Origin of the sequence: Candidatus Epulonipiscium viviparus, from assembly GCF_000171335.1 — a bacterium.
Classification (GTDB): domain Bacteria; phylum Bacillota; class Clostridia; order Lachnospirales; family Cellulosilyticaceae; genus Epulonipiscioides; species Epulonipiscioides viviparus.
Window position 1 is genome coordinate 1 of record NZ_ABEQ01000003.3, and the last position, 57,671, is coordinate 57,671.

Here is a 57,671-nt window from a genome sequence, read left to right on the forward strand (position 1 = left end):
GTTGCTTATAATTTTGTCATTTATTTTTATGTTGCCATCGATTTATGGAAATGAGTATTCTACATATCCAGAAAAAGATATAACAATGATAGTCCCGTTTAACGCAGGCGGTGGAATAGATATTTCGTCAAGAACATTGGTAAAAGAATTGGAAGAATATTTTCCGGATATATCTTTTATAGTAAAAAATGTTACAGGCTCATCTGGCGCGATTGGCGCTGAGGAATTGTTTAATGCGAAACCAGATGGATACACGCTTATGGCTGCAGGGAATGGGTTTAATGTTTCGTCTGAAATGGGAATTTTTAAAAGATCTGCGATGGATTATGAGATGGCAGGCCAATATACAACGTCTCAGATAGGTCTTTATGTTCGCGCCGATTCGCCATACCAAACTTATGAAGACTTAATTGAAGCCGCACGCAATAACCCAAACGAAATTGTAATGGGTATTTTAACTGCTACCATGAATCACTACGCAATTTTAGCTATAGAGCATGCGGAAAATGTAAGCTTCAAAAAAGTTATTGTAGGAGGAGATCAGCCACCGCAACCAGAGTTATTGAGTGGACGAGTGGATACATATGTCGTGGCAGTTTCACAAAATACGCAATATATAGATTCGGGAGATTTTAGGTGTTTGGGCGTATTTGCAGAGGAACGAGTGAAAAGCATGCCAGATGTTCCAACATTTGAAGAACTTGGTATCGAAGAAAGTTATGAGCTGACATTTGGGATTTGGGCACCTCCCGGAACCCCAAAAGAAATTTTAGAAATTATATCTGATGCTATAAAAAAAGTAACTGAAGATGTAGATTTTCAAAACACTATGACTGCGATGGGATATTTAACGAGCCATATTGGACCCGATGAATATCAAAAGGTGATGGAAGATTCGCTTAATGCGATAAAAGAGCTATCAGCAACTATTGCAACAGATGTAAACGCAGGAAGCATTGACCCGTATGTCGGAGCTTATGGAATTCCCAATTTTATCCTCATGGCAATAGCTGCATTACTCGCGCTGAAGGCAATTATAGCGTTAGGTATTAATAAACAGAAAATCAATATAGTACTAGTTGATATATTAAAAGGGAGAGCACTTGTATTTTTAGTATCGTTGATAATATATGTTTCTGTTTTGGAGATATTGGGCTTTATTATTGCAACTGCTATATTTTTAACTGCGACAATAATTTATCTGAGATGTTCTAGTGAGACGGTTCCAAAAAAATTTTATATTCAAACGGTGATATTTTCTACTGTATTGTCAATTTTAATATTTTTATTTTTTACGCAGCTTGCAAGCATAGTGTTGCCAGTGGGATTTCTGGGTATATAGTAAGGGAGGAATAGTATGAGTTTTATGGAGGTTTTATTAATATTTGCAGATATTATGATTTTACTGCAGCTTCTTTTGGGCGTTATAATGGGAATAGTGTTTGGCGCGATACCAGGACTAAACACGATTATGGCGCTCGCACTTGCCTTACCATTGACCTATAATATGGAGATGATACCTGCCATTGCGTTTTTGATAGCGGTATATTGTGGCGGTTTATCTGGTGGATCTATCTCTGCGATTTTGCTGAATATTCCAGGTACGGCGGCGGTTGTGACAACCACATTTGATGGCTATCCCATGGCAAAGCGTGGAGAAAGTATGCGCGCATTGAGCTTGGCTATAATAGCTTCTTTTGTTGGGGGAATTATTTCAACAATTATATTAGCGCTACTGACAGGATGGCTCGCTTCTTTTGCCTTAAGCTTCGGTCCGTGGGAATATTTTGGGGCCGCAATTCTATCGCTTGCACTGATTTCGGCATTAATTGATGGAGACTTAATCAATGGATTTATTGCAACATTAATAGGAGTTTTTTTGGCAATGATTGGCACTGATTCGATTGGATCTGTGACGCGATACACTTTTGGATCAATAAATTTGGCAGCAGGAATTGATATCATTGTTGTTATTATAGGAATCTTTGCGTTATCCGAAATTATTTCTAGTACGAATAAAAATTTGATACCCAAAAAAGGTGGAAGCGCAGATTTTAGTTTTGCACAATTTATAGTAGCGTTAAAAGAGTCATTGCTTTATATTCCAAACATGATAATTTCTGCTGTTATGGGAGTGGTATTAGGAATTTTGCCGGGGCTAGGTGGCGGGACTGCGTCAATTATGGCTTATGCAAGAGCAAAGATGGCTTCAAAAGATAAAACTAAGTTTGGTCAGGGTTGCCCAGAGGGGATTATCGCACCAGAGACGGCCAAGAATGCGGTATCGGGAGGGGCGCTAATTCCGGCCATTGCATTGGGAGTTCCAGGGAGCGCTCCGGTGGCATTGATTATGAGTGCGTTCTTGGTGCATGGAGTAAGCATCGGGCCTCTTGTTTTGAAGGAGCAACCGCATCTTTTAAATAGTATTGTTATTGCTTTGATTATTGCTAATATATTTATGTTTTTATCACAAATAGTGCTGATTAAGTATTTTGCGATGGTGATTACAGTACCCAAATATATATTATTTCCAATTATTGCCGTATTTTGCGTAATAGGAACATATGTAATTAACACTACTACTTTTAATGTATATATCATGCTGGGGCTTGCGGTTTTTGGAATGTTCTGTGCGAAAAATAAAATTCCGCTGGCGCCGATGATAATGGGCTTTACTTTGGGAGATATAGTGGAAACGTACTTTAGAAAATCTATGATTGCGTATAACGGGTCTTTTGTAGATGCGTATATGGGGTCACCTGTTGGAAGCGTCTTTGTTACACTGGCGATTATTGTGCCGACCGTCGTGATTGTAAAAAGAATAATAAAAAGGAGTGTTAATGAGTGAAAAAACAAGTTATCTTAATTATGGTGGATACACAAAGAACTGATATGCTAGGCTGTTATGGAAATGTAGATATGAAAACTCCGAATATTGATAAATTAGCAAGTGGCGGGCTTAGATATACTAATGCGCAAACTGCGTCACCAGTGTGTGCACTGCTAGAGGTACAATATTTACGGGCTTGATGCCACACTCAAATGGACTCGTAACAAACAGTTACCCGATTGGAGATAATGTAATAACTATTGGGCAACGTTTATCTGATAATGGAATTCACTGCGGGTATATTGGTAAGTGGCATGTTGATGGCGGAGATTATTTTGGCACCGGAGTTTGCCCAGATGGATTTGACAAAGAGTATTGGTATGACATGAAGCTATATTTGGAAGAATTAACGGATGAGCAAAGACGACGTTCGCGTAAATCGAATACATCGTTTGATGCAGATTGGACACGAGAGATGACTTTTGCTAATCGATGCTCAAATCGCACCATAGATTTTATTGAAAATTATAAGGACGAAGATTTCTTTTTAACGCTTTCATATGATGAGCCGCATGGTCCGTGTATTTGCCCTAGTCCATATAATAGGATGTATGAAGGATACAAGATGCCTTATAGCGAAAACTATAAAGATGATCTCGATGCGAAGCCTTTACAGCAAAGATTGTGGTCTGGCAAAAATATAGGCAAGTCGGTTGATGAGCTAAATAAAGCAACGGCTGATTTGGCATTATTTTTGGGATGCAATTCGTTTGTAGATGATGAAATAGGGCGTGTATTAGACGCAATTGATGAAAAGTGCCCTGATGCAATCATCATCTATACAGCAGATCATGGAGATATGCTATTTAATCATAAACTAAACTCAAAAAATTGTTGCGCATATAAAGAGGTGCTAAATATTCCTCTGATAATAAAGGGTGGAGCAGAAGGAGTAATAGACGCACCTGCGACGCATTTAGATATTGTGCCAACAGTGTTGGATTATATGAATGTTGAAATTCCAAATATTCTTGAGGGCAAAAGTATGTTGCAGCAGATTAAGGATGGAGTTTCAAAGGTTAATGATGTAGTATTTTCTGAGTTTACCAGATATGAGCTTATACAGGATGGCAATGGTGGATTTCAGCCGATGCGATGCGCATTTGATGGAAGATATAAGTTGGTAATTAATTTATTGGATACAGATGAGTTTTATGATCTGCAAGTAGATCCGGAAGAAATCCATAATGCAATTAACGATCTTAACTATAAAGAAGAAAGAGAAAGACTTCATGATATTTTGCTTGCAGAGATGGATAGAACGAGAGATTTGTATAGAGGATACCACTGGGCAATGAGACCGTGGAGGACAGATAAGGCTCCATCATTTAGAAATGCAGGATATGTGAGGCAACGAGAAGAAAGTGAGATGTATGAGGCTCGTCAATTGAATTATGATACAGGGTTGCCAATGGAAGAAGCTGTCAGAATTAAAATAATAGGAGCAGACAAAAAGTAAAGGATAGATACAATATTAGGAGGGGGGCGATGCGTGGTCGTTCCCCTTAAGTAATGCATATAAAAAAGTAGAGGTGATGATACGCAGTGGATGTGAATGAAAAAATTAATGAAAATAGGATGTCGAAAGTGGTAGATCTTTTGGGTGCAATGAATCTAGAAGAGCAAATCGATGAAGCAAAGATGTCAAGAGTGACCGATCTGATGTGTACGATATATGAAGATGAACAAATCGATGAAACACAAATATTGAAAATGACAAAAATTTTAGGAGCAATGCAGGCTGACGAACTAATGGATGAAGCAAAAATATTAAAAGTGACAGAAATTTTAGCTGCAATACAAGCGGGAGAGTCAATCGAAAAGTCAACGGAAGAGCCGATGGATGCAACTAAGGTGTTGAAAATAATGGATATTTGTTATGAGAGGGCAATTAACGGAATTCCAGGAATTAGTAAATCGATAGAAGAGTTGGCTAACCGATATATCCAAAATCATCAAAATGAAGGAAATGTGGCCAAGAGTTTGAATAAAGAAAAAGTCATTGCAAAATTGATAAAGCATCAAGTGATTAAATGTGGCACTAACGGAGTATTAACAGGATTGGGAGGTGCGATAACAATGCCGATAACAATACCTGCAAATATAGTTGGCGTTATGTATATACAAATGAGAATGATAGCGGCCATTGCATATATAAGGGGATTTAACATAAAAGATGATGGAGTAAGATCTTTGATATACGTATGCCTATTGGGTTCTTCTGCAAATGAGGCATTAAAAACAGTAGGAATTAAGTTAACTGGAAAGCTTACGGATAGCATGGTTGAAAAAATTCCAGGAATAATATTAATGAAGTTAAACCAAATAGTGGGGACTAAGTTTGCAATTCAACTTGGAGAAAAAAATATACTCAACATTGGAAAAGTGATTCCGGGTGTGACAAGTATTATAGGAGGAACATTGGATGCGTATGAGACAAAGAATATCGCTAAAAATGCAAAAGCAATATTTAATCAATAGCAAAAAGATCTATCGTGCGTAAGAAAAAAATCTTGACTCAACAAATAAATTGAAGGTATAATCGGTTTAAGTAAAAAAAACACCAATAAATGGAGGAAAAATATGAAGAAACCAAATGTTATTTTTGTATATCCGGATCAACTAAGATATGATGCACTGGGATGTAATGGCAATAAAGTTGCTAGCACTCCGAACTTAGATGCATTAGCTGCAGCTGGGGCTAACTTTGATGAAGCATATACGTCATATCCTTTATGCTGTCCGTTTAGAGCTTCAATTATGACAGGATTGTATCCGCATAAAAATGGAATGTATTCTAACCATTATCCTTTGAGAAAAGATTTGCCGCATTACTTGCCTAAAMTTATGAACAAAGCAGGATATAAGACAGCTTGGGTGGGGAAGTGGCATCTAAATGGTGGGCGTAAATTTGAAAGAGTGCCCAAAGAATATTGGTGTGGCTTTGAAGAGTTCATTGGCTATGGCAGAGGGCATCATTATATAGATAGTTTATATTATAAAAATGAAGACGATACTCCATATAAGTCTAAAAAATATGAACCAATTTACCAAACAGAGCAGTTGATCGACTTTATAGATAGGGCAGTAAGCGAAGAAAAGCCGTTTATGGGAATGATTTGCTATGGGTTGCCGCATCCTCCGGTTGAGATGCAGCCAGAAGAAAGCAAAAATAAGTATTCGGCATCTGAGATTGAGCTACCAGATACTGTGCCAGAAGATACAAAAGAAAAAGCTAAGAAATATATAGCGCAATATTATGGAATGGTAGAAGTGGTAGATACGGAAATTGGAAAATTAGTGCAGCATTTAAAGGCAAAGGGGATTTTTGACGATACGATTTTCATAGTGGCTAGTGATCATGGAGATATGTGTGGCGAATACGGTATGTTTGAAAAGTCGATATTCTATAGCTCWGCAGCGCACGTTCCGCTGATAATTAGCTATCCAAATATGATAAAGCCAGAAACTAAAATCGACCATTTGGTAGATCCGCTTATAGATATAACACCGACTATATTAGATTTATGTGGGTTAGAGGTGCCAGAAACAATGGATGGATATAGTATGAAAACTTTGGCGCAAACAGGAGAAGATAAAACTTTTAGAGATTTTGTTTACTATCAGATAATACCGCTTCCAGAAGCATTGTGCGATCAAATGGATAAACCAGATAGGAAGCCGTATGCCGAAAGAGGGTTTAGAACAAAAGACGTGCTTTATGTGGAGAAAGAGAACGTACCTTTTGCGGTATTTGATTATCAGCGTGAAAAAAAGGAGTTTATGAATTGCGTAGATAATTTCAAATATTACCCACAAGTAAAAGAGTATAGAACTAGATTGGCCAATATAATGGGAGATATTGGTGATAGCTGGAGATTGAGAAGGGAAGACTTGCCACCAGAGTTTCAAACTCAAGAAGAAGCGATCAAAGATTATGATAGCAATTATAGCAAAGCAGTTTTCGAATAAAAAATTAGGGGATACAGAGGTCCCCTTTTTTAATGCGTATTTTTGGTAGGCAATGTATCGTTTTGTAGAAGTTCTTGAATGGCAGGTATATAAAAAAATAATGCTATAAAAAAAAATTGGCGATATGAGAAAATAAATGAGAAAATACAATAAAAAAATCATGCAGATTTACCATGAATATTATAGGATGAGACGAAATATATAAAAAAATTACATATAATATAGCAGTAATGCTGAAAATAATAAAGATGGCGAAAAATGGATGTATTTTATAAATGTATATGATATCATGAGATGGTCAGACCAACAAAAGGAGGATATGTATGAAAGCTATAATGGTTATGTTTGATTCTTTGAGTCGTAGAATGTTAAAGCCATACGCTAATATAGATGTGCAAACACCAAACTTTGATAGATTGGCGAAAAAGGCAACGACGTTTGACAATTTTTTTGCAGGGAGCTTGCCTTGTATGCCAGCACGCAGGGAAGTTCACACCGGAAGATATAATTTCTTGCATAGAACTTGGGGGCCTTTAGAGCCGTTTGATGTTTCGATGCCAGAAATTTTAAAGAAAAATGGAATATATACGCATCTAGTTACAGATCATATGCAYTAYTTTGATGACGGCGGTTCGACGTATCATAAAAGATATAGCTCGTGGGAAGTGTTTCGAGGTCAGGCATCGGATAGCTGGGTAGCAAAATTAGAGGCACCCGAAATTCCGCCTCATGTAGATACGATGAGAAAACATACGCACCCCACGTGGTGGAGAGATTATTGGAAAAATCATAATAAAATAAAAGAAGAGAATTATTATCCGCAAGTTGCGACGTTTRATGCGGGAATGAAGTTTTTGCAAGATAATATTAATGAGGATGACTGGTTTATACAAATTGAAACTTTTGATCCGCACGAACCATTTGATATGCCAGATGAATTTAAATACTTATATGAAAAAGAAGGAGAGTACGCAGGAGACTTTTTTAATTTGCCGTCCTATGGAATTGTATTAGAGAATAAAGAACAAGTGGATCACTGTGCCAATTTATACAAATCTCTAATAACGATGTGCGATAAAAGCTTGGGTAGAATACTGGATTTTATGGATGCGCATAATATGTGGAAAGATACGATGCTTATCGTGAACTGCGACCATGGGCTGATGGTGGGCGAAAAAGATTGGTGGGCAAAGTCGGTTATGCCTTGCTATAATGAAGTAGCGCAGTTGCCGTTTTATTTGTATGACCCGCGTTGTAAAAAGAGTGGGAGAAGACAGTCGCTTGCACAAACGATCGATATACCTGCGACGCTGCTAGAATTTTTTGGGCTTGATATACCTGCGCAGATGCAAGGAAAGTCTATGCTACCAATTGTAGAAAATGATARACCTATTAGAGAATACGGATTATTTGGGTATCATGGATCATTTATAAATTTGGTGGATAACCAGGGGCATGTTTATATGAGAGCATCGCAGAATATTGGAAATACTCCATGCTCTGAATATACTCTGATGCCTACAGGTAGAAATGGCTTTTTTAGCATTGATTGCTTAAGTAAAGGAGAATTGTCTAGGGACTTTGATTTTACAAAGGGACTAAAGTTGATGAAATATCCTGCAGATAGCAAATTGGGTGCACCAATATTTTGTAATTCTTTCCAATATGGAAACTTATTGTGGGATTTAAATGCCGATCCTGAACAAATAGCTCCTCTCGACGATACAGAATTGGAAGCGACGATGATTAATGCTCTGATACAAGAAATGAAAAGCAATGATGCGCCGRTTGAACAATTTGCGAGAGTGGGCTTGGATAGAGAGCATATTTATACCAAAGAAGATGTGGTAGCAATGCGTCAGAAACAAAAAACGATAGAAGCGRATTTGATAGATGGGTTTGAGTGGGAGCAGGAAGCCAGCACTTTATTTKTGGCATTAGCAGGCATTATGACAGATACACAGATATACGATGCGCGAGAATATTTGAAGACGAACTCAGAAAATAACTTGATAAAATATGATGCGATTGTAGAATTGGTTCATAAAAAGTATGTGAATAATAAAGAGGCTGGAAAATATTTTATAACAAAATTGATGCGAAATTTATGATAGAAAATAAAACTATAAGCAGGCAATTGTTTGAACGCATATTGGATCAAATTAAAAACGGAGAGTTAAAAGCCGGGGATAAGCTAAAACCCGAAAGAGTATTGGTAGAAGAATATGAAGTGAGTCGTTCCTCTGTGAGGGAGGCAATTGGAGCTTTAAATAAGATGGGCATTGTAGTTACCAGGCAAGGCAAGAATAGAGGTAATTATATAAATGACAAAGCGCCAGATATGCTAACTAAAGTTTTGGAAATCTATATGATATTAGATGACAATTTAGCTATCGATTTTTTGCGATTGAGAAAAGAAATAGAGAAAAAGGCAGCCTATCTTGCGGCGATCAATGCAACACAAATAGAACTAGAAAATATGAAAATTCTGCATCAGCAAAGATCTAAAATAGCTAATATAGATCAAGAAGAATTATATAGATTGGACAGGGAATTACACTTAACTATTGCAAAAGCATCTCACAACAAAGCATTTGAACTTTTTATTGAAGCCGTTTTTGGAGTTTTTAAGGCACATCAAGCTAAAATTGGAAATATAAGGGAAATTGCAGACAAATATCATAGCCAAATTATAGGTGCTATTGAAAATAGAGAAGCAGAGCAAGCTGAAGCATATATGGAAAATCATATTGAGCATCTGATAGAGGTAATGCAAAAAAATRATGATGAGGAGAAATAATTGTGGCAACTTTTAAAATTAATAAAGTGGTATTAGAAGAATTCGAAAAGTTATATGCACAAGGTGTTATCAAAAAAAATGGCAAGCCCATTAAATATTTGGGGGGAGCAGAAGCAATGGGAGCGGGAGTTGCTTTTGATGCGAATGATTTCTCCAAAAAACAAATTTTGTGGGATGGCGAAAACCATGGCGGCACGATGACTATTTGCCAGATAAATGATAATGGGGACTTCTATGCTAATGAGAGATTTTACCCGATATTTGATGCGCCAAATTGTGCGGTAGTGTATGGAAAATTAATCGATAATGAATATAAAATGAGTGAAGTGCAAATTATACCATATCTGCATAGATTTGATGTGATCGATGTTGGGAATGAAAAAATTTTTGTGGGTGCGACACTGGCAAAGTCGAAAGAAAATAAAGATGATTGGTCGAAGCCAGGTGAAATTTTAATTGGAAAGTTAAATGAGGACGCTGAAAAGCCGTTTGAGCTTACGGTACTGCAAGGCGGAATTACTAAAAATCATGGCTACTGCACTACGAATTATAATGGCAAGCGCGTAATATTAATCACGGGTGTAGAAGGGCTATTTTGTATATATATTCCAGAAAAGTTTGAAGATGTGTGGCAAGTAGAAAAGATGATGAGCATAGAAATTAGCGATGCTTGTACAGTAGATATTGACAATGATGGGCAAGACGAAATTGTTACAATAGAAGGRTTTCATGGAAATGAATTRAACGTATACAAAAAAGACGGAAGTGGCTGGAAAAAAATCTTTACTAAAGCAATAGAATTTGGCCACGGACTTTGGGGCGGAAAATTGCTCGGCGAAAACAGATTTATTGCAGGATGGAGACAGGGGACTAAGGAATTAGTTTGCTTTAGTTATAAAGATGGCAAAATAGAGGAATCGGTAATTGGTGCTGGTGGCACATCACAATTTTCGGTTTGGGAACAAGAYAATAAGGCGTATATTTTGTCTGCAGATAGACAGGCAAATGGTCAAATTGGGCAATTAGTTATTTATACTTTGGAAGCATYAAACTAATATTATTATAAAGGAGATAATTAATATGGCAGTAAAGGATCAAAAAGGATTTAATGATAATGTWGGCAAAGGTGATTTAACAAAAGTGACGAAGCAACTATGGCGTGAAAATTGCTTTCCGGAATGGGGTACTTGGCTAAATGAAGAAATTGAAGATACGATAGTTCCAGAAGGCAACTTTGCTATGTGGTGGCTAGGGTGTACTGGAATATGGGTAAAAACTCCAGAAGATGCTAATATTTGTATCGATTTGTGGGTTGGTGTTGGAAAAAGAGGCAAGCGCGTATGGGATAAACCGTATAGTCAAGGTAAAGATTTCCAGATGTAYCATATGAATGGAGGACCAACATATCAACCAAATACGAGATATACGCCGATGGTAATTGATCCGTTTGAAATTAAAAAGGTTGATGCGATTTTGTCGACTCATATGCACAGAGATCATATAGACCAATATGTGGCGGCAGCGATAGTGCAAAATTTCGATGATGTGCCATTTATTGGGCCTAAATTTTCTTGTGATGTTTGGAGAAATTGGGGAGTGCCAGAAGAGCGTTTGGTAGAAGTGCGTCCTGGAGATGTGATTAAAATCAAAGATATGGAAATTGTGGCAGTAGATTCGTTTGATAGAACGGCGCTTATCACTTCACCACTTCAGGCAGCAGATATGCGCGGAGTATGTCCTACCGATATGGATGACCGTGCCGTTAGTTATATAATTAAAACGCCAGGTGGAAACCTATATCATAGCGGTGATTCACATTATTCAAATATGTATTTTAAACATGGCAAGGACCATAAAATCGACGTCGCACTTGCTTCGTTTGGCGAAAACCCTGCAGGCCTAACAGATAAGATGACCTCTGTGGATTGCTTAAGAATGGCAGAATGTTTAAATGCAAAAGTATTAATTCCGTATCATCACGATATTTGGAACAACATGCTAGCAGATCCAATGGAAATTGAGTATTTATACCAGTTTAAAGCGCCGAGATTAGATTATCAGTTTAAGGTATATATTTGGCAAGTTGGCGGTAGTTATATGTATCCAAGAGATCAGGATAAGAAGCGCTTTATGTTTAAACGTGGTTTTGAAGACGCATTTACAGACGAACCAAACCTACCTTTTAAATCATTTTTATAAAATAATTGACATATAAATTGGATAAATTTGGAGGAAATCATGAGCAAATATCAAAATTTAAAACAAGAAGTTTTTGCAGCAAATCTGGAATTAGTAGCGCGTAAATTAGTTATTTATACTTGGGGAAATGTGAGCATTATAGACAGAGAGCTGGGTGTTGTTGTAATTAAGCCAAGAGGAATAGAGTATCATGATTTAGTGGCAGAAGATATGTCTGTTACTGATTTGGAGGGCAATATTATAGAAGGAGATTTGTTGCCATCTGTAGATTTAGAAATTCATTTGGCGATCTATAAACAGTTTCCGGCTATAAAGGCAATTGCGCATACGCATTCAACCTATGCAACAGCATTTGCGCAGGCTAGATGTGATATACCATGTCTTGGCACAACGCATGCGGATCATTTTTATGGAGTGATACCGTGTACAAGGCAATTAACTCCAGAAGAAGTAGCCGGAGAGTATGAAAAAGAAATTGGCAATGTAGTTGTAGAAACATTTTTGGAGAGAAAAATTGATCCGATGCAAGTGTTTGGAGTGAATGTTGCAGGGCATGGCCCATTTACTTGGGGGGCAACAGCAGGTTTGGCGGTAGAAAACAGTGTTATCCTAGAAGAGCTATCTAAGATGGCATTACTGACTAAGCAAGTAAATCCTAATGCACCTTTGCTAGAAAACTATGCATTAGATAAGCATTTCCTAAGAAAGCATGGAGAAGGKTCATATTTTTATCAAAGTAAATAGATTGCGAGGGATATAAAAAGTGAAAACGTCCGTATCATTATCTGTTTTTCAGGGAGCGAAGACAGCACCGATTTTATTTATGGGATCCACAGAAGAAAATTTTAGAACAATTAAAGAATTGGGATATGATGGAATCGATCTATTTGTGGATGACCCAACGAGTGATGCAACAAAAGATGCTGTTAAATATTTAATTAGGTATGATCTGGGAGTGGGCGTTGTGATGCCAGCGGCATTGGCAGGGCAAGGATTATTTTTAGGCGACGAAGATAAGTCTGTTAGAAATAAATGCATCCAGAAAATAAGTGAAATAATAAAGTTTGCAGAAGCAATAGATGGAATGGTATCATTGGGATTGGTTAGAGGAAGCAGTGCCAGAGAAGAGTCATTGGCTCATTTTTATAGCAAATTTGTAGATTCTTGTGAAAAATTAATTAGCACAACAGACATGCCGTTGCTGATTGAACCAATTAATCGATATGAAATTAATACGATAAATTCGGTGCAAGAAGGAATAGATTTTATAAATAAGTATAAGCTGCCATTATATTTAATGATAGATACATTTCATATGAATATTGAAGATGTAAGTATAGAGCAAGCGCTTCGAGATAGTTTTTCATTAACGAAGCATATTCATTTTTTAGATTCGAATAGATTGGCTCCATCGATGGGGCATTTGGATATGGAAGGGTTATATAGAACTGCAGCTGAATTGGGATATAATGGATATCTGTGTTTAGAAGCATTAGCAAAACCGACAGCATATGAATGTGCCAAACGTGGTGCAGAATTTTTTAAAAAGGTAAAAAAGTAAAGTTAAATTTTAAAAGACTCCCCTAACAAGGATGTCTTTTTTTTTGTCCATTAAAAAAATATAAAGATAGGAGGTTGATGGTAAATTTGGTAAAATACATAAATATGTATTAGAATACATAAAATTTATAAAGAATAGAAAACGGGGAGGGTAAAAATGGCAAATATAATTACGATAATAACATTTATAATAGTGTATTTGATACACAATCTATTATTTTATAAAATTTTGCTGCAAACAATGGAACTGAAATTTAAGAATTATACAGTGTATATATTGAGCGGCATTAATGTTTTAGTAGCAGGAGTGGCGGTGTTTCTGCTAGTAGATTATTCAGTATGGGTATATTTAAGTATAGTATTGGTATACTGCAGTACTACAGTAATCTGCTTTCGTGAAAATATTTTAAAAAAGATAACTTGGGGCTTAGGAATGCCTATACATYTATTTTCCATAACAATGCTAATACTTGCGGCAACAAGTTGGACAACAAAAGAACCTATAGATCAAATTGTTGAAGATATATATCAATTGCTAGAAATAAAAATCAATACATCRTTTCTGTGTATAATATTATTAATGATAATTAACAAAGTGATGTCAAGGAAGATTATCAAGCTGATGTCGGTGCAAATAGAAAAAATAGAGCTATTTTTTAGTATGGCAGTTTGCAGTATGCTATTGCTAATAGTGAATTCATATATATATGGCATCAACATACATTCTATATATCTAAATATAAATTTAATGATAACTGGTCTAGTTTGCTTATTGCTATTTTACTTAGGAATATTGGTAGTGGCAGGATTTCAGCATATGAAGATACAGAATCAGTTGCTAGATCATCGACTGCAGGCGCAGCAAGTGTACCAGCAAATTGTTCATAGTAAGTCAGATATAACTATAGAAATAGACTGCAGTAAAGGGACAGTGGTTAATTACCTGATTAAAGAGAAGAAAAATCAGGTGTTGATAGGAAGAAAATATATGAAGTTTCGAAATGAGTTGTTATTAGAYGTTGTGCACCCAGAAGATAAGGATCTTGTAATGGAGTTAACTGATATAGGCTATATCACTGAAGCGTTAGCTAAGAAGAATAATAGATATAATTTTGAGTATAGAGTGCTGCGAAAAAATCAAATTCATTGGTTTAAAGGAGAGGTAAGTGTGATAAATATATTAGATAGTGTGAAGGCAATCCTAGTATTAACAGACATTACGGATAAAAAGGAAAAGAAATTTAAAATCGAAAGAGATTTATTGACAGGATTATATAATAAAATAACAACGGAGGATTTAATAAAAATGCATCTGAGGAGTCACCTAGGAGGTGTACTTTTTGTAATAGATCTGGATAATTTTAAAGAGGTAAATGATATTTTAGGCTACGATATCGGAACTGAAGTGATAAAAGATGTGGCGAAAAAGTTAACTGCAACCTTTAGAAAAAAAGAAGATATAATAGGAAGAATTAGAGAAGACAAGTTTATAGTTTTTATTAAAACCAATGTGGATAAGGTAAATATTACCGATATAGGAAACAGAATAAATGAGGTAATCGCTAAAAAATATAGTTATGAGGACAAGGAAGTTTATGTTTCGGCTAGTATAGGCATAGCAAAAGCGATAAAGCCGCTAACGACGTTTGCAGATTTATATATCGATGCAGATATGGCTTTATACCAAACAAAAGGCAAAGGTAAAAATGGATTTATGCTATATTCAAATGAAAACAGTAAACAAGAATAATTAATAAATGATTTTTTACCGGTGAAATGCTAATGGTGTAAAATAGCTTTATCAGTCAGCAGATTATTCTAGTTTTTATGATAAAATTTATCTTAAATAAACAAAAATTAGGAATTATTAAAAATTGATTTACATAATATAAATTATACTATATAAGGAGGAGTTAGTATGGTAAATCAACAAATAATACCGGTTTTTATTTTTGTATTTATGCTACAAAATAGTTTATTTTACTGTATATTAGCACGGTTAATGGTCTTTAAGTACAATAAAATAGTTATAATATTAATAGCAGCAATCAGTGTTGTATTAGAAATGCAAGTATTAACATTATTGCCACATTCTTCTGTTGTAGCATATGGATTAATGACGCTGTGCTATTGTGTAATAACTATTATTTGTTTTGAAGGATCCATTTTTAAAAGATTTGTATGGGGGTTAAGCATACCAATTCATATATTTTCAATTACAGCTGTAGCTGCAGCAATAAGGAGCTTGGCATTAGGTCAACCGTTAAAGCATATTTTTATGGATGACAATATCTTATTAAGATTTAGTGCGTATGTAGCAATAGTGTGTATAATAGTTCTGATGATACTATTAAATATAGTATCAAATGAGATATATGCATTGATGATGCTGCCAATCGAAAAGGTAAAAATATTTTTGGCTATAGAAGTATGTATATTGATAGGGTTAATCAGCAATACATATGTATATGAATTAGAGTATTTTGCAAAGTTAATATTATTACAGCAAATTATATTGGGAGTAATGTGGATTGTACTATTTTATATGGGTCTTTTGATAATGATAGGTATCCAAAAGAGTAGTAATAAGCAACGCGACTTGACGCAAAATTTAAAAGCACAACAGATATATAAAAACATATTGCACAGAAAATCTGATATCGTAATAGAGGTAGATTGTAATGCCAAAACAATGTTAAGCTATACAGAAAATGGAGTACCAGYGGCATTAGCGGTGGGGCAAAAATATGAGCAAGCGCGCAATGTGCTAATGAAGAGAGTTCAGCGCGATGATGAAAAATATTTTCAAGCTATGACAGAAATAGAATATATGAAAAACGTATTTATAGAAGGAAATAATAAATACAGCTTTGAGTACAGGGTAAATATATTTGGGACAATACGATGGCGACATGGAGAAGTTAACATAACATTAATAGATAAAACTATAAAAGCAATTATTTTGATAAATGATATTACGCTAGAAAAAGAACTAGAATTTAAGGCTCAGCGAGATGTAATGACTGGATTATATAATAAAGTTATTGTTGAGAAGTTGGTTTCGGAGCATTTGTGTGAGTATGCAGATGGAGTGTTATTTATGATTGACATAGATAATTTTAAAGCTGTTAATGATAATTTGGGACATGAAATTGGAGATAAAGTGATTAAAGATGTTTCTAAAAAATTAAACAGCATATTTATTGAAGAAGATATTATTGGAAGATTTGGAGGAGATGAATTTGTAGTATTTGTTAAAAAAATAGAAGACGAAAAAAATAATATATACAATATTGCTGAAAAAATCAATAAATCTATAGCAACAACATACTGCGATGAATACAATAAAGTGAAAATATCAGCAAGTATTGGAATTTCCAAAGTAACACCAGAGTTAAGAAATTATAAAGATTTATATATAAGCGCCGACTATGCTATGTATAAAACTAAGAAAAAAGGAAAGGATGGATTTACCATATATTCTGGTGAAGAGCTGAATGGTGAGTATGAAAAAAAATAGACTATAATAGATTTATGAGTTCTAAAATAGTCTAAAGGATTAAAAAATTATATGATTACAGCAAATTGAGCAATTTCGCACGTATCTGCTGTGATAGGATTGTATAGGATCTTAATGATTTTGCCAGTATCAGCTTTAGTGGTAAAATATTGATAATGTGTACCATTAAAAAAACTTTGTCCTTTGCTAAGAGCAGTTTTGTCAGAAATATTTTGGAGCTCCGTGAGCGCTAATTCGATTGCAAGGATTTCAGAAGTAGCAAATTGAGGTAATTTATTTTTGCTTGCAGATGAGAATGTAAATTTCGAAAAAACATCTTGCCATTTTGGCTCTAATCTAAACCTTTTCTGAACTTCTGCAGATGTAATATCTGCATTAACGTGCTTTATCGCAGTTTTCACTTTGGTTATTTCCTGAAGGATATCTTGAGAATGAAGTTCTAATTGAGTAGTGCCTAATTTTTTGTCTGGAATAAGGTCTTTAGCAGACGAAATAATGATAGCTTGCTTATCGATTTGTAATTGCAGTGTTTGGAGAGCAAGATCTTTTGCTTTATACTTTTGATGGAGAAGATCAAATGTTGCTGAGGCAGAGGAGGATAAATTTTCATTTTGAAGTTCTGTGCGCAGTGAATTTAATTCATCTGTAGCTATTAGATACTCTTGAGTAAGCTTGGCAAGTTCGCTTTCGGCGGCAGCTTGTTCGTTTATAACAGCTGAGATAGTGGCATTAGCGGTACTAATATCTTTAAGTGTTTGGTCATATTTGGTTTCGCTATTTTTTAGTCTAATTTTTAATCTGTTGTGTTCTATTAATAGCTGAGTATAGGCATCTTCCTGAGAAGCAATTTCTGCTGCAATGGATTCGTCTGCTTCATAGCTTGGAAGCGTTTCGATTGCTGGAGTGAAAGGCGAGCCATGAATCGCAACAGTCATAAAGATGAGCTGACTCATAATTTCGGTTTTAAATCCATGTGCAGCCATAATATGTGCCCAAAGGTCTTCTTTTAGTAATACATTTTTGAGAATAGTATGGCTCATTTTATTTAATGTTAAAATATGCTTATCTTCTTCGACCAGTTTGTTAAAGTATTGCTGATAGATATCATCTGCTCTTTGAGAAACAAGTTTATACTCATCAATTTTTAGCTTTTGAGATACAAAATCGATTATCTGAATAGAAAGCGAATCATCAGAAATAGTATATGATAGAGAGAGAATACTTTTTAAGATAATTTTAAGCTTGGTATTTAATTTGGATCTACTAAGGTTAGAAAGTTCTTGTTTTTTCTGATCAATATATTGCTCAAGATTTTGAGGTTTGGGAGCTTTAAGTCTTAGGTCTTTGTTGAATTTATGACCCAACTTATTTATAAATTGAACCCCTTTTCGAGAAATTATATTGACACCAATTTTAGCAGTGTTTTTGGGGTTGAGCACTTCCAACATAGCAATATATTGCCTAATAAATTCATCATCAGTTTTTTGCAAAATTTCAAAAATATTTGTCATATAAAATCCTTTCTATTACCAATTTATATAAAATTTAGTATTTGGTTCRCCTGCAAACATAATTTTTTCGACTCCAGAAAGGCTGATGGTGCCTTCGTGAAACTCGAGATAAGAATTATAGACGCATTCGCCAAAACTATTGTATAAACCAAATGCTCCATTGCCCGTTATTGATATATTGATACCAGGATAATTAGGATCAACTTCTATAAAAAACCATTGAGAGAAATTATCTTTCTCAATTTCAACTTCATAACTTCGTAGATTATTCATTGTCGCAATATCGTTTTCGCTAATATAAGTGCTGCCATTGGTATGAAGATACTCTATGTCATCTATAACTTCGATGAATAGATCTGAAATATCTCGCCCGTTGTTTTGAGGGATTTGAACTGTGTTAATAGCATTAGAAGCGTCAATGATTTTGTAGTGTCCAAAAAAACCTTCAAGTGAAGAAGTTGTGGGGAGCTGAAAACTTGGGTGTGTAGTATACAATATAGAAGAAAAATATTCATCCACAAGATAATACTCATTGCCTAGTCTATTTTGCCAGGCCTGTTCATATTGAGGAAGTGTGATAGACGGATTAAGTCGAACGAGTTCGTATTGAGCTTGCCATAAAGGTATGAGCCCGATGTCAAAAACGGTATTAGTTTCTAGATAGGTTTGGTTATTAGACTCTTCTATAAATTCTGCTGTGTATAGCATATTTTTCGACGCAAAGATACCGTTGCCCTGATAATATAACGTTTCGGCGGGAAGCTCTGTTTGATTGGAGGTTATAGTTAATGTACCGTCAGTTGAAACCGCCAAAGTGTAGTCAGTATAAAAATTTGCGTATACACCACTATATTTTAAGAGGTTTTCGGGAGCGTATGCAAGAGTAGAAGTGATGGGTGAATCAATTGAAAAATTAATTTTTATACCAGCATCTACCAATAAATCGTTTACTATTTGTGTTGCAACCATCTGAGTATATAACGCATGGCTTCCGGTTGAGAGTACGCAAACTATGGCGTCAATTTGCGGAATGACAATTACGGTTCCGTGCGCACCAATTAAATCACCATTTTTAAGAAAAACTTGAATGCCTGCGTCATAAAAAGGGTCTAGGTTTACGTTGTCCCAGCCCAATCCAAATGCAAAATTTGAGTGAGAATTGGAGTGCCAAATCCCTCGTAAATATTCTGGATATTTTGTAGTTTCTATGGCTTGATAGCTTAATATTCCAGGATTTAGATATATATTCATAAATTTGCATACATCTTGAGCTGTGGCCAAAATTCCGCCTACACCAAAATAATTATAAAGCTCAGCAACATCTGATGTCATGGTTCCCAGATATAGTTTATGATATGCAGAGACCGCGTTGGCTATCGCATCGTCTGTTGCGAAGTGTGTATTTGTAATTTTTAGGGGYTCAAAAAAATAGCGYTGCAAGAAGCTACTAAATGTCATTCCAGATACGTCTTCTATCAATATTTCGAGCAGGGCATAGCCGTCGTTACAATATACKGAAAATTCGCCAGGTGTGGACTTTAGGCGCTCAGTTGCTAATCTATCTAGCAAATCTTTTTTGCTAAATTTTAGTGCATCGTCATAGAAAAGCGAGTTTGATAGAGAGCCCCCCAAAAGTCCAGAAGAATGATTTAATAACATCCGAACTGTAATATCTTTATACCGAGGATCTTGCATTTTAAAGTTTTCTATATAATGTATAATTGGCATATCTAGTTGAACTTGATTTTGGTCAATAAGTAGCATAATGGCTGCAGTAGTATACATTTTGCTAATAGAAGCAATTGGGTAGAGTGTATCCATATTAACAGAAGTTCCAGAAACTCCGGCTGAAATAATTTTATCGTTTTGCATTACTGCATACTGAACATTGTCGGCACCTAAGTTAGAAACCAAAAGATTAGCGTATTGCGACGCAGTTGCTGCAAAAATACAATGGGGTAGTAGTGTAATTGTTATTAAAATTGTAATAAAATGTGTCATCACCAACCTCCAAATYAYAAGCTATTTGTGGAATTTACTAATTTTAGTTTTTAGTTCCATGGCGCGATCCTTTAATTTAGGATGAACACCAACATCAATTATGAGAGAACTCAATAGGCGTAAGGAAGTGCTATAATCTGAAATTTTATAGGATAGCACTGATGTTGTGTATACAGATTTATGAAAATCAAAACCTAATACAGGATAATTATCGGTATCTAACGATAACTTGAAGCATTCATATGCGTTCTTGATAAACTCTGTTTCGTCATCAAATTGCTTGAGATCTTGGTATAGCCAAGATATTCTTAAACATAAAACAGCTTTTTCTATATTTTTGCCATTCCTAATTAAACATTCTGCCAATGCAAGTTGGTATAAATCTAAGGTATAGTTTATGCTTCGAATTTCTTCGATAGGAATAGGAAAATAATTTGGGCAAATTTTGGTCCGCACTGCAGCTCGCTGGGTTGGCAAAAGAGTAGCAAAAGATGCATTTAGTGCTGTATGCCCACAAGGGCAGCTGATAACATCATAAAGCATTGGATCAACTATGCTATAATGTGTACGCAAATCTTCATCAACATTTTGTAATTGATTTTTGCCAGATTTTATAGCACTAGAATAGAAATCTTTGTTACAAATGGGACAGTGGACCTTGCGTTGATAGATTAAATCTGCTTCAGTAAGTTCATTAAGATTAGATGATGAAAAATTAGAGGGCTTATCCACTAATGTTAAGTTAGCCAAATTGTCAAGTCCAAATTTTGAAAAATCTTTAAATAATGCCATTTAATTAACCACTCCTTTATAAATATAAAAATATATATATCAAAAATTTATGTACTAAAAAAAAATAAATACATTAAGATTATATCATAATTAACAAAAAAAGGATACACTAAAAATGATCAGCGCATCCACGAATTATTAATAATTATTTAGCTGTAGTATAACTGTTTTAAACGATTTAGTAAATAGCTGTGTTTTATTTGGTTTGCTTTATAAGCATATGTGTAGTAATCGAGCAAATCAGGTTCAGTTGTATTTTCAAATTTATGCAATGTGGTAGCTAAGTCTTTTTGGACATCACCAACTTGTTGTTTCAATGATAATTCTTCTTTACGTTGCGTTTCGGTTAATGTTTTTTCTTTCATACAAATCACCTCCTATATGTGGAAGTATTGACATAATTTAGGAGTTTAATACTATGAATCGAAAAAAATTACATATTAACTTTGGAGTAATTGAAACACTTGTTGCGGACGCTGATTTGCTTGTGCGAGCATAGCATTAGCGGCCTGAGAGAGTATGCCGTCCTTAGTGAATAGTACCATTTCTTTTGCCATATCTGTATCTTGAATTCTGGATCGGGCACCGTCGAGATTTACAGAGTTGTTACTAATATTTTTGACAGTGTATTCGAGACGATTTTGAGTAGCACCAAGATATGCTCTTCGCGATGAAATTTCAGCAATTGCTCTATCGACTGCACCTAATGCAAATTGTGAATCTTCCATAGTAAGCAATGAAATTCCGTAGCGATTTTCGTTTGCTGCAGTAAGAGGATCATCGTTTAAGATAAGGTAATCTGTAAATCCATATATTGGAGTTTTGCTAGTAAGTCCCAAAGTATCTGGCTTGGATGATGCGATATCTATTTGGGTTAGCTGATTTGCTTCGGAGCCGGTTTGAACGGAAAGTTTTAAATCAACAAATCCACCATCATAGCCAGCAAGATAGTCTCCGGCAATTCCGGAATTCTTTGCGGTAAGAACCATTGGGTCATATGAAGTACCCATATTGACAGTGTCGAGATGAAAATTCGGATACTCTTGCCCTYTAACTMTTGATGCTAAGTCAAAGTCTAATAAATATGAGCCATCTTCTTTGGTTGTAGGAAYTCCGACACCGGCACCGTCGTATTCTCCGTTATCATAATCTTCACGGTCATAAAATTCAAACACTACGCCATCAATAGTAAATCCTGAGCCTGCCTGAAATTTATGAGGCTCTGGATCATGAGGTCCGCTGTTGATGCTTGGCAACACAATTTCGTATGTGGCATATTCTTTACTATCAATACCCTGGGTGATTTGCTTGGTAGCAATAGAGCTAGTTGTGACAGTAATGGGATTTGTATTTGCCGAAGATCCTGGATTTTTTGCTGTGATAACGAGATCTGTGCCTGTAGGATCTATGTTAAAATTTGGTAAGCTTGCATAGGACAGATCTTTTTTCCAATCACCTTGCAAATCTAATCCGATAGCTGTAGGGTCAGCAAGGGTAGTCGATACTGAACTATCATAAAATTCAAACGGTTGACCATCGATATTAAATTTATCGCCAGGATTAGGCATATYGAGGCTGATAGAGTATTGGGCTTGTAGGCCGTTATATTTGCCGGTTTGAGTAATTTGAAAACCGCTGTCAGCAAGCTCTTTGTCCCCAGATAAAATTTTATGCTGATTAAAGTCGGTTTCATTGCTAAGTCTGTCTAATTCTTTAATAAGCTCATCAACTTCAATTTGGATCTTTTCGCGGTCGGCATCGGTGTATGTTTCGTTTGCAGATTGAACAGCAACTTCGCGGATGCGCTTGGTAATTTCATGTGCAGAGCTTAGAGAGCTTTCTGCTGTTTGAATCAATGAGATCGCATCTGAACTATTGCGGCTTGCCTGAGCTAGTGAGTCAAGTTGCGCGCGCATTTTAAGTGAAATCGCCATTCCTGCGGGATCGTCTTTAGATGAGCTAATTTGTAATCCCGAAGAAAGTCTTTCCATAGAGCTAGATTGTGCTTCGTTGGCTTTGTTGAGTATATTAACGACTTTTAGTGCAGGTATGTTATAGTTAATTTTCATAGTGAATGCTCCTTTAATGTTAAGTTAAATAATATAGCCTCGATTGTCATTTCCTACCACAAATTCGTTTATAGAAGACCGTCCGTAAGTGAAGCCGGCATATATGTTTTCTGCATTTTGGGTAGTTGGTTTAAAATCTAAATTTAAGTTTTTAATGGCAACATAGCCATCGCGAATGTGCGACATGATTTCTGCCGCATCGGCATAGTCGCCTTCTATAACCAATTTCTGAATAAAGATATATAGATCAAAAAGGTCGTGGGAAAGCGCAACAGACATATCCAAATTTCCRATTAGCACCGTCAAAACTTTTAAGGCATCTTTTTTATAAGGAATGCTTGCAGTATTATTGGCTGCCAGTGCACCAAYTTTTTCCAAAAATAAATCATACGTAAGACAAAGCAATTCAATTTCATTCGCAGCTGCGACCTGAGCTACTGTTATCATCATACACCTCGCAATCAATTTGTTCGAAAAATAGAATAAGTTGCTTTAATACTTCTAAAATATTATCTTCCATTGAAGCCTCCTAGACCACTAAATTGATTAAGGAATCATCTGCGACAGTTGACGTTTCGGCAGTAACTGATTCTGCAAGTGAAGTAAATACYGCTTGAGTAACAGAGTATCCCAGGGATTCGATCATCTTTACTAGCGCCGAATCGCCGGCTTGAAGTCTGTTGGTTGCGTCATCAGAAGAGGTAGTGATTTCGTATTTTACTGTATCGTTTGCTATACGCACATTGGCCGTAACGGTGCCGAGGTTTTTGGTATCGTAGCTGATTGCCGCGTTTAGGGTATCTTGGTCATGTGTATCATTGTTGATGTATAAATTTACCATTTTGGCAACACCATTTATGGTAATGGGGAGCTCAAATGAATTGCCCGTCTGATTTAATTTTTGTAAAAAGGTAGTCATTTCGTGTAGATTTCTATTTTGATCATATGTAGCAGTGTCGCCATTGGACATTGCATCGGATGCGGTTTCTTCGGCTTGATCAGAAGCGGCGGCTAGTTCTTGCTCTAGCTCTTCGAAGCTTTCGGGGAAAAATTCTTCCTTTGCAAGTGCAGCGCTAAATTCTTTGGGTTCATTAATAAATTTATGCATCAAATAGATGTTGTTGATGGTTACTGGAATTTCTTTTTCCGCAAGCATATCGATAACTTCCGGTGCGACATGTTTGGCAACATCGAGTTTTTCTTTAAAGCTATCAGGAAGCGTATCATAATCTGTAAATTTGCCAAGCTCTTTTTTGACCGCAGCTTTTACAAAAGGGAAAATAGTACTTGATACTTTTGACGCAAGGTCTGGAGTGTTGAGATCAGTTAATTGGCTATTTTGTATAATTTTTGCRAGATTAGCAAGTTTTTTGTTGGAAATATGAGCGGTATCCATGCGTTTTTTTGCTGTATCTGCAGCTATTTTGAAGCCCTCGATCTCTCCAAACAAATTATCTATAGATGCATCAATACCCGTAGATGCAGTCGTGGCATGTTTGACAGCTGCTTGCAAATTGGCCATATTGAGAGATAGCTCGTTTTTATTGATATATCCTATCACGGCATCTTTATTTTTTGAGATAGAATTTAAAATTTGAAACATTCCGATAAGCTCTTGCTTTTGAGACTCATTTATTTGACCCTTTTCCTCGAGAGCAACGATAGAGGCGGCGACGCTCTTTTGCATTGCGGGAATTTTTTTATGGGCAGCAAAAGCGAGAGACTCATCAATTGATTGGGTATAAGGATTGATGCCCTCTTTGATCATAGATGCAACAATTTCTGGGGTCATTTCATCAAAGAAAGCGGTCATCTTAGCTGCAATGATCATAGTGGAGTTTAGTTCATCTAGTGTGATTTCGTCATTGTTAGCAACAAGAGCCGTTGCCGCCTGAATAGATAGAGGTGTAACTTCTATATTATTAGCAGCCAAGACACCTGCTATTTGTGATTTAACGGTATTGATACTTTCACCCAAATATGCTTGAGGTGTGAGAGCCTGYTCTTCGTATTTGGAGAGTATGTGATCAAAATCTGCCAATGTTGCAGCTTCATCTGATTGAATCTGAATGAATAGTGAAGCATCGTTGTTATATTTCATTCGCGTAACTACACCCAGAGTTTCTACCGTAGATTGTTTATGAGCAACGTCTAGGTTAATATTATCTAGTGCAGTTTCAACTTGCTTATTTCGTTGTGCAGTAAGTTCTAAAGCGATTTTGGAGAGCTCGGTACTCTCAAGAGGTAAACGCTCGCTGATATTTCGCGCAGCTTGTAAAGTGAGATTGGCACGAATGGTATTGATTTGTGAACGAATTTCTTTAACTTTTGCCGCAACATTGGATTCAAAAACTAAACTTTTTGTAGCCTCATTGCTTTGTTGAGAAACTGTAGTTGATGCTGAGTCTGTTGMAGGCGACGTATTTGTTGTAGTTGTAGCATCTGCGTTTGTTGAACCAGCGTCAGTAACTGCATCTGATGAGGATACTGAAGAGCTTGCGAAAGGTGATATTCTTGTTGAATCTGCATTTGGTGTTGCTGTAACAGGCGTTCGATTTGTTGYAATTGAATTTGTAGTAGTTGTTGCATTTGTTGTAGATATTCGTGATATATTTGCATGTATAGCTCCTTTTGTTTCGTGAGAAATAGGTGCTTTAACACGAGCGGCTAGTGAATGAAATGTGATAGCCTCCCCTGCAATAATAGCCTGCTCGATGTCGGTATCAGACACAGCAGTTAAAGTATCAACAATTTCTTGCATATCCATCTCGGTATAGAGCATCTTATTGTCTTTGATAAGAATTTCGTTTGCCTTTTCAACAATAGAGGCATCATCATCTGGATCTGGAAGGTCCATCATCTCAACGGCACTATAAATATTTTGCATCTTGGCAACGTTAGTCGCGCAGACATCTTCACCAATGGACATAAGCTTTTCGGCGGCCCAGGTGTTCCCTGCTGTAACCGGAAGATTATTTAAGTTGAGTACTTTTTCGGTGGTAGCAGAATCCCCAACAAAGGAAGTGTTATTTGCCTGACTATAACTTCCGATGTATAGAGAGTTTATAGTTATTATGTCGTCATGCATCGCAGTTTTATACATTCCATCTGTATGCTCTTTTAGACGGCGTATTTTATCGGCGATGGCATTTTCGTCGTTCGAAATTTTGGTATCCGCAACAAAAAAYTCGTACTCGTTAAGCGGAATATCATCAACATTAACGCCAGACGATGATAGTGCAACAACTTTATCTTGATCAACTGTAGGTGCAACAAGTTTTTCGAAATCTTTTTCGGTATAAGTTTCGGTATAAAGAGTAGTTAGATCATCTGAAGCTGCCGTAGGGTAATAGGGATCTGATGTTTCGGGTTGTGGCGCAGCAGATGGCATGGTAAAATATGTGTATTGCGCAATCTTTGTATTAGAAATATTTTCTATCATAGAAATTCCCTCCTATTTCATAGACTATATCGGCAACAAAAAATGAAAGTTTAATAAACTTGGCACAATTGGTGTATGCTAATATTGGTAATTAAGAAATAACTGAATATTTTGTCGTAAAGCAAATGGAATCTGCATATACTAAATGTATATGTACGGCTATAAAAAAAAATATATAGTAGATAACTATGGTAAGTGGAAGGGGTAAGTAGATGGAAGAAGTGATAGCGCAAACGGGATTGACATCAGCTTCGTGGATACAAATAGGAATCGTGGCAATATTGATAGTGGGTTCTGCATTTTTTTCTATGTCAGAAACAGCGCTTATGTCAGTTAGTAAAATAGATGCAAGACATATGGTATCACAAAATATTAAAGGAGCGAAGCTAGTTCAAAAATTAATAGATGATCCCAAAAAATTATTGGGGGCAATACTGGTGGGAAATAATTTAGTAAATATAGGAGCGACATCGCTGTCAACGGTGCTGGCGACAGATATTTTTGGGAGCGCAGGTGCGGGAATAGCAACAGGAGTGATGACCGTATTGGTGTTAATCTTTGGKGAGGTAACGCCAAAATCGATTGCAGCACAAAATCCGCAAAAAGTTGCAGTAATAGTGGCGCCAGTTATTGGACTGGTAGTAACAGTTCTTTCTCCTATAGTAAAAATTATAATGGCACTATCAAATATTTTAATTAAACTTGTTGCAGGGTCGGCAGATAGCTCGAATGCATTTATGACAGAAGAAAAGTTGAGAACCATTTTAACAGTAAGTCACGAAGAAGGCGTAATAGAAGCAGTGGAAAAAGAAATGATTACAAATGTATTTGATTTTGGGGATTCATTTGCAAAGGACATTATGATTCCAAGGACGGATATGGTAGCGATCGACGTAGATGCTACATACGATGAAATTATTCAATTGTACAAGGAGTATCAATTTTCTAGAATGCCAGTATTTGAAGAAAGCCACGACAATATTGTTGGAATGATTTATATCAAAGATTTGTTGCTGCAGCAGTTTAATCAGGACAATTTCAATATAAAAAATGTGTTGCGCGAGCCATATTTTGTGCATGAATTCAAAAGAACAGCAGAGTTGCTAAAAGAACTTCGTCAAAAGAAAATAGTGATGGCATTTGTGGTAGATGAGTATGGGGGCACATCAGGGCTTTTRACATTAGAAGACTTGGTGGAAGAGATAGTGGGAGAATTGGAAGACGAGTATGATATTATTAACGAGAACTTTGTTGCAGTGGGAGAAAATGAATATATAGTAGATGGCAGTTCGAAAATTTCGGATTTTAATGATAGATTGGGATTAAAAATAGAATCGAACGAGTATGATTCGGTGGGAGGATATTTAATTGGGTTACTAGATAAATTTCCACATGATGGGGAGGTAATAGAAACCGATGACATTACATTTATTGTGGAAGAGGCATATAATAACAGGATTAATGCAATTCGTGTTATAATTAAGCCAGAAGCAATAGAAGCCCAAAATGCAAACAACGAAAATGAGGAGGATTAAGCCCTCCTTTTTTAGTGCCTAATTTCCCATAATTCTATATCTTTATATATATTTAGCGGAGTGGGAGTGATAACACCTGTGATGCGTTTGTGAGTAATGAGAGCTCCACTTTTAAAGAATAAGCTGATATATGGGATCTGATCTTGGATATATAATTGCAGTTGGTTATATGCGTCTAGGAGGTTTTCTTCTGTTGCTCTAAATGCGAGATCGAGAAGAGTGTCCATTTGCGGGTCTTTGTAGTTTATAAAATTGTCTGCAGCAGAATGGAATATAAATGAAAAGTCAGGGATATACGAAAATTTCCAACCACCCAAAAATAATTCAAATTCCCCATCGTCTATCCTTCGGCTAAATGTATTGGCATCTACAAATTCGGGGATAATTATTATACCATGGTCYGAATACATTTTTACGATTCCTTCGGCAATAAGCTTTCTCTCGAAATTATCTTCGTTTACAAGCATTCGAAGCCGAAGAGGCTGCTCTTCTGTGAAGCCAGCTTTGGTAAGTAAAAGTGGAATGATATCGCGCGACATGGTTTCTTCGTAGTGATTATATAAGTAGCTATTTGGGTTGATAGGAGTGCTTGCAGCAGAGCCATTGCCTAGGTAGTATATATTTACTAATGCTTGCTTATTTAATGCATAATTTAGTGCGTAGCGTACGTTGAGATCTTTGATTATTGAGCTGTTAAAGTTTAAGCCAATAAACTCATATTTATTTGTCGCAATTTCGTATATTTTGTTGGAAGATTTTTCATATTTGCCCCAATTCATGACTTCTGTATATACAGCATCGACTATATCTCTATCGAATGCAGATAACATGGCAAGATGGTCGGGAGCGTAATAGACGTTAGCAAATTCAATTAAAGGAGCACCCTTAAAATAATTATCATTTCTAACAAGACTTAACGATTTTTGAGGGGTTTGTTGCACGAATTTATATGCGCCACTGCCAACGGGGGCGGCGTTTAGATTGTTCTGATATATGTGTTCGGGAATAATAGGAAAAAATAGTGTTTGAAGCACTCCGCTAAATGGCGTTGAATAAAAAATTTGCACAGTGTTGGGGCTTAAAACAGTAGCATAAGAAATATTTTGTGAATTTAGATAGTAAACACTATTTTTACAATTTTTAAGTAATTGAATGGAGTAGACGACATCATCTGCGTCTACTTCGGTGCCATCGTGCCAAAACACATCGTCTTCTAAAACGAGAGTGACACTGCTACTATCATCGTTTATGGTATAATATTTTGCAAGATTTGGGCTGATGCTACCATCAATTTCTATATTTACGAGCGTATCAAATATTAGATTTAGCATTTGAGCAACATCGGCATCGCTATTTGTTATAGGGTTTAGCGTGGTGGGGATATTAGATGTAAGCACAATCGTGTCATCTGATTGKGAAGTATCGTGTAAAAATAAAGGATTTTCCGCTGGTTGAGATTTTTCGACAAAAACCGCATTGTTATGATGTGTATTTGGCTCATCTTGGCGAGATGAACAGCCCACTAATAAAGCAATAGTAAAAATCAAGTATAGTAATATTTTCATAGTTATCTTTAGAAACTCTCCTTTCAGGTAAATTTATCTATTTAGAGTTTAGACAGATTAAGAAATATTTAAACATGGAATATTAAAAAAAATATAAAACTCTATAAACAAAATAATGAAAATTAACTTTTATGACATAGTTATGCGTTTCTTTAAAGGGTATAGTATGTAGGGTCTGACCATCGTGACTATATTGTGTATTGTTAAGCCATTTAGCAACGTTGCCACTACCACCATTGTATGCCGCAAGAGCGAGATCGATATTGTTGTCATAATTTCTGATAAGTCTTGATATATACCAAGTTCCGATTTGCATATTGATATATGGGTCAAATAGATCATCTGCAGTGTAATTTTCGATTTTGAGTTCGGTTGCGGCCCATAGACCGGTTGGTTCCATAATTTGCATTAGCCCGCGAGCGCCGCTGCGAGAAACTGCGTTAGGGTCGAAGTGAGTTTCGGTTTGTATAATAGCATATATAAATAATTCGTCTAGGCCATATAACTCAGAAAGTTCTTCTACATACGAAAGATATGGTCGAGGGTATATTTTATAGGCAATATAAATACCGCTTAAACCCAAAATCAATACAAGTAATAATATATAAATTCGTATTTTTGTATTCATATAGATCTCCTAATTTTTGTGATAAATAATACTGCTATAGCAGTGGTGATAAAAGTAGCTATAGCAGCGTGTAATTAACAGAGTTTTGCTAACATTTTTTCGATTTGTTGCTCGAGATTTTCGATGGTACCGTCATTAAAAATTGTATAGTCTATGCGCTGAGATAGTTCATCCCAGGACTTTTGGCTATCAATTCGTTTTAATGCGTCTTCGTAGGATAGCGTGTTGCGATTCATGATTCGTTGAGTGCGCAGCTCGTCTGGTGCGTATACTCCAACTACTTTATCCGTTAGTTGATCAAGAGCAATTTCATATAATAAAGCCGAATCAATTAAGACGCAGGTATAGCGTTCAAAATCGATAGAGGCTAGTATATCTTTAATTTCTGAATAAATTTTGGGGTGCATAATTGCATTTAATTTGTTGAGTTGGTAATTATCTCCAAATACAACTGCACCGAGTAATTTGCGAACAATATTGCCCTTTGCGTCTAAAATTTCGTTGCCGAATGCTGAAACTACATCTGAATATGCATGGCCATGTTTATTTAATAATACRTGACCGATCTTATCGGCATCTATTACAAAAGTGGATGTTGCTTTAGATATCAACTGAACTATCGTACTTTTTCCAACACCAGTACCGCCAACAATTCCTATAACCATATTATCACCTCATATTTTTGTTATTTTGCAGCAAACCAGCTGTYGCCAGACTTTACATCTACTAGCAATGGAACTGCTAGCTTAACTGCACTCTCCATTTCTGTCTTGAGAAGCTTTGTAATATGTTCAATTTCGCTTTTGTGTACCTCGAGTAATAATTCGTCATGCACAGTTAAAATGAGGGTAGAGCGCGTTCCTTTTAATGCGTTGTGAACCTGTATCATTGCTTTTTTTATTATGTCTGCAGCAGTTCCTTGTATAGGCATGTTCATAGCAATTCGTTTGCCATACTCTTTTGTATTGAAATTGCTAGAGAATAATTCAACAATATTGCGTTTTCGATTTAGTAGGGTAACACCATATCCTGTTGCTTGAGATGTTGTTATCAATGAATCTAGATAATGTTTAACATTTGGATATTTAGCAAAATAGTTTTCAATATATTCCGTTGCCTCTTGGTTGGATACCTGAATATCATCTGCAAGAGAGAATGCGCTTATTCCATAGACTACACCAAAATTTACGGCTTTGGCGGCATTGCGTTGCGCTTGTGTGACAGTATCGACGCCAAATACTTCGCTTGCGGTTGATGTGTGTATATCGATGCCTTCTAAGAATGCGCGTTGCATGTTGGCATCTGCAGAAAGGCTGGCAAGAACTCGCAATTCAATTTGAGAATAATCGGCATCTAAAAAGACGTAGTCATCGTTAGACGGAATGAATGCGCGGCGAATTTCTTTGCCTAAGGCCAATCTAATAGGAATATTTTGTAAATTTGGCTCTGCAGAGCTGATTCTTCCAGTAGCTGTTACGGTTTGATTGAAAGTGGAATGAAGCTTGTTATTTTTGTCTAAAAGCTTGAGTAGCCCGACAACATAGGTGCTGTGTAATTTCTTATATTGTCGATACTCTAAAACTTTGGCAACAATGACGTATTTATCTTTTAGCTTATCGAGAATATTTGCGGCAGTGGAATATCCTGTCTTCGTTTTTTTGCCTGCAGGAATGCCTAGCTTGTCAAATAAAATTAAACCGAGTTGTTTGGAAGAGCTTATATTGAACTTTTCATCTGCAAGGGAATAGATATCTTGCTCTAATGTTGCAATGAGAGCATCTAGTTTTTTGCCAAACGCTGTTAAAAAAGCGGCATCTACAGTGATTCCAGCGATTTCCATATCAAATAACACTTCGATAAGTGGCATCTCTATGTCATAAAATAGGTCCAGCATTGATGCGTCGGTGAGTTCTTTGAGTTGCGCAGTTTGAAGCGTCCACATAGCAGAAGCGCGGGCACCTAGTTGTGCAACAATAATRTCCGAGGCAAGGCTTGCCCAGGTGATTTTATTTTTGCCAGTGCCAAGCAATTGATCGACATGTTTAATATCATATCCGGTTGCAGCGACAGATAATTCATAATCTGATTGTAAAGGATTTATCAAATAAGAAGCAATGGCCGTATCGAAAATATTGCCGTGAATATTTATTTGGTATCTATATAAGATATGTCGTAAATCCTTGCTATTATGAAGTATTTTTGAAATATTTTTTGCTTCGAAAAAATTCTTTACTGCTATTATATCATATTCCTGAGCTAGGTTAGCAGCAATAAAGTAGCAATTGCTTCCATCTGCAACGCCCATGTATAGTGTATCATTTTCTAGCACTGCAAAGACGGCGGCAGTATCGAGATCGGCAAGCACAGAAGTKGTAGAAACGGTAACGATGGAAGCAACATCAACTTGTGGCGCAGCAGGTATAGCGGAAAATTTTGTTAGCAGAGATTTAAATTCTAATTTTTCGAAGAGCTCTCTAACGGCAAGATTGTCTTCGAGCTTAAAGGAAAAGTCTTGCAATGTAAAATTTATGGGGATATCGATTTTTATGGTAGCCAAAAATTTACTATCATATGCAGAATCTTTGTAGGTTGCGAGGTTTTCTTTGAGTTTGGCACCTTTAATATTTTCGAGATTTGCATATAAGGTATCAATGTTTTTATATTCCGCGATAAGTTTTAATGCAGTTTTTTCGCCAACACCTTTTACTCCGGGGATATTGTCGGACGCATCGCCCATCAGTGCTTTTACATCTATCAATTCGGTGGGGATAACTCCATACTTGGCAACAACATCGGCGGCATAGTAGCTTTCGATTTCTGTACCAGTTTGTTTAGTTTTTGGAATCARAATCTGTATAGAATCGGTTGCTATTTGTAAAAGATCTCGATCGCCAGAAACTATAAGCACGTCATGTTTGGCAGCAGCCGCCGCGGTGGCAAGAGTTCCGAGGATATCGTCGGCTTCGAATCCTGGTGCAGAAATATGTGAGATACCCATGGCAGAAAGGAGATCTTGCAGTAGCGGAATTTGGGGCTGCAGCTCAGAAGGCATTGGCTTTCTGGTGGCCTTGTATGTGAGCGCGTATTGGTGTCGAAATGTAGGTGCAGCAAAGTCGAAGGCTACAGCTAACGCATCGGGCTGATGTGTATCTAGCAAATTGAATAATATTTTTAAGAATCCATAAATAGCATTTGTAAAGATGCCTTCTTTTGTGCTTAATAATGGCATACCATAGAATGCGCGATATGCAATACTAAAGCCATCTACTAACATAATTTTCATGACAATTACCTCGATTGTTTTCTAATAGTATACCACAATTGATGAAATTTCAAACAATTTCTAAATTATAGCTGATAACTTTCGGTTAGCTTGTTATATTTTGTATAATACTTTGATATAAATAGGATGTAGGGATTTATTAATAAAGGAGGAAAATTATGAAAGCTCATGATTATATAGAGCGGCACATGAAGGCGATGCGGCTGCGCAATTTCATTTAGGACTATGTTATGCAAAAGGAGAGGGGACACAAAAAGATATAACAGAAGCCGTAAAGTGGTTTAAAAAATCAGCCAAGCAAAACTATGCGGAGGCGCAGTATAACTTGGGTATATGCAATGTGAATGGAACGGGAATGAGCAAAAGTCTATATAAAGCCTTTAGGTGGTATAAAAGAGCGGCCGATCAGGGGCATTGTAAGGCGCAATGTAATGTGGGAGTGTGTTACTCAACGGGAGCAGGAGTAGCAAAAAACTACACTAAAGCAGTAGAGTGGTATATGAAAGCTGTTGCAGCTGGAGACCCAGTAACGCAGTGTAATTTGGGAGTTTGCTATGAAAAGGGACTGGGAGTGGAAAAAGATTTGTCTGTTGCAGAAAAATGGTATTTGCAAGCAGCAGAACAAGGGCATATAGAAGCTTTGTGTAAACTAGGAAGTTGGTATTATACAGGAGAAGTTGTAGAAAAAAATATGGTTAAAGCATATAAATATTTTAAGAAGGCAGCAGAACGCGGAGATTATATTGCGATGTGTAACTTGGGAACGTGCTATTATTTTGGTAATGGCATAGAGAAAAACGCAACTAAAGCAGTAGAATGGTATAAAAAGTCAGCAAAATTAGGAAATGCACGTGCGCAATATAGTTTAGGCAACTGCTATGAATTGGGAAAGGGGATAGAAGTAGACTTGGTAAAGGCATTTGAATGGTATAAGAAAGCTGCAGAGCAGGGGAATATTAAAGCGCAAGCCAGCGTGGGAGCCTGCTATGCGAATGGATTTGGCACAGAGAAAAATATGGAATTGGCTGCCAAGTGGTTTAAAAAAAGCAGTAGAGCTAGGCTGATAGAACAATAATTAGTAGCACCTTAGAGGTGCTTTTATATTGAAATTATTAAAAAAATGTAGAATTAATTAATAAATATTGAAAAAAAGAATATATTATTTTAAAAGTACTGTTAAAATTTTATCAAATTAATCATGGAGGGTAGAGAAATGGAAATAGAAGAATATAAGAAAGCGGCAGAACATGGAGATGCACAAGCGCAATATGAATTGGGGAAATATTATGGAAGTGGAGACGGAATAAGAAAAGATTATGTAAAATCTATGGCTTGGTTTAAAAAAGCTGCAGAACAAGAGCACTCTAATTCGCAGTATGAAATAGGGATTTATTACTTAAATGGTAAAGGTGTAACAAAAAATTTAGGAAGAGCATTTGAGTGGTTTAAAAGATCCGCCGAAAATAATAATCAATATGGAGAATATTGGCTAGGAATATTTTATTATGGCGGATACCATGTTTCTAAGGATATAAAGAAAGCAATAGAATTAATTAATAGATCTGCCCAGCAAGGATATGATGCGGCGCAATTTAATTTAGGGTCATGCTATGCAAATGGACATGGTGTTTCAAAAGAATTACATAAAGCGATCTGGTGGTATAAGAAGGCGGCCGATCAGGGGCATGTGAGAGCGCAGTATGAATTGGCAAATAGTTATTATAACGGAGAGGGTACAGCAAAAAATTTAGAAAAAGCAGTAGAATGGTATAAGGAATCAGCAGAGCAAGGACATTTGGAGGCACAATATAAATTGGCGAGATTTTATTCAACAGGAGAGGGAGTAGAAAAAAACGATGAAATGGCATTTGAACTATATCAAAAGTCGGCGCAACAAGGAAATCTAAAGGCGCAATGTGCAATAGGAGTATGCTACGAAGAGGGCTTAGGAGTTCATATAGAATTGGGAAAGGCAGTAGAGTGGTACAAAAAGGCAGCAGAGAAGGGATTTGCAGAAGCGCAATATAGATTGGGTAGCTGTTTTGAAAGAGGCAAGGGCGTTGTAAAAATTCAGAACAAAGCGTTCGAGTGGTATGAGAAAGCGGCAAAGAAAGGTTATGCAAAAGCGCAATGCGAGCTAGGTATGTGTTATGTGATGGAGAAGGGCGTTAAAAAAGACCTAGCGGTAGCGTTTTCATGGTATAAAAAAGCAGCAGATCAACTTGATTCGACCGGACAGTGGCTAATTGCATTGTGTTATAAAACAGGAAGTGGTGTAGAAAAAGATCTGAGAAGAGCTGCGTGGTGGTATATAAAGTCCGCGGAGCAAGGCGATCCACAGGGTCAGTATGGGATAGGGGTTTGTTACGCAAACGGAGAAGGTGTTTCAAAAAATATTGATAAAGCAAAAGAATGGCTAAAAAAAGCAGCAGATCAAAACCATCAAGATGCTAGAAGAAGTTTGGGTTATATATTAACAATGCCTGATCAGACGCTTTCGTTAAATTTTGAAAATACAGTGGCTAACAGCTAATTTGGGTTAGGTGCTGTTGCGGAGTACTAATCGCAACAACGCCAGCAATGAATTGTAGTTTATTTGTGATTATTGCGTTCGATAACGCACAATTCTTCTGTTGCAGACTGCAATTCTTCGTTAACATGTTGAAGTTCTTCGTTGGATAATACTAGCTCCTCGTTCATGGACTGCAACTCTTCGTTTGAAGCTCGGAGCTCTTCTATAAGCGTTTGCATATTTTCTTTGGTAAGTCGCAGCTCTTCTTCTAGATAGTTTATGGTATCTTTTGCATCGTCTTCTGCTTTAAATTGTTTGGTTTCTAAAATATGAGTAACTTTTTTATTTTCTTCAAAGAGCAATATGCCATAGCGATTGTTAGATAGCTCGTCTACATATGCACTTACGAGAAGATTGATTTCGTCCTCTTTGTTAGATTGAGTGATATTCTCGTATCTGAATGATCGGCCAGATACGAATAAGTTTGTGACAGCAGCACCAATGAGAACAGCAAGATCTTTGCGAATCATTTTTAAAATATTGAGGCTGATTCGATTGGTTGGAATTTTTATAAAATCATTTACATCACCAAAAGAATGAATAAGTTCGTAGGACTCGTTGATGATAACTCCTTTGGGAATATATTCTTGCTGGAGGAGTTCGATAATTTTGCCAATGGCTCTATCTACACTTTTTTCGGCAAGTTTGTGGCTAATAAGATGCTCAAACGGAGTCGAATATGTGGAGGTAGGGACAGCTTCTGTAATTTTAAGACGTCGAAAAATCTTTTGTTTAAAGTTTACGGCTTCAAAATATTTTCCCATTTCACCGAGGCTTTCGCTGGTTCCCAAAAATAGGTATCCGTTTTCTTTTAGAGAGAAGCCAAAGGCTGCAAAAACCTTCTGCTGAATGATATTTTCTAAATATATAAGCACATTCCTGCAACTAATTAAATCTAACTTTGAAAAAGGAGCTTCGGAAATTATATTATGCTTAGCGAAGATGATTAAGCTTCTGATATATTTTTTAACTTGGTAATTTTGCCCTTTTTTGTCAAAGTATTTGTTGAGTCGAACTGGGTTAACGTCAACAAGTTGGTCTTCTGTATATATACCGTTTTGTGCTTTTGAGAGAGCTATATCGTTTATATCAGTAGCGAAGATTTTGATGTTGATAGGTAAGTTTTTTTCCTCCAAATATTCTACAATTAGAATGGCGATAGAATAAGCTTCCTCGCCGGTAGAACACCCCGCGCTCCAAACACGAATGGTTTCGTCGAGTTCTTTTTCTTGATATATTTGATCTAATGCATTATATAATGAAGCAAAAGCGTCTGGATCTCGAAAAAAGCCAGTAACTCCAATAAATATCTCGTTGTGTAATGTATCTATTTCGTCATCAAATCGATTTATATAATCGATATATTCGTGCATATGATTAAGCTCTAGCATTTTCATTCGTTTTTTGATGCGTCTGACTATGGTACTCTTTTTGTAATCTTCAAAGTTAGTGCCTTTTCGCTCATAAATCTTAAAGATGATTTCCTCGACATCTTCTTTCTGCTCTTCCAAATCGCAAATTAAATTATCCATGTTTATCCCCCGTTTTTTAAACTTCTGAAAATTCCAGATTTAATCTTTCGTTATTTGTTGTAATATCCTTATAAAAATCATCAACCTCTTCGCTGACACTTTGTAATATAACTTTAAACTCAGAACCTTCTCCGACGACACTTGTTACATCGACCAAACCTCCTTGAAGTTCGACCAATGATTTAACCAAAGACAAGCCTATGCCACTGCCCTGTTCTTTTTTGTCTTTTTTTGTTCTTGCTTGTTTAAATCGTTCGAATATTATATCTAACTTATCGGCTTCTATGCCCCTGCCAGTATCTTTAACACTAATGATTACATTTGGAAAATCCTGGTATATTCTAACATCAATTTTGCCTCCATTAGGTGTAAATTTTACCGCATTGGATAGTAGGTTTAAAATTATACGTTCCATACTGTCAATATCAATTTCCACAATACATTCCTCAATCTCCGTATCAAAAATTAGTTCTATATTTTTGGCTTCAGTATAGCTTCTAATAGAAAGAGTAAGCTCCTCGACCAAATTTACTATATTAACTTTTGAGATATGCATGATATAAAATCCAGATTCTATTTTGTTCATATCGATTACGTTGTTAACAAGCTTTAAAAGTCTAGTACAATTTTGTTTAATAATTTCGCTATATTTATCGATGGTGCCATTATCAAAATCGCGTTGAACATCTCGTAAAGACATAAGCTGTGCGGCGCTAGAAATGACATTGATCGGTGCACGCAAGTCGTGAGATATATTGGCAAAATACTCGGTTTGATATTTTGCGGTTTCTATTTGTTTTTCTTTTTGATCTAAGCGTTCTTTAAATTTTTTGATATTTAATTCGTCTCGAATATCTCGAATAGAAAAAATATCTGTTAATTTATTGTCGAGAATGGCTTTGGTCATATCAATTTTTACTTCTATTTCAGTTCCCTCTTTATCTAACATAGTTTGTGTGATACTTTTAAATTTTTCAGGTGATAAACTAAAAAATGTATCTATAAATTTTCGTTTTTTATCTTGTCTTATGTAGCTTAGGAGATTTTTACCAAGAAGATCAGTTTGTGAAGAAAGCTTTAGTAGTCTGGCAAACTCCTCGTTATAGAAGGTGATTCCTTCTTTAGGATTAGTTGCAACAACGCCAATTGGTAGCCTTTCTAAAACTGCGTGGTACATTTGCTCATTTTTTCTAATGGACATATCGAGTCGCTCAGATTCTGTGATATCGGTATATGCAATAATTGCTCCAATTGAAGAAAAAGAGCCTTGTATACTGATTAAATTCCAGGACTCATCACTTAGAAATTTTGTTTTATGTTTGAACAAAAGATTTTTTTCATTCTGGGTAAGAACTCGCCACATATTATTAATAATCTTTATATCTCGTAGACATATATCTTCTAAATCAGGATGATATTCTTGCTTATTTTTTAATGACATTTGCATGGCCCGGTTGAGCGCTATTACTTTGCCGTCTTTATCTACAGCTGCCACTTTAGTTTCTATAGAATTAAGCAAAAGCTCGTCTAGATCATAAGAATTTTGTAGATCCATTTCTTTTTTCGCGCGCTCTGTAACGTCTATAGATGAAATATAGATATCGTCATTGAATTGATCGGGATTGTATACGTAATAGCATTCAATATATTTAATATCCCCATTTTTAGTTTTCATTCGATTGACTAAAATAAAGGAGGTGCTATCAGAAGTTACCATATTTTTCAAATATTGCTGGCGCAATGAATAGTCTTCGGGAACAATAATAGACTCCAGAAAATTAGGACGAATATCGTCTTGGGTATAGCCTAAAAAATTTATCAGCCTTGTCGAAATTTGTTTAATTTTTAGATCCTTGTCTAAAACAGTAATCATAGAACGACCGTATTTTTCGGTTATAGCGTAGATTGTATCAGTCTGTGTGGTTTTACATTCTTCTATTTGTGCCGCCTTTTGAGTGAGTTTTTTTTCTAGTGTCATTAACTGTCTTTTGTTAATAAAAAATTGTCCTACATTGGTTATAAGTAGCAAGATTGCTAGTAGTATTATACAAATTACTTCCACTTCATCTAAGCCTCCTTTTAAAATTATAATAGCATATACTTATCTAAAAATCTAGTATTTTGCAAAAGAAATATTTAAAATTTGCAAAAATAAGTAAGTTTTTGTAATAAAACTAGCAACTAAATTTTCACAAAATAAAAAAACTGCCGCGGATATCTCACAAAGGAGCACGACAGTTTTTGGAATACAGATTAAAAATCTGGAGAAGCTTCGATTGCGTTTTTAAAATCATCTATAGTCATTGAAGGCAAATCAAAATCAATTTCAAAAGAATCTATAAGAGTTGTGTCGCAGGTAAAGTTTAATTTTAGGCCCATGTTAAAGCCGTTGATTATAGAAGTGAAATCAAATGTGCTGGTGTGAACATCATCGGCGACTGCATATTCATAATTCATAGAAGCATCCAGTAGGAAAGAGAGTATAGCGAGATAGCTAGATTTGGCTGATTCGTATTCTTCTTTTATAGATTCAAAGTCGACTGGAATGAAATCAGACTCAGCCATCGCGGTAAGTGAATCAATATTGTTGAAGATGTTGTCTAATAATTGAAAAACAAAATCGATGGTTTGGCTTTGATCAAGACTGAAGCTAAGAGAATTTTCATGTATTGTGAGCGAATCATCAAGTGATATACCATCTAATATTAGTGCGTTTATATCGGCTATCTGAAGAGCCGAAAGCGCTGCTTGGTCCGCGGTTAAATCGGGCAGTGGTAGAGAAACGAAGTCAGCAGCGAAKGAATCGTCGTCGAAGACAAAGGAATCATCTGTTAAAGAAAGAAAATTACTAAAAAAATTAGTACTGTAATAATTAACGTTATCGATTGTGTACATTATGTAGCTCTGAGTTAGGTTGTTAAAAAGTTCGGCATTAGCGGCTTTTTCTTCTTTCAAACTTTTAATTTCAGATTCTATAGCTGCGGTATCGGATTTTGCCGAAACGAGAGATTTCTCTAGGCGTGAGAGTTGCGCTTCGTAGTATTGGTCGAGATCCAAGGTAATATCGGTGAATATCTCGCTATCTGCAGTTAATTGGTTAACAGATCCTTCTTGAAGGATATTGATTGATAGAGGAATATCGGAGCCTAAAAAAATTTCGATTGTTCCGGTTGCGTTATAATTGATTGAATCAGTTGGCTTGATTGCTGATTGAAAGTCGGCTAATTCGGTTAATTCGGTTTGAGTGCATCCTGTAAAAGCGAATGCGCATATAGCAAGTGGTAAAAATTTTTTGAACATAAAAAGTCCTCTTTTCTATAAAATATATTATCCAGTATATCATATTTAGTAATATATAGATATATGAAACAACAAGAAATTAATATAGAAAAATGGTAAAAATATGAAATTATATTGTCGATAATTTATGGTGGATCGCTGATTATGATATATTTTGATGGCAGTAACAACAGCGTCCATTAGCTTTTGCTCATAAAAAACCGGTGCAACAATAAATTAATCTGCAGGGGGTTAAGGTTGTTGCTCCGGTTTTGGAGTCGTGTACTATTACAATGTATTTTGATGCTGATTATGATATGTTTTGATGGCAGTAACAACAGCGGCCATTAGCTTTTTCTGATACTCTGGGGTAGAAAGTAATTGATCTTCGGTCCAGTTGCTCATAAAGCCCATTTCCAAAATAATTACTGGAACTGTAGACCAGTTAAACCCGGTCATATCGTTGCGCTTTATGATCCCATTTACTTTAATGCCGTTGGCAGATAGTGCGCTTTGCAGGCACTCGGCAAATTGCTGGCTCTCGGGATAGATGGCTTGGGTATAGCTACTGGCATCGCTGGGGGTGAGGATTGTTGCTCCAGTTTTGGAGTCGTTTGCTATACTATCGCAATGTATTTTGATGGTAAGATCTGCGTTTGCCTGGTTAGAAATTAATGCTCGTTCTGAATTACTAATGTTCACATCTGCAACCTCGCGGGTCATGATTACGGTAAAGCCTTCTTCTTGTAGCATATCTCGTAAGATCAACGATGCTTCTAAGTTTACTGTGTGCTCTGCTTTCTTCGTGCCAATGCCTGAAGTGCCAGCAGAAACACGAGCCTTTTGAATTGCTGAACCTGGAGCGATGGGTTCGTCGTGGAAATCTCCTCGTTGCTGGTGTCCGGGGTCGATACAGACGATGAAATTTTCTGTGGGCTCTGAGTCGAGCGTAAATGAGGGGGGTGGAGTTATTTCTGCAGGAGTAGGAAGAGCGCTTAGAAATGTAATTAATATAAGTGGGGCAAGAAACCTAGTGTTCAAAATAATCACCTCTTTAGTATTTTCTATTTTCTTATAATAAGCAAATATTGGAATTTTATGCATCGCGATAGTAGATATTTGGGTCATTACATATATAAAGATAGTATTATTTTGTGTGGATGTACATAAAATAAAAATGGCTATCAAATCAATATTTTGGAGGTAAAAAATGAAGAAGGCATTAATAATAATAGATTATATATACGATTTTGTTGCAGATGATGGGAAATTAACTTGCGGAAAGCCAGGGCAAGCTTTGGAGCAAAAAATTGTGGAGTTAGTGAAAGAGTTTCAGCAGAACGGCGACTTTGTGGTAGTGGCATCAGATAATCATGATGAGTCGGATGCGTATAATAAGGAGCGAAATATGTTTCCGCTACATTGTTATGATGAAAAGGGCCGCGCATTGTATGGGGCTGTTGACGCTGTAATTGATACAACCAAAAATTATGTGAAAATTGACAAGAATAGATATTCTGCATTTTGTGGAACGCCATTGGATTTGAAATTGAAGGAGCGCGATGTGGATGAGGTGCATTTGGTAGGAGTATGTACTGATATTTGYGTGTTGCATACTGCAGTAGATGCGTATAATTTGGGATACAAGATTGTGGTGCATAAAGATGGGGTGGCRAGCTTTGATGCTGCGGGACATGCGTATGCGTTAAACCATTTTAAGAATGTCATTGCGGCAACTGTTGTGTAATAAATAAGGGCTGAGGATAAATTCAGCCCAGATAACTATTGATTTTTGAGAATTTCTTTCATTTCGGCATGGCTTGCATTGGTGTGCTCGATGCCAGCTCTATTTAGATCAAATCTAAGCAGATGATCGTATTTAAGTCCTGCAGGTGTCATGCAAATTCCCCAGCTAAGTCCGTCGAGAGGCTTTTTGTGAGTAGCAGGATCGGATCTGAATGGCCCCGCAGCATGTGGAACACCTTCCCATCTGGAGACAGAGCTCATGATTTCAAAGTTGATTCCGTCTTTGGCGTATTGAATAGTATTTTTCTCCATTCCGTCGGAGGTCACCAATGCCGCCATTCCACCATCGTATTCCCATAAGCAAGGCTCGTGCCCACTGTTGGAAATTGGATTATATTCGCTTTTTACATATGGCCCTTCGATTTTGTCCGCAATGGCAACGCCCCACTTGATTTCGCGTCCACCTCGAAAAATTTCTTCGCCCATGGTTTCGCCTTTGTAGTATAGATAAAATTTACCTTTGTAGTAATGGAGCGATGGATCGTGTACTTGGCAACTGTCGAAATCACCTTTTTTGAGAACTCTAAAGCGGTTGTCATCATCGCCATACCATTCTCCGCCGTCTGATGGTCGTAAAATTGGTTCTGCCAATTTGATAAATGGACCGTTTGGATTGTCTGCAATACTCATTCCGATACAGTGACGGGTTCTGTGAAGATGAGGAGATGTTGCGCATTGGTAGGTGAGGTAATATTTGCCTTCGTGCGCCAAGATTTCTGGAGTAAATACGCTTCGCTCGTCGTATGAACCCGGTGCTCCCAAGCCAGCTGCAACACCCTCTTCTTTCCAGGTAATTCCATCTTTGCTAGTCGAATACCATACTTCGGCATAGTCCCAAGGAAACGACTTTTGTTCTGGCTTATTTATATCCGCACCAAACCATTCGCCAGTCGATTTTGTATAGTATACGTAATATGTCCCGTCTACTAAAATTACACTAGAAGGATCGCGGCGGACAACTCCTTGTTCTGGTGCCAAATCTCCTTTGAGAGGACGATATCTAAAATAAGTGAACCAATCATTTCCCCCTTCAAAGTATTTGCCTTCGATTGCGCGCTTGGTTGCGGTGCTCATTTTCTTTTCCATTATATACTCTCCTTTAAATCAAATTTTAAAATCAAAATACAATCTTCATCGAATGGGTTAAAAAATCTATTAAACTTGACAAATTCGATGCGTTGCTGTTCGCTATATTGACCGGTAATAGTATTAAAGAAGCAATAGTTGCCAGAGTTGCTGTGTCGGACGGTGTTGATGCCGAGAGCGCAGTGCTCCTTTGGAAGATACGTAAGCAGCGTATCGTTGGTGTTGTTCATTAATGAGAAACCTCCGTTGATATGGAAAGGAAATCCCTCTTTTTTTGTAAACTCAGCGTAATCATATTTTTTAAAAAAGTCGCCAAGATGTTTATAGTAATCAAAATGAGGTTCGGGRTCACTTTCCCAAGGCATAAGTGTAACGCTCCAAGAAAGCGGCTGCCAATAATATGCGCTATACGCACCGGCAAACATGATYTCATAGTTTCGGCGGAGGCAAACTTTTGGGTCGTTGTAATTGCCATCGAAAATGCTATAAGGACCTCTTTCGTAGCCGCCGTGTTCAAGATTGAGTACTGGCTTGTGTTTATATTTATTGGTAATATTATTAGTTACGAAGTTGATGTCGGTTTTCCAATTCTGTACTGAAATAATATCTAGTAGGTCGCTGTATTTGTTGCAGAAGCCAAAGTCGTGGACAGTAAGGAGCCTGCTATATGAATCGAGTTGTTTGAGGCGCAAGATTCTGTCGAGTAGATAATTGGAATCGCATCTGCCGTAGCTGAGAGCTTCTTTGCTAACGTCCCATAGAATATTTGGAAAAGCCTGGTATCGCTTAATAACATAATCAAAATACATATTGTCAGAATCGGTATAGGCATCTGGCCAATTTACCTTTTTATTCCATACATAAATCATTARATGCGAAACAATATTGTGGTTATTGAGCAGGTGAATAATTCTATCTAGATGCTTAAAGAAATCAACATTGATGGCAGAAAAATCTGGATTACTATTACTGCCTAGGAATGGAAAGATATCTTCACGCGCACCCTGCTTGTGCTCAGCTTTTATGCCATCGCCGCTTTCCCAGCCTTCGCCACCCCAGCGTAAATCATTGGCGTAAACGTTCATGATGACCTGGTTGATGTTGTTATCGGCAAAGTACTGGATAAGACGCTCGGGTTTGTGGCCCTCTTCGTTGTAACCAACTGTAAAAAGCCAGTCGCATTCGAACGCAAGTAAATTGTAGGATGAACCATCTTGATAGAATAAACGATTTTTTGTTGYTGAAGATAGGCATATAGGACCCTTTAATGTTGCATTGTCATGAACTATAATTGCATCTTCTTTGTTTGCAAGTTCTGTAATATTAGAAAAAGTCTTGTAATGGTAATGCCCAGTTGTGTCAAAGCTTAATCGAACTATAAATTCGTTATTGCCGTTATAGAATCCGTGAACCTTTTTACAAAGAGCGTTCTCTTGATAGACTTCTGCATAGAAATTGAGTTCGCAAAATGGATCTAGATCAAAACTGGCAATAAACGTTAAGTCAAATACTTCATATCGTCTGAGTTCCAAAATATCGTCCTTTCTGATAATAAAGAATAATTACAGATTTAATTATATTAATTAAGTTTTGACTTGTCAACCKTGCAGTTRAATAAAGCTGGGCATCAACCGAACTATTTATACTTAGATAACAATGCTGAAGGTATGTGGCAATAATCATTGGGATAATGGTCGAGTCTGTCCTGATGCTCGGTGGCGCTGGCGATATAGTTGGTTAAKGGCAATACTTCAACAGCAATTTGTGAGGCATCGCTTCTGTTTGCGATAAATGTTTTTGCGRCAGCCAGGTGTTGCGCATCGACGCTATATACGCCAGTTCTATATTTAGGACCGACATCTATGCCTTGCTTATTTAGGCTATATGGATCTATGATTTCAAAAAAGTAGCTCATTAATTGAGGCAGATCAACAATACGGGGATCAAAGGTGGTTTTGACRCATTCGGCATATCCATCATATGCGGCATCGAGCGTATTAGCAGTGCCATTGGCTCGACCCGCTTCGGTAGTTATGACTCCGGGCAATGTTTTGATGAATGCTTGAACACCCCATAAGCAACCGCCAGCGAAATAAATTGTTTCCATTATTAGACTTCCTTTCGTGATTAATTTTGCCGACGCAACGATAGCCGAGATTTATGCTATCCAGTTTTTGAGTTTGTCGATTAGGATGGCACCGAGCGGAGCCGTAATTATGATCGCGATGACACTAACCGATAGGACCACTTCTCCGCAACTAAGCCCCGCCGCTAAGGCAACGCCCCCGATGGCCGCCTGAACTGTTGCTTTTGGAATGTAGCTTGCTGCACAATAGAGCTTCTCTTTTTTGGTTAATTTGGTGCCCAGAAGTGCAACGAATACGCCGCAGCTGCGAAATACTAAGCCGATAGCGATTAAAATTAGAGCACCAAAACCCGCTTGGATGGTATATTCTATGTTGACTGTTGCGCCAACCAATACGAAAAGCAAGAGCTCAAAGGCAACCCATAGCTTGGAAACYATTTTACTGAGATTGAGAGCGGTCTCGTCTTTGAGGCGATTTTTGAGAACAATGCTGAGGCTCATGACACCGATTAATCCAGAAATTTGTACAACATTCTCAAAAGTATTTTCGATTTGGAGGAGTAAGAAGGAGCAGCTGATGATGACGATAATTTTGATTGTGTTGCGAATGCTAAATTTTTTGAAGATTAACGCTAGGATGAACCCGAATGTTGCTCCAACAACTATGCCCAATACAATAGAAATGGGTACATCGATCAATGATGTAAAGCTGAGAGCGGCACCAGTTTCTAGTGCACCCAAAAAAGATGAGAATAAAACGATTACAAAAATATCATCGCAAGACGAGCTGGCTGTAATGAGCTGGGGAATTTTGGTGCGATCGCCGTATCCTTCTTCGATTAGTGCAGTCATTCGCGGAACAACAACTGCAGGAGAAACTGCAGCAAGTACCGCACCGAGAAGCGCTCCTTCTAACAAACTGAGGTCCAAAATGAGTGTTGCAAAGATGACATATGATATAATTTCAAATGTGGCAGGGACAAACGACATAAATAAAGCTGGTCGCCCCACTTGTTTGATATCGGAAATTTTGAGAGATAGCCCGGCTTTGATTAAGATGATAATTAGAGCAAAAGTTCTGAGGTCGGCAGAAATTGAGAGCATCGAGGGGTCTAGCAAATTTAATGCGTAGGGGCCGATCAAAATGCCAGCAAACAACATTCCAACAAGTGAAGGAATCTTCAAAAATTTTGATGCGACGGAGCCTAGTAATCCAAATAAAAAAATATAAGCAACGGAGGTTAACATCTTGGTGATTCACCCTTTCTGGCTATGCACTTAGCGACTCTGTATCGGCGATATTGTCTCGTACTTTGAATGCGACATAGAGATTAATGAATGAGAAGGCTGCAGCAAGATAGAAGATATATTGAGGGCCGTATTGTTCCCAGATAATACCGCTTGCGGCAGCGCAAATGATAGTTACGATATGGTCCATGCTAATACCGAGAGAAATTGTGGGAGTGATATCGGCACTGTCGAGAGCGATACTCTTGAGATAAACGGTGCGGATGATGGCCATTTGCATGGAAACTTTATCTAAAACTAGAATAGCGATGGCGAGACCAATAAAAAATCCTGTTTGTGGAATGGTACCGGAGACAAAACCACCGCTGAGTAAACCGTATATTAAATATATTGCAATAAAAGAGAGTGCGTCCAAGAAGAGCATTTTGCGAACACCATATTTATCGATCCATTTGCCAAGAAGAGGGATAAAGAAAATGCCAATTAAGGCGCCAAACATTCCGATTAAGGCTACAGAATCGGTTTGTTGGCCCAGAATTTCGATAAGAACCCAGGGACCGTATACAATTACGATTTGCTTTTGTACACCATTCATAATAGCAAGTGTATAGTAATACTTATATTCTTTCTTAAATTTAATTTTTAATTCACGTTTTTTAACTGGAGTATGTACCATTTTGTTTAGAGCGACAAATAAAAGAATAATTATAAAACACAATATTCCGCTAAGAAGAAAAATTAATTTGATAGGAGTGGTGAACGAAAAGATGTCGTATCGAAAGCCCAAAAACACAGTTAGGCTGGCCAAAAATACAAAAGCAGTGTTGACACCTTTAAACTGCCCCATTTTTTTTCCCACATTGCTATCATCAATTAGGCTCATACCGATGCCGTCAACCAATGGAAAAAACATGTGCATTCCGACAGAGTTGATAAATAAAAAGATAAGCATAACGTTAAAGTCGGGGGTAAGGAATGCCAGAGCTATAATGCCTATAAAGCTTAGGATATGGGCAACGATGGCCATTCGGATATCTCCTATAAAGGACAATGCAGCAATAAGTACGATGCACAATACACCAGGAAGCTCCCGCGGAAATTCGATAAATCCTCGCATCTCAGCGGTGGCGTTATAGGCATCTTTGTAGTAGTTAGAAAATATTTGGTCACTGAACCCAAGAGCCAAAGCGCTTAACGCAACGATAGTGACATAAATCATAAGTGGTTTCTTTAACTTTTCCATAATAATCTCCTTCTGATTTTTAAAATATATTGCAGTACTCTGTAAAAACAAATCTTATTGTAACATAATAGACATAAATTAAATAGATTAAATGCTAATAAATTTTGTGGGCTAATAAATTTTAGAGATTTGGATAAGCTAAATATAAAAATGTATTGGAGGTTGATATGTCAGAATTGATTGGAATGACCCCATTATTATTAATGCTACTACTAGCGATGTCACCTGCTATATTCATGTTTGTGATGATTTTGAAGGGTGGAACAGAGAAGGAAAGAAAAATTATTGAGAAAACATGTCTGTATACACTACCATTGTATACGCTGAATTTGATGTTAAATACGATAAGTTCGTTGTTTGGATGGACATTTGGGCAAACATTAAATTCGAATCTAACTAGTCTGTTGTTTATAGGGGTACTATTTATAGTAGTGTATATCTATGTAAAAATTAAATTCCAAAATTAGGTAATTTAGATAAATTAATCTTAATTGATGTTATCGATGATAGAAATATTTTTATCACGGCAAATAATCCGTGTAATTTCACATGCTATCTCGCAGGTAAAGTGAATGCATTGTTGAGTATGAGTGTTGAGATTAGGATCTAGATCGCGTATTGATATATGATGGCAAGGAAGTGGGTGGTGTGAACAGAAGCGATCATGTAATTTTTGAGCTAAGTCTAGTGTATAAGAAACATCAGCATCCATTGTGTCAGTGCGGTCAAAGACCATTCCGAGAGCCATAACTATACCAGATATTGCAATACATGTGCATCCGGCATGGCTAATACCTTTAGAAGATCCCGTTGCTAGTGTAATAATTTGGTCTGATATGTCGATTTCGAACGTATCTCGAACGGTTTTGATGATGGCTTCAGCACAATAAAAATCAGAAGTAGAATAATAGTAGTTAGCAGTTTCATAAACTTGTGAAAGTTTGATAGTTTGATTTGTCATGAACATTCTCCTTTAAGATTAAATATAAACATGTACGTTATGGCGAAAGCAGAAAGGAATAATAAAGTATATGTATGTATGTATGAAATAACATATGATTAAAATTGTAAAAAAAACTGCTAGATAAGCATATTTTATGTAAAAAGGACCTATGTATAAGCAAAGGNCCCGTNTATATTACTANCGTATATATTACTCTGTAGTAGGAATATTTTTTTCACGGCAGATAATTTTTGCGGTTTCGTATGCCATTAAAATATACTCATTTCAGAATTAACTATAAATGATTCTTGGAATTAACGAATTGTTTATGGTTGTTTTGCATAAAAAAGGAAAATAATACCTTTTTGCRGATTATGCATAAACTCTTATATCAAAAATTCTTGCATGCTTGTCGCCATAAGTTGACTTAACAACTACTTTTAGGTTGTCAAAATCAATGCCACTGACATCAAGTTTGTTGAGGCGTTGAAAGTTGTCGTTAACTACGATTTCTTTTACAACGTTGCCATCTTTTTCGCAAAGCAAAACATAATCTTTTACTAAAACTAGAGGCATGTGAATTGGTTGCCTTGCTCTGGTTCTATAAGATTGAGTTGGAATTAGTGTGCAGCTAAAGTTAGGATCGAATCGCAAGACAACTTCTCTTGCAGAGATGGATTTGCCAAAATCAATATTGATCCACTCATCGCTAATCGTTTCAGCCGAGATCCAGCAGTTTTGAACGTCGTCAACTCGTCTAGCATAGTCGCCATTGATATTTGTAGCTTCGCCGCCTGGTATACTAGAAGATGCTGTGATTGTTACCTGGTCTTTTTTGACAAGGTCGTAGTCGTCTCTTGCTGGAATGCCAGGAATATAGCAGTCGTCGCGAATAAGCCTTTGTTGTAGCTCATCGATATATTTTTGACCGACTTCTCTTGGAGAAATATTTTCGCGAAGCGCAATAGCAACTGCAACTCCAGCAGCTTGACCCATAGTGGCTCCGGTTGCCATAACACGAGCAGAGCTAAGGGCCATATGAGAAGCACTAAAGCATCGACCGCCGATATATAGGTTATTGATATTTCTGCTATAGATGGAACGGTAAGGAATTGTATAAATATCTTTGATAGGATGCCAGATAGTTCCGCGCTCCTGAGGGTTAATAGATTTGATGCCCCCAACAGAGTGGTCGTCCATTGTCCATCCGCCATATGCTACCGCATCTGCAAATCTTACAGACTTATCGATATCATTTTGGTTTAACACATAATCGCCATAAACTCTTCTAGATTCGCGCTTACCTGCAATGGAGCTAATCCAATCTATTACAAGATTTTCTGTTTGCTCCTTAGGAAAATGGTCACTATTTTTTATATAATCAAATACACCGTACAAATATTTCATAAGTTCAGTCTTAATATCTTCTGTTTCAGAAATTTCACCGTCAAGTTCTATCCACCAGTATCCATGAGTAAGCTCTGGAATGCCACGTTTGCCAAGCATTTCGCGTGTATATTCATATGCCCATTCAGGACGTTTGAAAGGACTTTTAACGCCGGCATCTTTCATAGAGAATAGGCAAGAGCTACCCATAACATGGTTGTTTGCTTCTTCTGGTGCAAGAGACTCGTTGTATGTTGAGCGAGCTTCGTGGCCAATGGTAAAGTCCGCACCTGCCATTGCAGAAATTGTGCCATCACCAGTTGTATCGGCAAAGTATTTTGCTTCAAATGTAAATTCGATTTCGGTAGTATTTTGTACTGCAATTACTTTAGTAATTTTATTATCTTCGACTACAAGATCAAATGCATTGGTATTTAAAAATAATTCGAGATTTTCTTGAAACTTAGCTTTTTCCCAAAGTACAGTATCCCAGATATGATATGAGCTTTCTGGATTTACATTTTTATTTGCCATTAAAATTTCCATGATGATTCCGGATTCGAGAGCATTTCTAAAGTTTCCGCCACGCTCGGCACCGTTTACATGCACGCGCATTTCGCTACTTGCGTTTCCTCCTAGCATAGATCTGTTTTGAACTAAGGCAGTGTTAACTCCGTTTCGTGCAGCAGATATGGCCATACATAATCCAGAAATACCTCCGCCAATAACTACAAAATCAAATTGCTTAGTGACTTTTATCATGACTTACCTCCAAATTAAAAATTTTTGTACAAATTAGATAATAACATATTTTACCAAGTAAAACAAGTCAAAATTTACTTGTATACAATTTGTGCTTTTTTTTGTTATAATGTGCATAAGAAAAAAATATATAGTAGGAGGCGTAACAATGGTTCGTGATATCACAATAGGACAATTTTATCCAGTGCAATCAGCAATCCATTCACTTGACCCTCGAACAAAAATTATAATGGTATTTATCTATATTGCGGCAGTATTTATGGTGGATACCTTTTGGGGGTATGGATTTATACTGGTGGGATTGTTTTTAACTGTTAAAGCTAGTAATGTGCCAATGAAATATTTGCTTAAAGGTTTAAAAGGAATTATGATCTTTTTGATGTTTTCGGTAATTTTGAATGTGTTTTTTGTTGGAGGCGAAACGCTGTTATTTCAGTGGGGCTTTGTAAAAATATATAAAGAAGGAATTTTGATGGCGATACAAATGGGTCTTCGATTAATATTGTTGGTAGTTGGTTCATCAGTATTAACATTAACGACATCGCCAATTAGATTAACAGATGGAATAGAGAGCTTGTTGAGTCCGTTTAAAAAAATTGGTGTACCAGCCCATGAAATTGCTATGATGATGAGTATTGCATTAAGATTTATTCCAATTTTGCTAGAAGAAACAGACAAGATAATGAAAGCGCAAACAGCAAGGGGGGCAGAGTTTGACAAAGGAAATATTATAAAAAGAGCGAAAGCATATATTCCGATATTGGTGCCATTATTTATTTCTGCATTTACGAGAGCAGATGAGCTAGCGATGGCGATGGAGGCTCGTTGCTACCATGGAGGAGCGGGCAGAACAAAGCTAAATCCTCTGAGATATCAAAGATCTGATGGAATAGCGATTGTGGCGACACTGATATTTGGAGTACTCTGCTGGTTGCTATAAAATATAAATGAAAATGGTGAGTGTATTGAATAAAAAATTTATTGTGGCCTACAAAGGCACCCGTTATAATGGATTTGCAAGGCAGGCGGGCGACAAAGTTGTAGGCTCGGGCATTCAAACTATATCAGCGGAGCTGGAGCTAGCAATCGAAAAAATTACGCAACAGCAAGTGAGAATAGTGGGTGCCGGTCGCACTGATGCGGGCGTTCATGCATTGGCTCAGGTGTGTATAGCAAATATAGATACGCAAATTGGTAACTCGGGGTTGTTGCTTGCTTTAAACAATAAGTTGCCAGTTGATATTGTAATAAAGTCTATTGAAGATGCCGAAGAAGGATTTCATCCAACTTTTTCTGGAAAGCGTAAAATGTATAGGTATCAAATTTTGAATACAACAGTGTCCTGTCCATTTGTCGCAGAATTTGTATATCACTTTCCTCATAAATTGGATGTTGAAGAAATGAAGGTAGCTGCATYAGAGCTGGTGGGAACACACGATTTTAGAGCCTTTTGTGCAGCAAAGTCGAATGTTCTAAAAAAGGGGTCATCTACGGTGCGTACAATTTTTGATATTGTGGTGGCGAGGGGAGATGATGAGATTATAAAAATCGATGTTACAGGAGATGGATTTTTATATAATATGGTGAGAATTATAGCAGGAACTTTGATAGATAAGGGGCTAGGGAGAGGAATGCCTATAGCAAAAATCTTGGAAATGCGAGAAAGAAAAAATGCAGGCAAAACTGCACCTGCATCGGGACTCACTATGATTGGAGTAGAATATTAATTATTGCCGATAGACTGGCGAAGTTTTTCTAGAACACGTTTTTCGATTCGAGAAATTTGGACTTGAGAAACTCCCAGTCTATTTGCTATTTCTAATTGTGTTAAATCTTCAAAATATCTGTAGTTAACAATTTGTCGTTCAACACTAGATAGCGTTTTAATTATTTCTTTTAGATATATATTTTCAAAAATATTCTTTTGCTCATCGGGAGATTGATCTATTTTTTCGGCAAGAGTAATAGTAGCACTGCTGTTGGGATTTACGACAGCATTGAGAGATTCAACCTCCATATTTGCCTCGAGTGATACTGCAATTTCTTCGCATGGTACATTTAGAATATCGGAGATTTCTTTGAGAGTAGGCTCACGATTTTCTTGTCTTTGAAAATCTTCTTTTACATTACGAGCCTTAGATGCTAGATCCTTGAGGCTTCGACTTACTTTAATAAGACCGTCATCTCTTAGAAAACGTTTGATTTCTCCAACAATCATTGGTACGGCATAAGTAGAAAATGCAACAGGATATTTTAGATCAAACTTCTCAATGCTTTTTAAAAGCCCAATGCTACCAACTTGAAATAAATCGTCTAAGTCATAGCCACGATTTGTAAAACGTTTTACAAGACTCCAAACAAGTCCTAAGTTTTGCTCAACAAGTAATTCTTTGGCACTAATGTCGCCACCTTGTGCTTTCAAGATGAGAAGCCTTGTTTTTTCCATTTGTTCATTGGTTGTTTGAGTATCCATTTTCTACCTCCGTTCTTCTTATGGTCTCTACTTTTGAACAGTCATATGTAGAGTGACTGTTGTACCGACATCTACTTTTGACGAAATTTCTACTGCGTCCATGATTGTTTCCATAACAGTGAAGCCAAGACCGGCACGTTCAGCATCTTCAGATGTTGTAAACATGGCTTGACGTGCTTGATCAATATTAGTTATTCCGGCTCCGGTATCAGTAACTGTTATAGTAATATCAAAATGAGTTTGAGATTCTTGATATGAGCAAGTTAGTTGAACTAATTGGTGAGGATCATTTTTGTAGCCATGAAGAATAGCATTAGTGACAGCTTCGGAAACTGCCATTTTGATATCATATAATTCTTCCATATTGAGATCTAAGGAAGATAAAAAAGCTCCGATTGTTGCTCGTACAAAAGAAGTATTTCTACTAATACTTTGAAAATTCATGTCTAGGTAGTTTGTAGTCATTTTACCCTCCTTATTATCTTTGAAGATGATTAAGAGCCTTCTCTTCATCGTCAAATTTATTCATTAGTTTGTATATTCCAGAAATGTTTAAAATTTTGTCAATCTCCTTTGGAACCCTAACAAGCGCAACACGGCCACCACTAATAGTTACATTTCTAAAACGACCCATCAAAAGTCCAACGCCAGAACTGTCCATAAAGGTAACGTTTTCAAAATTAAATATTATATTACTAATTCGAGATGAATCATATAATTTGTCAATTTCGCTTCTAATACCGGTAGAGGTGTGATGATCGATTTCACCGTCTAAATTTATAAATAAAGTATTTTTATTAATTTGAGCTTCAAGGCACATGTGTTGCAACCTCCATTGTATAATTTTGTTTGTCATTAGAATTATAAACTAGTTTCCATTAAATGTCAAACAATTTTGATAAATTTCGTATAATTTGTCAATTTCGTAAAAAAAGTAAAAGATTTTGCGATATAAATAGCTTGCCCATAAAATTAAGAATAACAATATACAAATGTTGGATAAATTGTAAATGTTGTGAATAAACATATTAAGTCAACATATGATTTTCACATTTTTTGGATATACTTTGTATTATAAAACAAGAGATAGAGTGGGAGGAATTTTAATGATAAACAATGATGATAGTAATAATCAACATAACTTAAATAATAATGATGATAATATATTTTTAGATGATAACGATACAAATAATAAAAGCAACAATAATAATGGAATGGGGTTTTTAAAATTTGTTGCAGGCATGGTAGTGGTTAGCATTGTGGGTGGAGGCGTTGCAGGAGGTTCATATGCTTTTTTGAATGATTACTTAACGCAACAAAGTCTTGTAGACGCCAAAATAGCGGGRCCAATTAAAACTGTGGATATTATAGAACCAAAACTAACCCCTGTTGTTGCAGCAATGACGGCTCCGAATACTATTACGCAAATAGCAGAAAATGTAGGACCGTCTATTGTTTCTATTATTAATAATCAGTCTGTAACCAATTGGATTATGGAATATCAGGCTTCGGGGCTGGGCTCTGGAGTAATTTTTAAAGAGGATGACGAAAAAATTTATATTATCACCAATGCTCATGTGGTCGAAGGGGCAGAGACGCTGACTGTAACATTTATAGGAAATGAAAAGGTGAGCGCAGAAGTAGTAGGTATGGATTCGTTAACTGATGTTGCCGTGATTTCGGTAGATAAAAAAGAGGTACCGGTGGAGTTGATAAATAAAATATCAATTGCGCCGCTGGGAGATAGCGATCAGATACGTGTTGGAGATCTGGCGATCGCGATTGGAACGCCATTGGACGAGGCATATAATAATACGGTAACGGCGGGAATAATAAGTGCCATAAATCGAACAATAGATGTAAGTGCAGAAAGTGAAATGAGATTGATCCAAACTGATGCTGCAATAAATCCGGGAAATAGCGGAGGTGCGTTGATTGGGCCTTCGGGAGAGGTAATAGGAATCAATACGATTAAATTGGTGGATGATAAAGTAGAAGGAATGGGATTTGCAATACCGATTAACGATGTAAAGATAATAGTAGATGAGCTAGTAGAACATGGACGAATTATTAGGCCATCGTTAGGAATAACTGGTGCAACGATGACGCAGGATATTGCGCAATTTGAGATACCGGTGGGAGTATATGTAGCGAGCGTTGTACCTGGAAGTGCGGCAGATATTGGAGGAATGAAGCAACATGATATAATCTTAGAATTTGATGGTGTAAAAATTACTAGTATAGAAGAATTGAGAGAGTTATTAAAAGGCAAAGAAGTTGGAGATCAAGTGGTGGTGAGATTGTCAAGATCTGGAGAAAGTATGGATCTAAACTTGACATTAACAGAAGTAGAGCAGCCTGCAATAACAGAAGAAATGCCTCAGCCAGAAAAGAAAGAAATACCAGTTCCGAATCAAATTTTTCCGTTTGGATGGTAATAAAAATAGAGAACTGTCACCCCGGCATAAGTTGGAGTGGCAGTTTTTTTAATGTGCAAAAAAAAATAATAAATTTTTGAATAAACTGTATAAAAAAATTTTTTATAGGCGATACTCTTATACAAAACATGTGATATTAAATAGATAGGAGGAAAAGATATGTATTGGAAAGAGAACGCAACTAAGGAAAGAACAAAAACTTCTGTAGTAAAAACTGCAATGGCAAAGATAGCGGCAATAGCAAAAACTATAGTAGCAAAAACTATGACAAAAAAAACTGCGACACTAAAAATTGAAGCACCAAAAACAGAGGAGGTAATAACAAAAGAAGAGGCAATAATGGAAGCGGCAACAGTAGAAGAGGCAACAGTAGAAGAGGCAATAATGGAAGCGGCAACAGTAGAAGCGGCAATAATGGAAGCGGCAACAGTAGAAGCGGCAATGACAGAAGCGGCAATGACAGAAGCGGCAATGACAGAAGCGGCAATGACAGAAGCGGCAATGACAGAAGCGGCAATAGCAGAAACGGCAATAGCAGATGTGGCAAAAACAGAAGCGGCAATACTAGAAGAGGCAATAGCAGAAACTGCAATAACAGAGGAGGCAATAACAGAGATGGCAATAGCAGGAGTGACTCAAAAAACGAAGGAGACAACAATAGAAGAGGCAATAATAAAAGCGGAAACAATAAAAGCGGCAAAAATTGAAGCGGCAATAACAAATACGGCAATAATCGAAGCGGCAATAACAGGTACGGTAAAAACAGATGCGGCAAAAATAAATGCGATCATAACAAAAGCGGCAAAAATTGATGCGAAAATAATAGAAGCGACAAAAATTGAAGCGGCAATAGCAGATACGGCAATAATCGAAGCGGCAATAATAAAAGCGGCAAAAATAAATGCGGCAGTAATAAAAGCGGCAATAACAAAAGTGGCAAAAACAGATGCGGCAAAAATTGAAGTGGCAATAATGGAAGCGGCACTAACAGAATTGACAATACTAAAAAAGTCAATGACAGATGAGGCAATAACAGAAGCGGCAATAAAA

The 57,671-nt window shown here is 36.7% G+C and carries 47 protein-coding genes and 2 pseudogenes (1 of these 49 running past the window's edge); 24 read left to right on the forward strand and 25 right to left on the reverse strand.

Going from position 1 to position 57,671, the window contains the following annotated elements:
* The 14 genes and pseudogenes from EPU_RS10995 to EPU_RS00780 form a co-directional block, all read left to right on the forward strand.
* Nucleotides 1-1,342, forward strand: a 1,342-nt coding sequence (locus EPU_RS10995; protein ID WP_044149135.1) for a tripartite tricarboxylate transporter substrate-binding protein, incomplete at its 5' end; no start/stop codon positions are given.
* A gap of 15 nt (nucleotides 1,343-1,357) precedes the next feature.
* A complete protein-coding gene (locus EPU_RS00725; RefSeq protein WP_010165829.1) occupies nucleotides 1,358-2,848 on the forward strand; it encodes a tripartite tricarboxylate transporter permease in 1,491 nt (496 codons plus the stop codon).
* 44 nt (nucleotides 2,849-2,892) lie between these two features.
* Nucleotides 2,893-3,785: pseudogene (locus EPU_RS14510) on the forward strand (sulfatase-like hydrolase/transferase); the annotation flags it as partial.
* The gene (locus EPU_RS14515) at nucleotides 3,786-4,349 is read left to right on the forward strand and encodes a sulfatase/phosphatase domain-containing protein (RefSeq protein ID WP_334290631.1); all 564 of its coding nucleotides are present in this window, start codon (nucleotides 3,786-3,788) and stop codon (nucleotides 4,347-4,349) included.
* A gap of 86 nt (nucleotides 4,350-4,435) precedes the next feature.
* Nucleotides 4,436-5,371: an EcsC family protein gene (locus tag EPU_RS00735; protein WP_010165830.1), complete on the forward strand. Its 936-nt coding sequence runs from the start codon at nucleotides 4,436-4,438 to the stop codon at nucleotides 5,369-5,371.
* Between the two features lie 102 nt (nucleotides 5,372-5,473).
* On the forward strand, nucleotides 5,474-6,862 hold the full coding sequence (locus tag EPU_RS00740; RefSeq protein WP_029487734.1) for a sulfatase family protein: 1,389 nt from the start codon (nucleotides 5,474-5,476) through the stop codon (nucleotides 6,860-6,862).
* 323 nt (nucleotides 6,863-7,185) lie between these two features.
* The gene (locus EPU_RS11005) at nucleotides 7,186-8,973 is read left to right on the forward strand and encodes a sulfatase (RefSeq protein WP_083792512.1); all 1,788 of its coding nucleotides are present in this window, start codon (nucleotides 7,186-7,188) and stop codon (nucleotides 8,971-8,973) included.
* A complete protein-coding gene (locus EPU_RS11010; protein WP_052296433.1) occupies nucleotides 8,970-9,662 on the forward strand; it encodes a FadR/GntR family transcriptional regulator in 693 nt (230 codons plus the stop codon). Before EPU_RS11005 ends, EPU_RS11010 begins: the two co-directional genes overlap by 4 nt.
* 2 nt (nucleotides 9,663-9,664) lie before the next feature.
* Nucleotides 9,665-10,717, forward strand: coding sequence for a hypothetical protein (locus tag EPU_RS11015; RefSeq protein WP_052296434.1), 1,053 nt, complete (start codon nucleotides 9,665-9,667; stop codon nucleotides 10,715-10,717).
* Between the two features lie 25 nt (nucleotides 10,718-10,742).
* Nucleotides 10,743-11,861, forward strand: coding sequence for an L-ascorbate 6-phosphate lactonase (gene ulaG, locus EPU_RS00760; protein WP_044149137.1), 1,119 nt, complete (start codon nucleotides 10,743-10,745; stop codon nucleotides 11,859-11,861).
* A 39-nt stretch (nucleotides 11,862-11,900) separates the two neighbouring features.
* Nucleotides 11,901-12,605: an L-ribulose-5-phosphate 4-epimerase AraD gene (gene araD / locus EPU_RS00765; RefSeq protein ID WP_010165836.1), complete on the forward strand. Its 705-nt coding sequence runs from the start codon at nucleotides 11,901-11,903 to the stop codon at nucleotides 12,603-12,605.
* Nucleotides 12,606-12,624: 19 nt separating this feature from the next.
* Complete coding sequence (locus EPU_RS12485; RefSeq protein ID WP_010165837.1) at nucleotides 12,625-13,422, forward strand: sugar phosphate isomerase/epimerase family protein; 798 nt, start codon at nucleotides 12,625-12,627, stop codon at nucleotides 13,420-13,422.
* 156 nt (nucleotides 13,423-13,578) lie between these two features.
* A complete protein-coding gene (locus EPU_RS00775; protein ID WP_029487736.1) occupies nucleotides 13,579-15,171 on the forward strand; it encodes a sensor domain-containing diguanylate cyclase in 1,593 nt (530 codons plus the stop codon).
* 168 nt (nucleotides 15,172-15,339) lie between these two features.
* Nucleotides 15,340-16,941 carry a sensor domain-containing diguanylate cyclase gene (locus tag EPU_RS00780; RefSeq protein ID WP_010165839.1) on the forward strand — a complete coding sequence of 534 codons (1,602 nt, stop codon included), beginning with the start codon at nucleotides 15,340-15,342 and terminating at the stop codon, nucleotides 16,939-16,941.
* Between the two features lie 47 nt (nucleotides 16,942-16,988).
* Here EPU_RS00780 and EPU_RS00785 read toward each other — a convergent pair whose 3' ends face one another.
* From EPU_RS00785 to EPU_RS00815, 7 genes are all read right to left on the reverse strand, one after another.
* Nucleotides 16,989-18,452 carry a hypothetical protein gene (locus tag EPU_RS00785; protein ID WP_010165840.1) on the reverse strand — a complete coding sequence of 488 codons (1,464 nt, stop codon included), beginning with the start codon at nucleotides 18,450-18,452 and terminating at the stop codon, nucleotides 16,989-16,991.
* Between the two features lie 15 nt (nucleotides 18,453-18,467).
* Complete coding sequence (locus EPU_RS00790) at nucleotides 18,468-20,453, reverse strand: serine hydrolase domain-containing protein (RefSeq protein ID WP_029487737.1); 1,986 nt, start codon at nucleotides 20,451-20,453, stop codon at nucleotides 18,468-18,470.
* Nucleotides 20,454-20,474: 21 nt separating this feature from the next.
* On the reverse strand, nucleotides 20,475-21,245 hold the full coding sequence (locus tag EPU_RS00795; RefSeq protein ID WP_010165842.1) for a DUF2225 domain-containing protein: 771 nt from the start codon (nucleotides 21,243-21,245) through the stop codon (nucleotides 20,475-20,477).
* 149 nt (nucleotides 21,246-21,394) lie between these two features.
* Nucleotides 21,395-21,610 carry a DUF2508 family protein gene (locus EPU_RS00800; protein WP_010165843.1) on the reverse strand — a complete coding sequence of 72 codons (216 nt, stop codon included), beginning with the start codon at nucleotides 21,608-21,610 and terminating at the stop codon, nucleotides 21,395-21,397.
* Between the two features lie 75 nt (nucleotides 21,611-21,685).
* Entirely contained in the window at nucleotides 21,686-23,314 is a 1,629-nt protein-coding gene (locus EPU_RS14445) for a flagellin N-terminal helical domain-containing protein (RefSeq protein WP_029487738.1), read from the reverse strand.
* Between the two features lie 24 nt (nucleotides 23,315-23,338).
* A complete protein-coding gene (locus EPU_RS00810; RefSeq protein ID WP_156778353.1) occupies nucleotides 23,339-23,764 on the reverse strand; it encodes a hypothetical protein in 426 nt (141 codons plus the stop codon).
* Nucleotides 23,765-23,843: 79 nt separating this feature from the next.
* Entirely contained in the window at nucleotides 23,844-26,756 is a 2,913-nt protein-coding gene (locus tag EPU_RS00815; RefSeq protein WP_029487741.1) for a DUF6240 domain-containing protein, read from the reverse strand.
* Between the two features lie 212 nt (nucleotides 26,757-26,968).
* Here EPU_RS00815 and EPU_RS00820 point away from each other — a divergent pair, with 212 nt between their 5' ends.
* Nucleotides 26,969-28,291: an HlyC/CorC family transporter gene (locus tag EPU_RS00820; protein WP_044149139.1), complete on the forward strand. Its 1,323-nt coding sequence runs from the start codon at nucleotides 26,969-26,971 to the stop codon at nucleotides 28,289-28,291.
* Between the two features lie 11 nt (nucleotides 28,292-28,302).
* Here the strand turns inward: EPU_RS00820 and EPU_RS00825 are convergent, their stop codons facing one another.
* From EPU_RS00825 to polA, 4 genes are all read right to left on the reverse strand, one after another.
* A complete protein-coding gene (locus EPU_RS00825) occupies nucleotides 28,303-29,856 on the reverse strand; it encodes a peptide ABC transporter substrate-binding protein (RefSeq protein WP_010165848.1) in 1,554 nt (517 codons plus the stop codon).
* A gap of 82 nt (nucleotides 29,857-29,938) precedes the next feature.
* Nucleotides 29,939-30,484 (reverse strand): lytic transglycosylase domain-containing protein, encoded by a 546-nt coding sequence (locus tag EPU_RS00830; RefSeq protein WP_010165849.1) that lies wholly within the window; start codon nucleotides 30,482-30,484, stop codon nucleotides 29,939-29,941.
* 74 nt (nucleotides 30,485-30,558) lie between these two features.
* The gene (coaE, locus tag EPU_RS00835) at nucleotides 30,559-31,149 is read right to left on the reverse strand and encodes a dephospho-CoA kinase (RefSeq protein WP_029487745.1); all 591 of its coding nucleotides are present in this window, start codon (nucleotides 31,147-31,149) and stop codon (nucleotides 30,559-30,561) included.
* A gap of 20 nt (nucleotides 31,150-31,169) precedes the next feature.
* A complete protein-coding gene (gene polA / locus EPU_RS00840; RefSeq protein WP_029487746.1) occupies nucleotides 31,170-33,767 on the reverse strand; it encodes a DNA polymerase I in 2,598 nt (865 codons plus the stop codon).
* A 211-nt stretch (nucleotides 33,768-33,978) separates the two neighbouring features.
* Between polA and EPU_RS11025 the strand changes: the two are divergent.
* From EPU_RS11025 to EPU_RS11030, 3 genes and pseudogenes are all read left to right on the forward strand, one after another.
* Nucleotides 33,979-34,710 (forward strand): annotated as a pseudogene (locus EPU_RS11025) (tetratricopeptide repeat protein); the annotation flags it as partial.
* 12 nt (nucleotides 34,711-34,722) lie between these two features.
* Nucleotides 34,723-34,842 carry an SEL1-like repeat protein gene (locus EPU_RS14580; protein ID WP_416386294.1) on the forward strand — a complete coding sequence of 40 codons (120 nt, stop codon included), beginning with the start codon at nucleotides 34,723-34,725 and terminating at the stop codon, nucleotides 34,840-34,842.
* A gap of 138 nt (nucleotides 34,843-34,980) precedes the next feature.
* Complete coding sequence (locus EPU_RS11030) at nucleotides 34,981-36,300, forward strand: SEL1-like repeat protein (RefSeq protein WP_010165854.1); 1,320 nt, start codon at nucleotides 34,981-34,983, stop codon at nucleotides 36,298-36,300.
* 59 nt (nucleotides 36,301-36,359) lie between these two features.
* Here the strand turns inward: EPU_RS11030 and EPU_RS00850 are convergent, their stop codons facing one another.
* The 4 genes from EPU_RS00850 to EPU_RS00865 all read right to left on the reverse strand — a co-directional run bounded on the left by EPU_RS00850 (nucleotide 36,360) and on the right by EPU_RS00865 (nucleotide 42,191).
* Entirely contained in the window at nucleotides 36,360-37,871 is a 1,512-nt protein-coding gene (locus tag EPU_RS00850; RefSeq protein ID WP_010165855.1) for a CheR family methyltransferase, read from the reverse strand.
* A gap of 16 nt (nucleotides 37,872-37,887) precedes the next feature.
* Nucleotides 37,888-39,933 carry a PAS domain-containing sensor histidine kinase gene (locus EPU_RS11035; protein WP_010165856.1) on the reverse strand — a complete coding sequence of 682 codons (2,046 nt, stop codon included), beginning with the start codon at nucleotides 39,931-39,933 and terminating at the stop codon, nucleotides 37,888-37,890.
* Nucleotides 39,934-40,124: 191 nt separating this feature from the next.
* The gene (locus EPU_RS00860) at nucleotides 40,125-41,171 is read right to left on the reverse strand and encodes a hypothetical protein (protein WP_010165857.1); all 1,047 of its coding nucleotides are present in this window, start codon (nucleotides 41,169-41,171) and stop codon (nucleotides 40,125-40,127) included.
* Nucleotides 41,172-41,438: 267 nt separating this feature from the next.
* Nucleotides 41,439-42,191 (reverse strand): N-acetylmuramoyl-L-alanine amidase, encoded by a 753-nt coding sequence (locus EPU_RS00865; RefSeq protein WP_010165858.1) that lies wholly within the window; start codon nucleotides 42,189-42,191, stop codon nucleotides 41,439-41,441.
* 169 nt (nucleotides 42,192-42,360) lie between these two features.
* On the opposite strand from EPU_RS00865, the gene EPU_RS00870 reads away from it, so the two are divergent.
* Nucleotides 42,361-42,897: a cysteine hydrolase family protein gene (locus tag EPU_RS00870; RefSeq protein ID WP_029487747.1), complete on the forward strand. Its 537-nt coding sequence runs from the start codon at nucleotides 42,361-42,363 to the stop codon at nucleotides 42,895-42,897.
* A gap of 35 nt (nucleotides 42,898-42,932) precedes the next feature.
* On the opposite strand, the gene EPU_RS00875 is transcribed toward EPU_RS00870, so the two are convergent.
* From EPU_RS00875 to EPU_RS00895, 5 genes are all read right to left on the reverse strand, one after another.
* A complete protein-coding gene (locus tag EPU_RS00875; protein WP_010165862.1) occupies nucleotides 42,933-44,042 on the reverse strand; it encodes a glycoside hydrolase family 117 protein in 1,110 nt (369 codons plus the stop codon).
* Nucleotides 44,042-45,574 carry an apiosidase-like domain-containing protein gene (locus EPU_RS11040; protein WP_052296435.1) on the reverse strand — a complete coding sequence of 511 codons (1,533 nt, stop codon included), beginning with the start codon at nucleotides 45,572-45,574 and terminating at the stop codon, nucleotides 44,042-44,044. The genes EPU_RS00875 and EPU_RS11040 overlap by 1 nt, the downstream gene beginning before the upstream one ends.
* Before the next feature lie 104 nt (nucleotides 45,575-45,678).
* The gene (locus tag EPU_RS00885) at nucleotides 45,679-46,149 is read right to left on the reverse strand and encodes a peptide-methionine (S)-S-oxide reductase (protein ID WP_029487748.1); all 471 of its coding nucleotides are present in this window, start codon (nucleotides 46,147-46,149) and stop codon (nucleotides 45,679-45,681) included.
* Nucleotides 46,150-46,200: 51 nt separating this feature from the next.
* The gene (locus EPU_RS00890; RefSeq protein ID WP_044149143.1) at nucleotides 46,201-47,376 is read right to left on the reverse strand and encodes a cation:proton antiporter; all 1,176 of its coding nucleotides are present in this window, start codon (nucleotides 47,374-47,376) and stop codon (nucleotides 46,201-46,203) included.
* A gap of 22 nt (nucleotides 47,377-47,398) precedes the next feature.
* A complete protein-coding gene (locus tag EPU_RS00895) occupies nucleotides 47,399-48,619 on the reverse strand; it encodes an MFS transporter (protein ID WP_010165874.1) in 1,221 nt (406 codons plus the stop codon).
* Nucleotides 48,620-48,786: 167 nt separating this feature from the next.
* Here EPU_RS00895 and EPU_RS00900 point away from each other — a divergent pair, with 167 nt between their 5' ends.
* Nucleotides 48,787-49,086, forward strand: coding sequence for a hypothetical protein (locus EPU_RS00900; RefSeq protein ID WP_010165875.1), 300 nt, complete (start codon nucleotides 48,787-48,789; stop codon nucleotides 49,084-49,086).
* A 20-nt stretch (nucleotides 49,087-49,106) separates the two neighbouring features.
* On the opposite strand, the gene EPU_RS00905 is transcribed toward EPU_RS00900, so the two are convergent.
* Together EPU_RS00905 and EPU_RS00910 are read right to left on the reverse strand one after the other, a co-directional pair.
* Nucleotides 49,107-49,580, reverse strand: a complete 474-nt coding sequence (locus EPU_RS00905) for a C-GCAxxG-C-C family (seleno)protein (protein WP_010165877.1) — start codon at nucleotides 49,578-49,580, stop codon at nucleotides 49,107-49,109.
* A 354-nt stretch (nucleotides 49,581-49,934) separates the two neighbouring features.
* Nucleotides 49,935-51,710, reverse strand: a complete 1,776-nt coding sequence (locus EPU_RS00910) for an FAD-dependent oxidoreductase (RefSeq protein ID WP_010165879.1) — start codon at nucleotides 51,708-51,710, stop codon at nucleotides 49,935-49,937.
* A 148-nt stretch (nucleotides 51,711-51,858) separates the two neighbouring features.
* Here EPU_RS00910 and EPU_RS00915 point away from each other — a divergent pair, with 148 nt between their 5' ends.
* Together EPU_RS00915 and truA are read left to right on the forward strand one after the other, a co-directional pair.
* Nucleotides 51,859-52,650, forward strand: a complete 792-nt coding sequence (locus EPU_RS00915; protein WP_010165881.1) for an energy-coupling factor transporter transmembrane component T family protein — start codon at nucleotides 51,859-51,861, stop codon at nucleotides 52,648-52,650.
* A gap of 25 nt (nucleotides 52,651-52,675) precedes the next feature.
* Nucleotides 52,676-53,437 carry a tRNA pseudouridine(38-40) synthase TruA gene (gene truA, locus EPU_RS00920; RefSeq protein WP_330360207.1) on the forward strand — a complete coding sequence of 254 codons (762 nt, stop codon included), beginning with the start codon at nucleotides 52,676-52,678 and terminating at the stop codon, nucleotides 53,435-53,437.
* Here truA and EPU_RS00925 read toward each other — a convergent pair.
* The 3 genes from EPU_RS00925 to spoIIAA are packed head-to-tail and all read right to left on the reverse strand — an operon-like array spanning nucleotide 53,434 to nucleotide 55,003.
* Nucleotides 53,434-54,183 (reverse strand): SigB/SigF/SigG family RNA polymerase sigma factor, encoded by a 750-nt coding sequence (locus EPU_RS00925; protein WP_010165884.1) that lies wholly within the window; start codon nucleotides 54,181-54,183, stop codon nucleotides 53,434-53,436. The genes truA and EPU_RS00925 overlap by 4 nt on opposite strands.
* Nucleotides 54,184-54,210: 27 nt before the next feature.
* On the reverse strand, nucleotides 54,211-54,648 hold the full coding sequence (gene spoIIAB / locus EPU_RS00930) for an anti-sigma F factor (RefSeq protein WP_010165886.1): 438 nt from the start codon (nucleotides 54,646-54,648) through the stop codon (nucleotides 54,211-54,213).
* A gap of 13 nt (nucleotides 54,649-54,661) precedes the next feature.
* Nucleotides 54,662-55,003: an anti-sigma F factor antagonist gene (gene spoIIAA / locus EPU_RS00935; RefSeq protein WP_010165888.1), complete on the reverse strand. Its 342-nt coding sequence runs from the start codon at nucleotides 55,001-55,003 to the stop codon at nucleotides 54,662-54,664.
* Between the two features lie 286 nt (nucleotides 55,004-55,289).
* Here spoIIAA and EPU_RS11045 point away from each other — a divergent pair, with 286 nt between their 5' ends.
* A complete protein-coding gene (locus EPU_RS11045) occupies nucleotides 55,290-56,621 on the forward strand; it encodes a S1C family serine protease (protein ID WP_010165890.1) in 1,332 nt (443 codons plus the stop codon).
* Between the two features lie 159 nt (nucleotides 56,622-56,780).
* A protein-coding gene (locus EPU_RS14620; RefSeq protein WP_010165893.1) for an ATPase, T2SS/T4P/T4SS family crosses the window boundary here: on the forward strand, nucleotides 56,781-57,671 show its 5' end (the start). Its footprint extends 5,265 nt past the window's final position; 891 of the gene's 6,156 nt are visible here — the first part of the coding sequence; the start codon lies at nucleotides 56,781-56,783; its stop codon lies beyond the right edge, outside the window.

Coding starts and splice junctions, on each gene's coding strand:
- EPU_RS00785 (WP_010165840.1), bottom strand. CDS start 18,452: ATGACAAATATTTTTGAAATTTTGCAAAAAACTGATGATGAATTTATT.
- spoIIAB (WP_010165886.1), bottom strand. CDS start 54,648: ATGACTACAAACTACCTAGACATGAATTTTCAAAGTATTAGTAGAAAT.
- EPU_RS00905 (WP_010165877.1), bottom strand. CDS start 49,580: ATGACAAATCAAACTATCAAACTTTCACAAGTTTATGAAACTGCTAAC.
- EPU_RS00830 (WP_010165849.1), bottom strand. CDS start 30,484: ATGAATACAAAAATACGAATTTATATATTATTACTTGTATTGATTTTG.
- EPU_RS00925 (WP_010165884.1), bottom strand. CDS start 54,183: ATGGATACTCAAACAACCAATGAACAAATGGAAAAAACAAGGCTTCTC.
- EPU_RS00795 (WP_010165842.1), bottom strand. CDS start 21,245: ATGGCATTATTTAAAGATTTTTCAAAATTTGGACTTGACAATTTGGCT.
- EPU_RS11030 (WP_010165854.1), top strand. CDS start 34,981: ATGGAAATAGAAGAATATAAGAAAGCGGCAGAACATGGAGATGCACAA.
- EPU_RS00800 (WP_010165843.1), bottom strand. CDS start 21,610: ATGAAAGAAAAAACATTAACCGAAACGCAACGTAAAGAAGAATTATCA.
- EPU_RS00900 (WP_010165875.1), top strand. CDS start 48,787: ATGTCAGAATTGATTGGAATGACCCCATTATTATTAATGCTACTACTA.
- EPU_RS00895 (WP_010165874.1), bottom strand. CDS start 48,619: ATGGAAAAGTTAAAGAAACCACTTATGATTTATGTCACTATCGTTGCG.
- EPU_RS00910 (WP_010165879.1), bottom strand. CDS start 51,710: ATGATAAAAGTCACTAAGCAATTTGATTTTGTAGTTATTGGCGGAGGT.
- EPU_RS00875 (WP_010165862.1), bottom strand. CDS start 44,042: ATGGAAAAGAAAATGAGCACCGCAACCAAGCGCGCAATCGAAGGCAAA.
- EPU_RS00725 (WP_010165829.1), top strand. CDS start 1,358: ATGAGTTTTATGGAGGTTTTATTAATATTTGCAGATATTATGATTTTA.
- EPU_RS00915 (WP_010165881.1), top strand. CDS start 51,859: ATGGTTCGTGATATCACAATAGGACAATTTTATCCAGTGCAATCAGCA.
- spoIIAA (WP_010165888.1), bottom strand. CDS start 55,003: ATGTGCCTTGAAGCTCAAATTAATAAAAATACTTTATTTATAAATTTA.
- EPU_RS00850 (WP_010165855.1), bottom strand. CDS start 37,871: ATGGATAATTTAATTTGCGATTTGGAAGAGCAGAAAGAAGATGTCGAG.